Source organism: Paenibacillus sp. TCA20 (assembly GCF_000732325.1).
Classification (GTDB): domain Bacteria; phylum Bacillota; class Bacilli; order Paenibacillales; family Paenibacillaceae; genus Paenibacillus; species Paenibacillus urinalis.
Map to the genome: position 1 here is coordinate 115,344 of NZ_BBIW01000007.1, position 57,671 is coordinate 173,014.

The window sequence follows — 57,671 nt, forward strand, 5'->3', positions numbered from 1 at the left end:
GCAACTCTCTTCAAATGCATGCCGATGAGCGTCTCACCGATATCCATACCCGCATGTGCTTCGATTGTTTCGGCAAGACAGGGCTCTTGCAATGATCGATATGCCGCTGCGGCCATAGAGCCTCCTGCCTTCGGAACGGGTACGGCGGATACTTCCGTAAGTCCAAGCCTCTCAAGCAGGGAACGTTCCAGAACCAACGCTCGGTTCAAATGCTCGCAGCACTGCACAGCAATCTCGAAACCGTAAGCATTCTTTACTTCATTGATACCTTGAAGCAGCGCTTGTGCAATCTCTGACGCTCCGGCTGTTCCAATGCGCTTGCCTGCTACCTCGCTTGTACTGGTACCAATGACGACGACTTTACCTGGACCAAGCTTCCCTTCCGCCGCAAGCTCTTCCAGCACCTCAGCTGTCTGTGCCGTAAGATGATGCAATTCAGGGTGAATGCTGTTTTGTTCCATAGCCTAATGAACCCTCCCCTTCCGTTTGTGACTTTAAAACGATCGCAAGAAAGAGTTGTTCACTCATGAGAATCGTCTAATTCGCCCTATTTTGCGATCTGCCAAGATCATTTGAGTCTTATTATACCGAAAAGTATGGCGAAATACGAAAAAAGAGCAGTCTCCCACACAAGTATACCTTGCGTGCAAGAAATGCTCTTTTGCCCAGGCGACCGGCCGTTATCTCCGATGCTCCATCGTGGTTTAATCCACACTTGTCGCCAGTTACACCGGAATCTCATTTATCTACTTCATCATAGAACATCAGATGTTAGAAATCAACTACTTCTAGAGCGCTGTACCAAAAAAATCAGCTGAGCTTATCCAGCACACGCTCAACCGCAGAACGGATCTCCGCTGCCGTCACATCATAATCTTCTCTACTGCCCCCAAAAGGGTCTGAAATATCAAAGCTTGGAATCCGCTGCTGAATTTCGATAATACGCTGACGATCCGAGGCCAGCACTTCCTGTCCAAGCGCACGCTTCATTTGCCATTCTGCATACAATCGATCCCGTTCCTTAAGATCAGCCAGGACTTTTGGATCATCTTCTGCATATTCCTTCAGCGTGTAGATCTTGTCAGCACACTCGGGATAATGATGAATGACTTGCTGCTTATGTGAACCCGTTAGGGTTAATATAAGATCTGCCCATTGGACCAAATCACGATTGACCGAGGATGAAGTTATGACATCCTGAATATCGTGATCCCTAAGCACAGCAGCTGCATGACGAGAAATCGTACTTCCATCTATGGCAGACACTCCTGCGGATCGAACTTCTACATCAATGCCTCTTGCAGCAGCAGATTTGCGAAACAATCCCTCTGCCATCGGGCTGCGGCAAGTATTGCCTGTACATACGAATAGAATATTCTTCATATGATCACCTCCGTCGTCTGTATACCTGGATGAACTCCACTGTCATTAAGTTTCCTATGAGATGATTTCTATTGTATGACGCATCGTCTCAATATGCAAAGGAGAATAAACGAGCTAGAAGATGAACAGCATGCCAAAAGCCAGCAATATCGCCCCTCCTACAGCCTCTCCGTATTCTCCGAGATTTCGGCTCACTCTCCTGCCTATTAATAAACCGACCATGGACATCACGAAACCACAGATGCCGAAGGCAATAACGGTCAGCCATAAATCACTCTTGAACATACCAAGGGTTACACCAACGGAGAAGGAATCTATACTGACACTAACCGCAAATATCATTGTCCCGGCAAACGTCCGGTGGTCCATGAAATTCGACTCCCCAGGTCTCAAGGCATTAAATATCATATGCGCGCCGAGTGCAAGTAGCAAGCCTCCTGCTACATAGGAAGTAATCTGACCCAGAAAGGAGCTGACATATTGTCCTGTGTAGAAACCAATTAAAGGCATAAGAATATGAAACAGTGATATCAGCAAGCTCAGCCGAAGCACATGCAGAAGCCGAATCCCCTTCATGCCTATTCCAATCCCCAGCGAAAATGCATCCATTCCTAGAGCAACAGCCATAATCATAATTGTAATAAGATGGCCTAGTTCAGCAGGTGCGACAAGCATTCATCCATACCCCCATGTCCACTTTAAGTCTTGTACACCATATGCGGACAAGAAGTAAAACATGACAAGTATAAGGTACTTACGTCACATGGATGATCTGATGTCCTGCTGCTTTTAACAGACGATTCATAATCGCTGCTCCAAGCCCATCGGAAGGACAGGCCTCAGCCAGAATATAGGATGCGCCCATCTCATCACAGCTTCGGAGAGCGGCATACAGCAGATGAGCTCCCTCCGCCAGCCGATCCATACTGCCCAGCGAGAACAAGCCATCGGCCTGATACTGATCGATATGCTCACTGAAGGCTAGAACCGCGGTTACTTCCCCGCCTCTCTTGGCTTCATGAAGCCTGCTGGAGATATAATCCGTTACTTTAGAAGCATCTCCATCGACTATACAGAGTGCACCTTTGGGGGCATAATGCGTGTATTTCATACCTGGTGAACGGGGCGCAACCAAGCTCTCATTGTGATCCGCAGCAAGACCCGGGTCAACGCGAACCTCGGAAACAACCGTCCTCAGCTGTTCTGCCGTAATTCCACCAGGACGCAGAATCGTTACTGTTCCATCCGCATCTGCTTGCACGACCGTTGATTCCACCCCAACACCGGTAGCCCCGCCGTCCACAATCCCTGCAATGCGTCCATCCAGATCAACCTGAACATGCTCCGCGAGTGTAGGACTGGGTCTTCCTGAGCGATTCGCACTTGGAGCGGCAACAGGACAGTCCGCCAAGGCCAGGAGCTGCAGAGCCACAGGATGGTCCGGCATACGAACGCCAACCGTGTCGAGCCCAGCAGTCACCCGCGCTGACAAGACCCCCGGCTTAAGCGGCAAAATAACTGTCAGCGGCCCCGGCCAAAAAGTATTCATCAGCGCTTCAGATACTTCATTGATCTCACTTACAAATTCGCCTAGCTGCTCCCGATTCGCGATATGCACGATCAGTGGATTGTCCGATGGTCTTCCTTTGGCTTCAAACACCGCTTCCACCGCTGTCGTATTTCTCGCATCCGCACCCAGCCCATACACGGTCTCTGTAGGAAACGCAACAATGGAACCCTCCCGAAGGAGCTGCGCAGCTTCTTCCAGATGTTCCATCGCTTGTATCGTGTGTTGTTCCAGCCAGCCATGCTGGACATTGCTATTCTGCGGAGACACCTGCCAATAAGAGGTCTTCATTCCCGCGTCTCTATTTGAATTGTTTGTCATTTGTAATCATCCAGCCTCATCTTGTATTCGTTAAATGCTTATAGTATAGCATAGTTGTCGAGTTTTCGATGGCATGGCCATGTCACTATTCCAATCCGACGAACGGCCCCCGTCCTAAACTCTACTCCTCGCTGATCACGACCTGCTAAGCAAACATGCTGCCAGCCCAATCCCACATTTTAACCAATAAATCCCATAAGAAAAATCGGACTTCAGGCTCAGAAGCGCCCTCTGCAGCAGCTATCTCTGTGCTTTGTTCATTTCCATTCGTCGAACTTCCTGTATCAGCCGCAGCCTTATCTGCTAGATCTCCATTGCTGCCACCTACAAAGCATAGAGGAGGAAACAATACGCACCACCAATTCTGACCTTCACCTTTACCGAGCGTGATTCGAACCGCTTCATAATCGCCTGCCGGATAGACCAGCTTGCCGTACATCTTCGTCGGAAACGGGACAACCGCCAGCTCTACATTATATTCATAATCCAGTCCGCGAGCTGTGAGCTCCTCGCCTACCAATTCTTTTAGCTGAGGAATATGCTCTTGAACCATCGTTCTTGCCTGATTCAGACTATTCGGATTGTCGAGCTCAGGAACCCACTCATTCATCTGCATAACTACAGCGTCCCGAATCTCTCTTTTGACGAGCTGATCACCGGGCATATCCGAGTTAGCCAGTATGCGCAGCCGGATGGACTCCTGCGGAATGAGCGTTTGATGAAGCGCAGCATCCATCTTCTGACCTTCCCAGCTCATCATGACAATCATCATTACCACCACGATCATTAGAAACTGCTTCATACTCTTCCGCATACCCGTCTCCCCCTTAGGCCATGTTCTTCATGTCTATCAGTATGTCCCCGTTTACTAGAGTTAAACCTAGCATTTGAAATTTTAAGAGATTCGCTCTATTTCGTAGTACCGCCTATTAGTGCGAAGAAATGAGACTGCAGATAAGGGGGATCGAGAGATGGGATGATAGAGTTCATGGGAAGATAAAGTTCATGGGAAGGTAAAGTCAGCACTTGTGAAAATACAAAGGGAAGTACAGCCTGTGCAGAGCAGCTCCTCTGTCCACAGTCCATACTTCCCTGAATCTTATCTTATTGACTAGGCTCTAGCTTCCTTGCGGCTGAAAGAGCGTTTCTTCTGCTCATTGCTCGACGGAGACGGCATATCATCATCGGTCTCCTGTCCGTGCACCCGAATACTCATGATCAAGCCGATACTTGCCATATTAATCATGAGTGATGTCCCCCCGTAGCTAATGAAGGGAAGTGTAATTCCGGTCAGCGGCATGATTCCAATGAAGGCGCCGATATTGACAAACACCTGGTACAAATACATCGCCACCACACCGACAATAATGTACGGCCCGGTCCTCTCCTTCGTCTCAAGCGCAATCAAGATCATTCGGTGAATCAGTATAAAATACAGCAGCAGCAGTACCGATGAACCTACAAACCCGAATTCCTCCGCAATCAGCACAAATATGGAGTCAGAGTAAGTGTACGGAACTCGTCCGGACTGTACAGAAGAGCCGTCCATGAAGCCTTTCCCTGTAATCCCGCCAGAACCGATGGCGAGCTTGGCATTATCGGTGTGCCAGGAGGCTTTGGCGGTCGCCTTCTCGGGTACGAGCCAAGGGTCCAGACGCTCAGCCCAGTGCGTACGACCGATTTTATCCAGATAATCATAGATCGAGTCGTGATATACCGTATACAGCTTGATGCCGCCGCCCACTACCACAGCGACAATCACAAAACCAATCAGTGCATGAGACGCTTTTACATTCCCGATCCACAAGAGAGCAATCAGTATCACCACATAGGCCAGTGCGTTTCCAAGGTCATTCTGGAGCATGACAAGGGCAAACGGTAAAAAAGTCAGAAGGCCGATCGGCACAACATCTCTCCAAAAATCCAGCTTCGACTTGTCCCGTTTAATCAGTACAGAAGCGAGGAAAATAACCAACACCAGCTTGAAGAGCTCTGCCGGCTGAATAGACAGCGGTCCGAGCTGAATCCAGCCGGTCGCATTATTCAGGTTGCTTCCGAAGAAGTTCGCCGCGAGCAGCGTAGCCAGTCCGAAGAAATAGATATACAAGGCATATTTGACTAACAGCCGATAATCGACCAGCGTAATCGCGAACATCGCTCCAAAGCCCAGCACATAATAAGCCAGCATCCGAAGATGATGACCTTCTAGATTCGTGCCGTGCGTGGCACTGTACAAGCTCAAGATACTAATGAGCATAAGCAGGCAGATGATGACCAGGATGGAAGCATCCATCTTTTTAAACTTCTGCAGCATGAAGCCGTCCCCCTAAAACGCGTCCTGTTTCGGTATGACACGATAACACGTGTATGAAACCATCAGCGCATTTCACAATTCACAATTTTAAATCCACATTTCAATTCGACATAATGTTACACACTTCATCTATTGTAAGGGATCGCTTCGGAAAAAGAAAATCAAGAGGGATTACAATTTCGTAATCCCTCTTCCAGTCTTATCCTTTATTTCTGATCCCCATAACGTGACGATCAATTCCAGCGAGATCCGGCACGACAATGATCTCATCCCAGTGGCCGGCCACACGCAGCAGCTCGGCCACATCCTCCGCCTGGCCCTGGCCGAGCTCGAAGCCAATAAGCCGCGGCGGCGCAGCGAGCAGGGCCAGCTGCGCCATCATGGTCCGGTAAGGGCCGAGCCCATCCGGACCTCCATCCAGCGCGGTGCGCGGCTCATGCTCGCGCACCTCACGCTGCAGCCCGGCGATATCATCTGCCGGGATATAGGGCGGGTTCGACACCAGGATGTCGACCCGCTCCCCCGCGAAGGGCGCGAGCAGATCGCCCTCGCGAAACTGCACGGCTGCGCCGTTCGCTGCTGCATTCTGTGCAGCCACAGCGAGTGCCTCCGGGCTGATGTCGCTTGCTTCGACATGCCAGCCCGTCCGCTTCACCGCCAGCGTCACCGCAATGGCTCCGCTGCCTGTGCCAATATCTGCGGCCAGCGGTGTTCCGCCTGGCCACAGCCTGTCGCCGTGCATCATGACAGCCTCGACGAGCAATTCCGTCTCGGGCCTTGGAATCAGCACGGCTGGACTCACCTTAAACGGCAGGCCGTAGAATTCCTGCCGCCCTATAATATATTGGGCCGGTTCCCCCTGGCCCTTGCGATTCACGCCCTCTTCGAATGCCGAAATCTGCTCCGCCGGAAGAACGTCCGGCAGCGCCATATAATAAGCAGCCCCCTCGAGCCCCAGAACGTACTCCAGCAGCAAACGTGCATTATTCTGCGGCTCCAGCACACCACAGTCTTCTAAAAAAGAGGAAGCCTTAAGAAAGGCTTCCCGATTGCTGCTTCCTTGCGGCAGTTCAAATGGCAACCGCATCAAAGCTTTATTCCCCTTTTTCCATGATTTCTGCCTGCTCTGCAATGGTCAGGGCGGACAGAATCTCTTCAATCTCACCGTTCATCACTTGATCCAGTCTATGCATGGTTAGACCGATCCGATGATCCGTTACACGGCTCTGCGGGAAGTTGTACGTGCGAATCCGTTCACTGCGATCACCCGTACCGACTTTGCTCTTCCGCTCACCTGCATATTTAGCCTCTTCCTCTTGACGCATCATGTCATAGATCCGAGTACGCAGCACTTGAAGTGCTTTTTCCTTGTTGGAGTTCTGAGATTTGCCATCCTGACATGTAGCGACAATGCCCGTTGGCACGTGCGTTACCCGTACAGCCGATTTCGTCGTATTAACGGACTGACCGCCTGCACCACTGGAGCAGAACGTATCAACACGAATATCCTTGTCGTGAATTTCAATATCAAAATCCTCAGCCTCAGGCATAACCGCTACGGTAGAAGTAGAGGTGTGAATCCGTCCGCCAGATTCTGTCGCAGGAATGCGCTGTACCCGGTGAGCACCGCTCTCGTATTTCATTTTGCTGTAAGCGCCGCGGCCATTGATCATGAAGATAACCTCTTTGAATCCGCCGAGGTCACTCTCGTTCACGTCCATCAGCTCAACCTTCCAGCCTTGGGATTCTGCATAGCGTGTATACATCCGGTAAAGATCTGCAGCGAACAGCGCAGCCTCGTCACCACCTGCCGCACCACGGATCTCGACGATCACGTTCTTGTCATCGTTCGGGTCTTTCGGCAGAAGCAGAATACGAATCTTCTCCTCGAGCTCCTGCTGGCGGGGAGCCAGCTCATCAATCTCCATCTTCACCATTTCACGCATCTCATCGTCAAGCTTCTCGTTCAGCATTTGCTTCGCTGCATCGAGCTCTTCAACGACGGTTTTGTATTCGGTATAAGCCTCATAGGCAGGCTGTAAATCTGATTGTTCCTTCGAATAATCTCTCAGCTTCTTGCTGTCGCTGGCCACATCCGGGTCGCAGAGCAGCTCACTAAGCTTCTCATAACGATCCACAAGGGCTTGTAAACGATCCAACATAGTAATCACCTCTTCTTAAGCATCTTTCACATTCGTTCGTACCCGTCATTATATTATAAGGTTTAAAAGGTTGTAATGAGAGTATCGCTACAACGTCATCAATCCTTTGTCATTATTAATAATCTTAAAGTTAGAGCAAGTCTGTCGACTCTTTATTATATCATACGGCAAAGCGCTTGAGAAGATACTGCTGTGAGGATGTATTTAAAGATATTTGAAGATGTACTTGAGGATGTTTTTTGATAACGCATGCTACTTAGATGTACCGAAGCTAAGAAGCGAGGTTATGAATTCAGGCAATTATTCTGCCAATCCATGATTCCACAATAAGGCCCCTGCCTTCCCAACAAGGAAAGGCAGGGGCCTCTTCATGATTAAACGTTAAAACGGAAGTGCATCACATCGCCGTCCTGGACAATGTATTCTTTACCTTCCAGTCTCAGCTGACCGCGTTCTTTCGCTCCGTTCATGGAGCCTGCCGCCATCAGATCCGCATAGGATACAACCTCGGCACGGATAAAGCCGCGTTCGAAGTCAGAGTGAATCACACCCGCTGCGCCAGGCGCTTTTGTACCTTTGTGGATCGTCCAAGCGCGAACCTCTTGAACACCTGCAGTAAAGTAAGTGTACAGACCAAGAAGGCGATAAGCTGCCTTAATCAGGCGATTAAGACCGGATTCCTCCAGCCCCAGCTCTTCAAGGAACATCTCCTTGTCTTCGCCTTCAAGCTCAGCGATCTCCGCTTCCACCTTAGCACTGATCGGTACCACTTCAGCATGCTCTGCCGCAGCAAATTCCTTCACTTGCAGGACATACGGATTCTTGTCCGCAGTAGACACTTCATCCTCGCTAACGTTCGCCGCATAAAGCACAGGCTTCATTGTCAGCAGGTGAAGATCGCGAACGACGAGACGCTCGTCATCTGTCAGCTCCAGGCTGCGTGCTGGTTTGTCTTCATACAGCACTTCCTTTAGCTTCTCCAGAACTTCCACTTCCTGAGCACCCTGCTTGTTGCCGCCCTTCATATTCTTGCGGGCACGATCAATACGCTTCTCAACACTCTCAATATCAGCCAGAATCAGCTCTAGATTGATCGTTTGAATATCGGATACCGGATCGACCTTGCCGTCCACATGCGTAATATTCTCATCCTCGAAACAACGTACAACGTGCACAATCGCATCGACTTCGCGAATATGAGCCAGGAACTTGTTACCGAGTCCTTCACCCTTACTCGCACCGCGGACAAGCCCTGCAATGTCAACGAATTCAAATGCCGTAGGCACGGTCTTGTTCGGTTGTACCAGCTCTGTAAGTTTGTCCAGACGCTCATCCGGAACCTCAACGACACCGACATTCGGATCAATCGTACAGAAAGGATAGTTTGCGCTCTCCGCGCCTGCTTGGGTAATTGCATTAAAAAGGGTCGACTTTCCTACGTTCGGAAGTCCGACAATCCCTGCTTTCAAAGCCATGTATTCCTACAACTCCTCAAATAAATATTTGTTTGCAGCGAGCGTTTCGCTGAGAAGAACGTCTTTCATAATGGTATGAATGGATTCGTTAAAAACGAAGATATCATGAAATTCATTCGAAATGTATGCAATTTACGTGTATAAACTTTCGTGACAATCCCACTAATTATATATGAGAAGCGGTAGACCATCAAGATAAGAAGCGGCTAAAGTCTCCCATTTGTACATAATTCCCAGCACCAATCGTCAGCCTACAGTTCCTTATACATGGTAATGCTCTTCGCCTCATAGCCCATTTTCGCATACAGGCGCTTAGCCCGCTCATTATGACCAAATACATGAAGTCCAATCCGTTCAGCCTGTAATTTGCGAGCTTCCTTCTCCAGCAGCTCCATTGTCCGCGTACCGTAGCCCCTGCCCTGATATTCCTCGACTATATGTATGTCATACAGAAAGGCCTCTCTTACTCCATTCCGCAAGTAGATATTAAACCAGATAAATCCGATGACTTGTCCATCTCCTACACTTGAATCGACCAAGTTGTAAAAATAAGCATCTTGGGTAAGGTATCCTTCCGGGAGAATCCGGTGCATGTCCTCTAACGCCCGGCTCTCAGCATGCTCAGGCAGCCAGGTCCCGGCTGTAATCTTCTCCTGAGCATATTCTTTCAAAGTAGAGTTCATAAAATCCTCAAATTGCAATTCATTCATTGCACTAAGCCCAATCACGATCCAATTCACCTTCCTGACTGATTCAACGTTTGATGAGTCTTGATGTGCCCCGAAGCTCTGCAATCGTTCTTGCGCCTATACCAAACATGGCAGCACGCAGCTCAAATTCAACCTGTGCCAATCTCTCATGAAGCGCCTCTTCTGAATGGACGGCGGATTCAAGCAAGGATCTCCCGAACCCGGCCAGATCTGCACCGAGTCCAAGCGCTTTGGCTGCATCCACTCCATTTGTTAATCCACCGCTGCCGATTAACGCCCCGGTCGGATTGTGCTCTCGAACCTCCAGGATGCAATCACTAGTAGGAATTCCCCAATCAGCAAAAGCTTCGGCTGCGGCTCTGCGCATCGGATCCTGATTGCGATACTTCTCCACCTGTACCCAGCTTGTCCCTCCGGCACCGGCAACATCAATAAATGAAACTCCAGCAGAATACAGCCGGGCTGCTGTGCTCCCATCAATTCCCCAGCCCACTTCCTTGACACCAACCGGAACCTCAAGCTTCTTGCACAGAGCTTCAATTCGCTGCAGCAGGCTGCTAAAATCCGTGTTTCCTTCGGGCTGAAAAACCTCCTGCAGACTGTTCAAATGCAATACCAGCATCGATGCACCTGCAATGTCAACTGCCCGCTGGCAGGCTTCTGCACCAAAGCCGTAGTTCAGCTGTACCGCTCCCAAATTCGCGATGACAGGTATGGTAGGCGCAAATCTTCGGACAGCAAAGGTATCACTAAGCTCGGGCTTCTCCACTGCTGCACGTATGGAGCCGACTCCGAGTGACCATCCTCTTGCTTCTGCTGCCGCAGCAAGACGTTCATTGATTAAGCCTGTCGTTTTGCTTCCACCGGTCATGGAGCTGATCAGCAGCGGTGTACGCAGCTCTTCCCCCAGAAAGGCGGCGGCAAGACGGATATCGGAGAAGCTAAGCTCCGGCAGCGCCAAATGGCGGAATCGATAATTCTCCAATCCGGTCGATACTCCCTGACCATTCACGTCCTCATTCAGGCACAGCCTGACATGCTCCATTTTCCGTTCTCCGGTTGGGATCTCAGGCAGCAGTTGCTCACTAACCCGGAATTCATCTGCGCTAGTGTACCTGCTGTCATCATGATCCTGATCGGGTCGTTTATGCATACTCTCTTCTCCTCCTCTCCTCTCATCAAGTTGTGAGATTGATTTCACATTCTTTATTATTCTGATCTATTATAACGAAACGAGTACATCTTATCGATGAGACCGCGCTTGAGTCTTTTTTTCATAATCATAGATAGATATCTCAGCCTGTATACTTCCTCGCTACCTGCTCTCCAACAAGCTGACCCGACAACGTTACAATCGGCGTTCCCCCGCCCGGATGTGTCGTTCCTCCGACAAACCATAAGTCCTCAATATCCTTGTGCTTGTTGCCTGGCCGGAAGAAGGTCTGGTTCACCGTGTTGGAGGAAATACCATAGATGCCGCCGCGATAGGCAAGTGTATCTTGCTCGATCTGCTCCGGGTTGTAATGGATGATAACATCGGACTGATCCAGTCCGTCTATGCCTCTTGCTGCCAGTTTATCAAAAATCAGCTCCCGATAGGTGTCTGTATGCTGTTCCCAGCTCCAATTCTCAGACACATACGGCGCATTGGCCAGTATAAATAAGTTACTGCTTCCGTCCGGAGCCATTCCTTGCTCGGAGTAACCAGAATAACACAGATACAGTGTCGGGTCCTGCGCCGCCTGCCGTCTCTGAAAGATATCCGTAAATTCATCCTGATAGACCTCCGGGAAGAACACCGTGTGATGCTGCAGCAGCTCATACTGCTTACGCACGCCGCACAGCGTTACGAACCCAGATAATGAGGGCTCGTAACGAGAGATCACCTTATCATTCATAGACGGGCGATATTGCTCTGGAATAAGCAGGCGGTTCATGCTGAGCACATCTCCGTTTACGACCACGACATCAGCAGCGTATTCCCCCTTGTAACTCTGGACGCCTGCCGCCCTCCCATTTCGGATGCTCAGCTTGCTCACATGCTCTCCGGTATGAATACGCACCCCAAGCTCTTCTGCACGCTTGACCATCCCTGTAATGAGGGAAGAGGTTCCTCCTTCAACACCGTAAATGCCAAGATCGGCTTCGACATGACCCAGCATGGCGAAGATCGAAGGCGTACTGTAAGGAGATGCACCGATGTACGTAGCATACCTCCCCAGCATCATCAGTGTATTCGGATGTTCAAAATATCGACGCAGCAGCGTATCCAGCTTGACGAGCGGCCTTACTCGCAGAAGGCTCTTTAACATAGACATATTGTACTTATCCCTGGGAGTGAGCAGCAGCCGATTCAGAAACTTGTGTTCCGCCTCCGTATACAGCGCTTTGGATTCCTCCATAAACGCCTCGTATCGCAGTGCATCCTTCGAGCTGTAGACAGCCATCTGCTCCTTCATTTGTTCCCGGTCCTGCGTTAAATCCACTATACTGCCATCTGCAAAAACATTGCGTGTACGCGGATCAAGGTTATATAACCGCACGTAGTCTTCCATCGAGACCCCGGACTGTTCAAACACTTGGCGGAACACATGCGACATCGTAATGGTGCTGGGCCCTCGATCAAATGTATAGCCCTGCTCCGTAATTCTCTGAAGCTTGCCGCCCGGATGCTGCTGCCGCTCAAGCACGGTTACATCCATCCCTTCCGATGCTAAACGAATGGCGCAGGACAGCCCTCCGAACCCTGCGCCGATAATGACTGCCTTCTTCTTCATTAGCTGTACCTCCGCCCTTTCCACACATAACCTTTGCCTGTGACTGCGCCGAGCCAGGAAGATATCCCGATCAGAATGACACAGGCGATGCTGACCGGATGCAGAAACATGAGCCACAGCGGCTGGCTGTTCACCTGGTCAGCCACCCGCTTCACACCCATGCCGAGCAGGGTAGCAGCCAATCCATAGCCGATGACTAGAGGATCGCCTGTCAGCATCCCCGTGATCAGACCAATGGGCGGCAGCAGGTACAGCAAGGCATACATGAGCAGCACGAGAGTCAGCAGCCAACCGCTGCGCCCCAGCCCCTCGAACAGGTTCTTCTTATATCCGTTCCATACCTCCCCTGCGTTCTGATACATCCGGGTATGGGTATGCTGATGGATATCAGCCAAGGTTACCGGTTCCCCTGCACGCTTTACTGCCCTGGCCAGCTGCATGTCGTCAAGCAGATCTGCCTTGATCGCGGCATGCCCTCCAGCAAGCTCATAGGTATCCCGATGAATGAACATAAAAGCTCCGGTCGCTGCAACAAATCTGGCGTCACCCGAGCCCCGTACAAGCCGAATCGGAAGATGGCTGATAATGGTGAATTTCATCATCGGTACAACCAGTTTTTCAAACCATGTACCTGTAACCTGTCTCGGGAAGCCCGTAACAAGTCCTGTCCCCTGCTGTACTGCGGTGTTCAGAACCGCCGTTATCGCATGGCGCTCAAGCCTAACATCGGCGTCCATGAACAGCCACCATGTCCCGGAAGCCTGTTCAGCAAGCTGATGACATGCATGGGATTTGCCCATCCACCCAGGCGCAAGCTCCCTGCCATCTATAATGCGGAGCCGCGAATCCTGTGCAGCTATCTCTTCCAAAATACGCCCGGTGGCATCTTCTGACCGGTCATTGAGGACAAGCACTTCCAGCTGGATGCCCTCTGTATCCGCTGCAAGTACACTTGTCAGGCAGTCTCCGATATGCAGCTCTTCATTACGGGCCGGGATCAGGATCGAGACCTTGACCACATCAGAAGCCCTTCCGTTCACATCGCTCAATTCCTTTATGGAGCCCGCTGTGATTGTACCTTTAGAGCCGCGTAACGCAGAGGAGCTCCCTGCATCGCCAAGACGCGGAAGCTGCCTTTTATTCCATATCGAGAAGGCCAGCTGTACAGTCAAAATGCCGCACAGGATCATGAGCAGATATGCCAGCACATTCATGTCTATTGCTCCCTCCGCTTCACAAACACTTTCTCAAAGCGCTCACTCGTTGATCTCCTGCTGTGTATCAAGGATATGTATTCTACAGGCCGTCCGAGAGGAGCAGCCATGATCTCACGCTTCTGTCTCTCCAGCTGCCCAGTAAGTATCTCCTCCAGCATCCCCGTAATTTCACGGCTGGTGTAATCGGACCAGCTCTCCATAACCGGGTGGCCCGCGGTCAAGAGCGCCTCAGGCTTATCCTGGCTGTACAAGCCGTGTACAAGGGTTACTGGTATCACTGCCGTATTCGGCAAACGCGACAGCAGCAGTCCGACACCGCGCTCGAAGCCAAGCGGACGAACATCCTGATGCCGGATCTCTCCTTGCGGGAAGATCCAGACTCTATGACCTGCAGATAATAGCTCCCGTGTGTAATTCAACGTTTGGCGCACTTCCCCCGTATCGCCTGGGCGTATCGAATAGGCACCCAGCTTCCGAAAGAACGCAAATTTGTGCAGCTGCTCCTCCTCCATCATCATATAGTGCTCACCAGAAGACAGCCGCTGCAGTGCATGATGCACGAGAAGCCCATCCCACCAGGAGCTGTGATTCATGATATAGAGGACAGGCAATCTGGAGTCTGCAGGATCCAGCTGTCCGCGAATACCAACATAGCTGAACCTGCGTGCAAGCAAGTACTTTTCATTGTATATCGAGAACAGCTGGTTAAAGAACCGGGACTTGTTTGCGGACAGCATATTGATGACTCCCCTCTGCTACAAAGATGGCAACAGCCGCAATGATGCTTGAACCGTACAGTCCATCTTGAAGCGCCAGCAGCCCAAACAACAAAATGAACATTTGGTACAGCAGCTTCCCTCTGCGCTGGAGAGACGGATTGTAATCTACCGGAGGCAGCAGCAGGGACAGAATTCCGCCCATGATAAACCAGCTGACAAAATTCGTCCATGGTACGCCATAAAATCCGCCAGCACCCTCCCAGCTCCAAAATTCCCGCTGGTGTGCGACAGGATCCAGCACCAGATCCATTACGCAGGCCCAGGCTCCGGTCTTGAGCGCCCGAACGAGTCTGCTTCTCATACCACGTCCGCCGCCGCTGAGGAGTGCAGCATTGCCTACAACGGCAATCCATGCAAACCCCAGCGTAAATGGCACAGAGAACACATGGAACCCGAATAATCCTGAATAGCTGTAGTCACCAAACGGCCAGCCACTGTGGACTCCCAGCCATTCCACCCCCATTCCGCCTGTCCATATCAGGAAGGCAATGAGCCATACGGCAGGTCTTCTCCACCAGTCAAGAGACTGGTCAGACATTGCCGGATTCAGCTGTCTGCCAAATATGAGATCCATAGAGCACAAGGCATAGAAGACGAGGAATAATCCATTAGAAAAGTTCAAATATTCAGGAACACCAATGGTTAGCAGCAGCACTGCACCAATGCTGTACCATATCCAATAGACGGTCTGGATCATCTTAGGACACCGCTGCTTTATTACGCTTGCCAGAGCGCTTCTTATGCTTGGCCGCAAGCTTAAGGAAGAGCTTCATTTTTCGCTCATCTGTTACAAATGCCCGCTTGGTATACACATCATATTGATTCGCCTCTACCGCATCCAGAATGGAAGCATAGAACGAGGCTGCCAGCTCCACAGCAAAGCCGCTGAGCGGCGGATACGTATTAACATCAGCCAGCCCCTCTTCAAACCACCGGCTTGCGATCTCTTGTAATTCTCGAATGACGGAGATGAATCGTTCATCCACAATCCCCTCTTCAAAATCCTCCATCGTATAACCGTGTCTGACCATCAGTTCCATCGGAATGTATCTGCGGTTACGAGCCTTGTCTTCACCAACATCGCGGACAATATTCACAATCTGCATCGCCTTGCCAAGCGCAATACCTGAAGTCATGGCGGATACACTGTTATCATCGCGAAGCACAGGAAGCAGCATTTCTCCTACCGTGCCTGCTACCAGATAGCAGTAATGCTCCAGCTCCTTCATCGTAGAATAATGCGTTAAAGTCAGGTCCGAGATCTGCCCCTCCATTTGGCGGAAGAAAGGCTCTTTGGTCAGATTCGGGAATTCGCCGAACAGCCAGCGAAGGGCCGGCCATATGAAGTGTCCCTCTGCCTGATCCAGTTCCTTCAAATGATGCTGCAGCTGAAAAATGGAATACGGCGCTTGGTCGGGCTCATCTACACTGTCATCGATCAGACGACAGAAGGCATAGATGACGAAGACCGCTTCCCGTCTTGGGCTGGGCAAACCGCGAAAGGCATGGTAAAACGAAGCAGAGCCCTTCCGTATCATTTCCTCACAGCGTGATATAATCGCTTCATTCATTTATCCCATCTCCTTTATCAACTCGTTTGCACACAGCCTTGCGCCTTGCATGACAATGGGTATTCCACCGCCCGGGTGAACAGAGGCTCCTGCTGCGAACAAGCCTCGAATGTTTGGATACGGCTTGGGTTGAGGCCGATAGACCCCGGATTGAAACAAGACCGGAGCTATGCCGAAGCTGCCGCCGCCGTATAGCCCGTCTCGCTTGGCATCCTCTGGTGTGCGAATCTTCCGCCAGCGGATGGCTTCTCGAAGCCCGGGAAAAGCCTTAATCTCTGCAGCCTCCAGCACTTTATCCGCTATAGCTTCCGCATCTTTCCAATCTTCTATTCCTTCAGCATTGGGCACAGGTATAAGGAAGTAGAGTACGCTGTGACCTTCAGGTGCAGCTGTCTCATCAGCAGCTACCGGATTAAATACATAGAATGAAGGGTTGTCCGGCAATGATCGTTTCAGGAACACTTCCTTCATATTGGATACAAAACGATCCGGCAGAAAGAACTGATGCGCCGTTGCTTCAGGAAATCTCTTCTTTGTCCCCAGATAAACGAGGAGACAGCCGGACGAAGGGGTATACTTTCTTCTACTTCTAATCTCTCCGTTCATGAGCTTCGATATTTCGGGGAAATCCCCGTTATAAACGACGGCGTCATACAAGGCAGGACCTTGAGAGGTTATAACTCCCTTGCATTCCCTGTTCTCCAGAATAAGTGTATCTACTTCCTCGTTCAGTCGAATCTCCACGCCCCGTGCCAGCAGCTCATCCGCCAGCAGAGAAGCAAGGGAAGCGTAGCCGCCTCTTACCATCCAGACCCCGAATTGATGCTCCGCATAGGGCAGCAGGGTGTAGATGCCAGGGGTAGATAACGGCGATCCGCCAATATACAAGCTTTGCAGCGAATAAGCATCCTTGAGCTGCTCGTTATTGAAATAACGGCCCATCGCAGATCTTAAGCTCGTATATGCCCTCATATCCTTCAAGAGCCGAGTGACTTCCCGTGTATAGAAGTCTCTTCTTCTCGGAAAGGGCTGTTCAAGGATCGAACTTACTCCTGATGGGAAGAGCGGGTCCATGTCCTCCATGAAACGCCGAAAGCCGGCGCCTTCTCCCGGGAACACGCGATTAATCTCCTCGATCTGTGCCTCCCGGTCAGACCACTTCGACAGTACCCTGCCATCCTCGAAATAAAACCGATGCATCGGATCACAGCGGATCAGATCCACACGTGATCGGTCAATACCGGCTTCCTCGAGAATGCCGAGCAGCATCTCCGGCAGGAGTACAATCGTAGGTCCTTGATCAATCCGGTAAGGCCCTTCCTCCTCATAAGCGAGGCGCCCTCCTACACGAGCAGCCTTCTCGTAGATCGTCACTTCAAATCCTTGTTTTGTGAGAAGCAGAGCGGTTGTTAATCCTCCAACACCTGAGCCGATAACGGCTATTTTCTTTGTTGTGCTCATGACAATTGTCCCGCTTCCGTAGCTTTGCCCATATAGTTCTTCCTAGGATGCTTCCGCGCATCCGCCTCCTGTATGAGCCTTACACTGATCTTGGCTGATTCAAATATCGTAGGCAGACCGCTGCCGGGATGCGTTCCTCCCCCAACCAGGTAGAGACTGTCCACTTCCTCGAATTGATTATGGGGTCTTAGATACATCATTTGATCAAGCCCATGCGCCAGATTAAATAAGGCTCCATTATAGATATCAAGCTCCTCTTCCCATTGAAGGGGAGTGAAGAATATTTCTTCCTCGATGTGCTCGGACAGCCCCTTCAGCTCAGGAATTTGCTCAAGCCGGTTCATCATCGTCTGCCTGATGTCTTCCCGCTGCGCTTCCCAGTCAATCTCTGCGGTCGTATTCGGAGACGGCATCAGCACGTACAGTGAAGATTTTCCCGGAGGAGCCAGTGTCGGATCCAGCACAGAAGGGTTATGTATATAAATAGAAGGATCCGCGGACAGCGTTTTGTGCACCGTCATCTCATCGACATTCTTCCTATAATCCGCTGCAAAATGGACGGAATGATGCGCCAGATCAATCTTCTTGTTCACACCCAAATAGAGCATCGCGCCTGAACAGGAGTACTTCTTGTTACGAATCTTCTCGGGCGTATACTTCTTCAGTACACCAGGCTCAAACAGATTAAGCATAGACGAGGAAAAATCAGCGTTCAGCACCACATGATCGGCATATACCTTCTGTCCGTCATCCAGCAGCACCCCTGCTGCTCTTCCTCCCTCTACCAGAATCTGCTTCACGGGTCTCGAAGTATGAATCCGGCCGCCGTGCTCCTTGATCACATCCTCCATGGCACGAAACACCTGATTCACACCGCCTTGCGGATGATGAAGCCCGAAATGATGCTCTATATAGGACAGTATCGTAAAGGTACCGGGACAATCCCAAGCAGACATACCTAGATATTTGGCCTGAAAAGTAAATCCCCAGCGAAGACGTTCGTCCTTGAAATAGCGGGATAATCTCCCGTACACGGTATCGTTCAAATGCAAATAAGGCAGTGCCTTGACTGCATCCGATTTAAGATAATCTGTCAGCTTGCCAAAAGGTCTGCGTAACAGCGGCTCTACCTTCTCATATTTAGCCTTCTCATCCTTCATGAATTGAAGATAATTGTCTTCGTCCCCGGGGAACACACGGGCAATCTCCTTAGCGGTCTTCGCTTCATCACTGGAAGGCGCGAACACTTTGTCCCCGAAATGAAGAGTATACAGCGGGTCCAGCTGCTGCATATCCACATAGTCATGGAGCGAACGTCCGACTTGTGTGAACATCTCTTCAATTAAGTGAGGCATCATCAAGAAAGTAGCGCCTCGGTCAAACTTATACTCCCCCAGCGTTAACCTTGCAGAACGCCCCCCGATTACAGGTTGCTTCTCATACACATCTACTTCATAGCCTTGCCCTGATAACAACATTGCTGCTGCCAAACCGCCGGGCCCAGCTCCAATCACAATGGCTTGCTTTTTCTTATGTACAGGCTTCATGTTTTAGGCACACCTTTCTATGTATTTATTAAGATGGGCGGTTATGCTAGACAATATTCATAGACTTTCCAAAATATACTCTCCAAGGATATAACCAATATAAAGGCAATAATAATTATTTACACCGGTAGGTTAATTATTAAACAAAAAAAATAAAAAACTTTTTAGACAGCAAGATTTTTATCTATTTAATGTTTGTATGCAGTTTTAGACTACCAGTAAAATCAACTACCTTATATATATAATGAGGTTATGTGGAGATAAAGTACATTTATTATACACAAACAGAATAACCTTGTCGATGCATCTGGGCCTGCTGATTTGCTTCATCTTCCGTATGTTGGCGTTAATAATGTGCAGGATATAGAAATCATGTTATATGACTCAACATCTCATCTAATATTTTATACTTTTGAAGGGGCGTCTTCATCCATGAACAATCTACATCATCCGCATCATTCGCAGGCATCAAGCTCGGCTGTTCCCAAGAAAAAATTCTCGATAAAAAAGCTCCTGCTCTGGTTTGTTATCCTTAACATACTGTGGCTTGCAGGCGTCATTGTGTACCAAATGAATAAACCTCTGCCTCAAGGTGTATCCTTCGAGGGACCTGTTCACCATGTAGAAAGTGTAGATTTTCTCGCTGACCTGACGTATCCAGATCCCGAAGCGCCGGAGGCGTCCGAACGTCATGAACAACGCATCATTAAGCGGATGGAACAGATTGTTCAAGAGGCTGAACAGTTTCTTGTCATCGATATGTTCCTGTTTAACCATTATGAGCACGCAAATCAGACATTTCCCCAAGTGAGCAAGCGGTTTACCAATCTGCTGATCAAGAAAAAGCAAGCGAATCCTGATATGGATATCGTATTTATTACAGACGAAGTTAACACCAATTACAACTCTCATCCCAACGCCTTGCTGGAACAAATGAAAGCCAGTGGAATCCGGGTAGTGGTAACCAATGTGGATCCGCTCAGGGATTCAACCCCCTTCTACTCTGCTGTATGGCGTACATACTTTCAATGGTTTGGTGAACAGGGAACCGGCTGGCTGCCAAATCTCATGGCCACAAACGGTCCTGATGTGACATTCCGCTCCTATCTCAAGCTGCTAAATGTGAAGGCCAATCACCGCAAGCTTGTAGCCAGTGAACAGACCGCCATCATCGCTTCTGCCAATATTCACGACGCGAGCGTCTATCACTCCAACATCGCCTTTGAGGTCTCAGGTCCGATTATCGGAGATATTCTCAAGACAGAACAGGCTGCCATGGACTTATCCTCTGCAGGCAAGCTTCCCGAGTATACTGCACCAGAGAATGCTGAGTCAGGGCCTATTCGCGTGCGCTATCTGACCGAAGGGAAAATTGCGAAGCATGCCATTTCCTTAATCGAGCAGTCTCAGCCTGGAGATACCCTATGGATGGGGATGTTTTACTTGGCGGACAAAGCGGTGAAGAATGCCCTGCTGGCAGCATCGGAGCGGGGAGCAGAGATACGGATTATACTGGATCCGAACGAGAACGCATTTGGACAGAAGAAGATCGGTATTCCTAACCGCCCTGTTGCCGAAGAGCTGACAGAGAAGTCCAATGGCAGGATCAAGATCAGATGGTATAACACGACCAAGGAGCAATATCATACCAAGCTGCTGTATCTGGAGCGTCAATCTGGAGACCATATGATGCTGGGAGGATCAACCAACTTCACTCCCCGTAATTTAAATGACTACAATCTAGAAAACAATCTATGGATCGAGGCCCCTTCAGACAGCAAAATTGCTGCCGATGTATCTCAATATTTTCATCGCTTATGGAGCAATGAGGACGGTGAATTCACCCTCGATCTATCGGCATATGAGGACCCTACTACGTTCTGGACCGGTATTCTGTACAAGATCCAATATACTCTCGGCTTCACTACTTTTTGATAATCGCTGATCCGATAACCGCTGAATGCTCCTTCGGCGGTTTTTTCCGTATTCTTTATCCTTCAATACATATCCAAACAGAAACAGTTGACATAGAACGTCAATTACAATAGACTAACGATCGTTAGGTAGGTGAATGTTAATGAGCTCAGACAAGATAAAAGAAGCCGCGCTAAGTCAGTTTGCGCTCGAAGGCTATGAAGGGGCCTCTCTCCGCAAAATTGCGGATGAAGTCGGAATCAAGAAGCCGTCAATCTACGCGCATTATAAGAATAAGGACGACCTGTTCATCCATGTCGTGGAGTATGTGTTCCAGCTGGAACGCAGACGAATACTGGCTTATTTTCAGGAGCAGCTCAATAAGCACAGTACGCTTGAGGAATGCCTTCATGGCTTCTTCGATTGGTTTGGGAAAGAATTCGAATCTCAGGACGCCGCCAAGCTGCTCATGCGGGTCAGCTATTTTCCACCGCCATCCCTGAACTATGAGGTTAGTCATATGGTGTATCCGTTTCTGGATGGCCTGGAGAGAGTGCTCGCCAAATTTCTGGTGCGTCAATCTTATGAACGCACACACGCAGCTCAAATCGCCATCAGCTATATGACGCTGGTTGACGGCACGACGGTTGAGCTGCTCTACGGGGGCATGGAGCGTTATCAGAAACGTGTCGAAGCCGCCTGGCCCGTGTTCTGGCATGGGCTTCAACTTTTTCATACAAAGGAGTCATCTTCATGAATCGCAACTGGTTATTTGTCATCCTCGGTGGAGTCATTGAGGTTATTTGGGTCTCGGGCCTAAAGCATGCGGAAACGCCGCTGGAGTGGATTGCTACTGTAGTATCGATTGCCGTGAGCTTCTGGCTTATTATTCAGGCTGCCAAGCGGCTGCCTGTCGGCACGGTATATGCCGTATTTACCGGACTCGGTACCGCAGGTACCGTCATTGCAGAAATGCTCTTATTCGGAGAACCCTTCCGTGTATCCAAAGTACTCTTGATCGCCCTATTGCTGGCCGGTGTAGTTGGACTCAAGCTGGTAACGGATCAATCGTCGAAGCAAGAAACGAAAGGAGGTCTGACCTAAATGGCATGGGCAGCAGTTATTTTTGCAGGTCTGAGTGAAATACTGGGTGTTATCGGGATCAAAGGAATGTCCTCCGGTAAGGGGAAAAAGTACTTCCTGCTGATGGGCATAAGCTTCCTGGTGAGCTTCTCTCTCCTCTCCTATGCAATGCAGTCTTTATCTATGGGTACGGCTTATGCTGTATGGACTGGAATTGGCACCGTCGGAAGTACCATTGTTGGAATGTTCATTTTTGGGGAACCTAAAGAAGCGAAGCGCGTATTGTTTATTGCAATGATCTTGTGCTCCGCTGTCGGACTAAAGCTGATCGGATAAGAATCAGTGATAGACAAGGGCGTTACAGGAGAAATTTCCTGATGCACCCTTGTCTTTTTTTGATTACTCATGGTGAGGTCGATACATATTTAAAAAGTTGTTTCTCCTGTTTTTTTAAGATATAATTTTTCTGACCCATTAGTCAGATTAAGAACCGGAGAGTTCTGAAAAGAGGTGATCCAGGTATTGTCGAACTCAACCACGGATAAGAAAAAACATATTCTAATCGCTGCACTGCAGCTATTTTCTACGAAAGGCCCTGCTGCAACGTCTATGCAGGAGATCGCTGAGCTGTGCGGCATTTCCAAAGGGACACTGTATCTCCACTACAAATCCAAGGAAGAGCTTCAGGAAAGCGTGGTCAGCTACTGTATTCAAACGATCTACGACAAGATTGCCGTTGTGGAACGGGAACGCGAGCTGCCTCCACGCGATAAGCTGCGCAGACAAATTGAAATTCTGCTGGAAAATTTCCTGGAACTCAGAGAGTTCTTCATTGCTCAGATGCTGGATATGGCGAACCAGGGAGATAAGGGATTTCCTCTGGAGAAATGGCCCGAGGGCATGCTCGCCCACGCCATGAAGTTGTTCAGCCAGAAGATGGTCGATATATATGGTCCAGAAGTGCTTCCTTACTCGGTTGATCTTGCGCTTCAGCTTCACAGTATGATGGGATCTTACTTGAAGCTGATTGTGACGGAGCTGTTATCCATTCATCTTCACCGGATGGCCGAGTATTTGGTTGAAACGCTGGATATTATTGCTGAGGCCAAAATTCGCGATCAGCGTGAGCCTTTTATTCCAAAAGATTTATGGCTTCCGTGGGTGGAAGAAAATCTCCACAAATACGACTCCAAAAAACACCCTCTGTTCCTCATCAAGGAAATCAGGCATGCGGTTCGGAGCAGCGTAGTACTGGAGGAGCGCCTGCGTGAGGACACGCTTGATTCGCTTTCTATACTGGAAGACGAGTTCTTCGAGCTTAAGCCCAGACGTGCCATTATTCTCGGCATGATTGCCAATCTGAAGCAGGTAACAGTCGTTCAAGAGCTTGTCCAAGAGCTCCAGCAAGTGTTCGATATGTATTTGAAGTGGAGAGACTAGAAACATGCTTACAACTTTGTGCTAAAGAGAGAGGAGAAGAAACTTAAGAATGAAAGGGTTTATTAATTTCTCGCTAAAAAACAAATTAGCGATTTGGATTCTGACGATCATCCTGATCTTCACCGGCTTGTACAGCGGTCTCACGATGAAGCAGGAAACGATACCGAATATCAACGTACCGTTCCTGAGTGTCAATGCCGTATATCCAGGTGCAGCCCCTGAGGCTGTCGTCGAAGAAGTAACCAAGCCGCTTGAAGAAACACTCCGTAATGTTGAGGGGATCAAGAATATAACATCAACCTCTATGGAGAATGTTGCTTCTGTTAATATTGAATTCGATTATGGAACCAATCTGGATAATGCAACTGCTGCTGTGCGCGAGGTGCTGAATGATGTTCAGCTTCCAGACGATGCGCAGAAGCCAAGCATTTCCAAGTTCAGCATTAACTCCTTCCCTGTTGCTTCCATTAGCTTATCTGGAAAGAACGGAGAATCATTGGAGGATTTGACTCGTATTGCCGAGAATGACATCGCCCCTGCCTTTGAGGACGTGGATGGCGTTGCTTCCGTTCAAATCTCGGGTCAATTTGCGAGAGAAGTAACACTGAATTTCGATGATGCTAAGATGGCAGAGCTTGGACTTACCCAAGAAACGGTGCAAAATATCGTTCAAGCTTCGTCTATGCGCGCTCCTCTCGGACTCTTTAACCTGGATGATGCCGAGAAGGCTGTCGTTGTAGACGGCAACATCATTAGTATCGAGGATTTGGAGAACATTGAAATTCCAGCTGTTCCTAGTGGTGCCGGAGCTGGTGCAGGCGCTGACGCGGGCGCTGGTGCTGGTGCTGACGCAGGCGCGGGTGCTGACGCAGGCGCGGGTGCGGGTGCTGAAGCAGGTGCGGGCGCGGGTGCGGGTGCCGCAGCTGGAATACCTACGGTTAAGCTTAGCGAAATTGCTGATATTGAAGTTATTGGTCAGGCCGAGTCGATCTCTCGTACTAACGGCGCAGAATCCCTTGGTTTCGCCATCGTAAAAGCGAATGATGCCAATACTGTTGATGTAGTCAATGGCGTTAAGGACGCTTCTGCAGACCTTGAAGGACTGTACGATAACATCAACCTGGATCTTCTGCTTGACCAGGGCCAACCGATTGAGGATTCCGTTCATACGATGCTCTCCAAAGCATTGTACGGTGCACTCTTTGCGATCATCATTATTCTGATCTTCCTGCGCGACTGGCGTTCAACGCTGATCTCCGTCATTTCCATCCCGCTGTCTCTGCTTATTGCACTTACAGTACTGAACTTGATGGATATCACGCTTAATGTCATGACGCTGGGTGCGATGACTGTAGCGATCGGCCGGGTTGTCGATGACTCCATTGTCGTTATCGAGAATATATATCGACGGTTGGCGCATTCCGGTGAGAAGCTGAAAGGTCGTGAATTGATCCTCTCCGCAACTCGTGAAATGTTCGTACCGATCATGTCTTCAACGATTGTTACGATTGCCGTATTCCTTCCGCTTGCCCTTGTCAGCGGTATGGTCGGCGAATTGTTTATGCCGTTTGCACTGACGATGGTATTTGCCTTGCTGGCTTCCTTGGTCGTGGCGATCACGATCGTTCCGGCAATGGCACATTCCCTCTTCAGAGGCGGAATTAAGAATAAAGTTAATCATGATGAGAAGCCAGGCAAGATGGCTGGCGGATATAAGAAGATTCTGAATTGGACGCTGAACCATAAGTCCATTACCATTATTGCAGCTGTACTCCTACTGGTAGGCAGCTTGTTCCTGACCCGCTTCATTGGTACCAGCTTCATCCCTGAACAAGGTACCAACTATACACTGGTAACCTACAGCCCAGAGCCGGGTGCAACACAGGAAACCGTTGAAGAGCGTACGCTTGAAGTCGAAGAATTCATCCTGAATTCTGAAGGCGTGGAGAGCATGCAATATTCAGTAGGCGGCGGTAACCCGATGGCAGCGATGGGCGGATCGTCCAACTCCGGTCTCTTCTACCTGATCTTTGAAGATGGCGTAAGCGTATCTGAAGCGACAGAACCGATCATCGAAGGACTTCAAGAGCGTGTGCCAGAAGGTGAATGGTCCACTCTTGATATGGCAGCCGGCATGGGTGGAAACACACTGACCGTCAGCATCTTCGGTGACGATGTGGAACAGATCAAGCCTGTGGCTGATGACATTCTCGAAGTCGTTAAGGCAGATACCGAGAACTTCGAAAAAGCAGAATCCACGCTTGAAGAAGGCTATGATCAATATACACTTGTAGCTGATCAGCAAAAACTGAGCTCCCTAGGCCTGACAGCAGGTCAGCTGGCCATGGCGCTTGCTCCGCAAAATGAGCGTCCGGTCCTAACGGAAGTTGAAGTTGATGGCAAGAACTATAATGTGTATATCGAAACAGAAGAGAAGCAATATGCAAGCATTACTGAAATTGAAGAAGAAACCCTGACTTCCCCACTTGGAATTGAGGTTCCAATCGGAGAAGTGGCTACTGTAGAAGAAGGAACCGCTCCAGCATCCATTATGCAAATTGATGGAGAAACCGTGGTACAGGTAACAGCAAACATCCTGTCCGCTGATGTAGGTTCTGCTTCAAGTACAGTCGAAGAAGCAGTGAACAACATGGAGCTGCCTGAAGGCGTTCATGTCGAATTCGGCGGTGTCACTGAGCAGATTAATGAGACCTTCTCACAGCTTGGCCTTGCCATGCTGGCGGCAATTGCCATTGTTTATTTCGTACTCGTCGTAACCTTCGGCGGAGGTCTTGCTCCATTTGCAATCCTGTTCTCCCTGCCGTTCACCGTAATTGGTGCGCTTGTCGGATTGCTTATTACAGGCGAGACACTCAATGTATCGTCCCTCATGGGCGGACTGATGCTGATTGGTATCGTAGTCACGAACGCGATCGTCTTGATCGACCGTGTTATTCATAAAGAAAAAGAAGGAATGTCTACTAGAGAAGCCTTGCTTGAAGCGGGAACTACCCGTCTTCGTCCGATCCTGATGACCGCACTTGCGACCATCGGTGCGCTTCTGCCGCTCGTCTTCGGATGGGAAAACAGCGCAGGTATTATCTCTAAAGGACTTGGTGTTACAGTAATCGGCGGTCTGATCAGCTCCACCTTGCTGACACTTGTCATCGTGCCGATTGTGTATGAAATTCTGTCCAAGTTCAAGAAGAAACGGATTGAGGATTAATGAGCCGATGAGCTTGATCTAAGCTGTCCATTCTAGAACAAGCCCATACAGCCTTATGAACTATCAATCTGTTATGTAAGCTCCAAGAAACAGGGTCTCCTCTGTTTCTTGGAGCTTTTTTATATAAGAGTATAATGTAATAAGGGAAGAAAGAAGCGTTCCGCAGAACGAGAAGTCGACTATATCAGCCTGATTTCGAGGCTCGGCACAAGGAGGAAGAGAAAACATGAAGGATATGTATCGAAACGGCGTGGTGACCACCGTTACGCTGAACGCGGCACTGGACAAGGTGTACACCGTGCCGCAATATGCCCTTGACCGCGTGCATCGCATCGGCAGCGCGGTCACCGTACCGGGCGGCAAGGGCATCAATGCCGCCCGGGTACTGCGCGCGCTCTCCGTTCCGGTGCGCGTGGCCGCATTTGTTGCCGGACACACAGGCCGGCAACTGCTGGATCTGCTGCAGGCCGAAGGGATTGCAGCAGACCCCGTGGCAGCCGCGGCCGGAGAAACGCGGCTTGCCATCACGGTGCTCGACCCTGTGGCGAGCACCCAGACCGAGCTCATCGAGGCGGGGCCCTGTATCGCCGGCGATGAGCTTGCGGCGATGCGCCGCAAGGTAGAGACCCTGGCGCGGGACTCCGCCTGGGTCGTCTTCTCGGGCAGCCTGCCGGAGGGCTGCCCGCCCGGTACCTACGCCGAGCTGATTCAGCTGGCGAAGGCGCAGGGTGCGCGCACCGCGCTCGATGCGAGCGGTGCGGCACTGGCGGCAGGCCTAGCGGGCCGCCCGGATCTTGTGAAGCCGAACGCCGATGAAGCGGCCCAATTCGCCGGTATGCCGGTAACAAGCCCGGACACGGCCATCCTCGCAGCAAGCATGCTAGTTCAGGCCGGAGCAGGACTCGCCGTTGTCTCGCTCGGTGCAGAGGGCGCTCTTGCTGCTACACAAGAGGCAGCATATCGCATCACGATTCCACACGTACACATCGTCAGTCCGCTTGGCAGCGGGGATGCCATGGTCGCAGGACTGGTTGCTGCTTCCCTTCAGCATGAAGGTGATCTACCTGCTGTTCTGAAGCATGGAGCGGCCTGCGGTACAGCAGCGGCCCTGCATAAGATGGCAGGCGTCGTAACACCAGCCGATGTGGAAGCATTGGAACGGCAGATCAAAGTTCAGCTCATTTCGCACTAAGTGCCCCTATTTTGATAGGAGAGGCTTATGCTAGATTTCTATCTGTGAACAAGGTAAGATCATATTCCATATCCCTTGCGACGGTAAGGGCTGCATCAATGCCAAGCATCTTCTCAACGAGATACAAGGCCATCGGGATACCGGTCGAGATTCCGCCTGAAGTGATGATCTTTCCGTCCTCCACATATTTGACGCGATCTTCAATATGAATATCCTGGTCCTGGTACGTCATGCGCATCCGCTCCAAGCTCGCTTGACCTGTGGTTGCGCGTTTGCCAGTCAGGAGGCCTGCTTCGGCAAGAACAAATGCCCCTGTGCATACGGAGGCCACCCAGCTCGCCTTCGTGGTCTGCTGGCGAATCCATTCAAGAATCTTACCATTCTGCGCCAGCTTGCGCGTGCCATAGCCTCCAGGAACAATCAAAATATCGTATTCAGGTGCTGCCTCGAGACTGTAATCTGCCATAACCTTGAGTCCGTTCCGAGTTGCAACCTGTCCCCCATGCTCCGAGATCGTCGTCACATGGAATGGCTCCAGCAAGTAATCTTGTCCGCTCCCCTTCGTCGTAGCGACCAGAGAGAACACCTCAAGCGGCCCTGCAAAATCGAGCAGCTCTACATCATCAAATATTAGAATGCCTACTTGTATCGGATTCACAGTCACACTTCCACTCCTCATAAATGAAAATCCTTGTCTATAAATGAACGGGCATTGTATGCTATGGTAATATTATAGATTGATTTTTACAAAGCGTATAATATTATTCGTTAAAGGAAGGTGGATCTGGAATGGAACTTCTGCAAGATCCTTTTGGCCGGATTCACGATTATATACGAATCTCGGTTACGGACCGCTGTAATTTACGCTGTGTTTATTGCATGCCTGAGGAAGGTATGGAATTCGCGCCTCATGAGGACATTATGACTTTTGAAGAAATTACGCAAATCCTGAAGGTGCTTGCACCCATGGGACTTCGTAAAGTCCGATTGACTGGCGGTGAACCCATGGTACGCAAAGATTTGGATAAGCTGGTCGCCATGATATCGGCAATTGACGGGATCGAGGATATCGCCCTCACAACCAACGCTATTTTTCTGGAGAAAAAGGCTCAGCTGCTGAAGGATGCCGGTCTGACCCGAATTAATATTAGTCTCGATTCCTTGCGCAAGGATCGCTTCTCCATGATTACACGCGGCGGTGACGTGAACAAAGTCCTTCTCGGCATTGAAGCTGCCCAAGCGGCTGGGCTGGATCCCATCAAGCTGAATGTCGTACTAATGAAGGGCATCAATGACGACGAGATCAAGGATTTCATTGCGCTGACCAAGGACGCTCCACTTCATGTCAGATTTATAGAATATATGCCGATAGGTCATGCCAATGATTCATGGCGCAAATCTTACCTCCCGCTGTCTACGGTGCTGAATGCCTGTACCGAAGCAGGCTGGGAAGTTGAGGACACGTCCGGTCCGAACGGTAACGGCCCCTCCGAATATCGCAAACTTCGAGGAGCCCAGGGCACCTTCGGCCTGATCCACCCTGTCAGTGATCACTTCTGTGATAACTGCAACCGGCTGCGTATAACAGCAGATGGTCATATCAAAGCCTGTCTCTACTGGTCTGATGAATATAATGTCCGTAAGGTGGCCGGAGATCCAGCGGCGACAGCGGCGTTATTCCTGAAGGCCCTGGGCAATAAGCCGAAGAACCACGAGATGGCGCTCGCCCTCGAGCAGCAGGCACAGAGTCATACACCGACCGTTCGACGAATGTCCCAAATTGGCGGATAAATAGAGCAAGGGATGGTCTCAAGTGACCATCCCCTTTTTTCTGATCCAACCCCTGACTTGCCAAGCAGATACCAGAGAGATCCAACTGAATTCTCAATGGTTGCAGCCGCCTCAGACAATCTTGTATAGCATGTACAACGCGAGCAATGCCATTGTCATAGAGGAAGCTTTATTCATATAAAAGGATATCTTCCCACTCTCATCCCATCTGCCCATGAGTCTCCCCGCTGCAGACAGCAGAATGAACCATAACCACGAAACAAGAATCGTTACGATCGTAAACGTAACCCGCTCAGTTCCCTCATACTCTAGAGAATTCGTACCGATCACTCCCAGAATATCTATAATGGCATGCGGATTAAGAACAGATACGGACAGCGCAAAGAGAATTTGTCTGCTCAGGGACAAGGCTCTTCTCTCGGCCCCCTGCCTGCTGTCTGCCCGCCATAGTGTCCAGGCCATGTATAACAGAAACACGCAGCCCCCAATATAAATGAACGCAGTGAGCCCCTCTCGTCCCGCCAAGATGACGGACAAGCCTCCAACCGATAGAAGAATAAGGAGGGTATCGCATATTGCCGCCGTGATGACCGAAGGCAGAGCGTAGATCCATTTCGGCTGGGTTGCTCCCTGGTTAAAGATGAATAAGTTCTGTGCTCCCAGCGGCAATATAAGCCCAAATGCCAATAGCACCGCATGGATAATGACTTCCTGCATCATTTTAAATGTTCTCCTGCCCTTCTCTTATCTGATTCTCATTCATCCTACAGCATCACTGCTGAATTGTACCCAGCCATTTGGTTGATGCTATACCCAGCCAAGTGATATAGTTACACATCATATGACCAAAAGGAGTCTGCTTCCTCATGAGATCACAGGAAATCCATTGGCAGCCCGATCCTGAGCTGTCCATCCCGCTGTATCAGCAGATTGAGCAATATATTAAAGATAAGATCATGCAGGGTGAGTGGACCAAGGGTATGCGGCTCCCTTCTCAAAGAGCATTGGCCGTATCCTTCAAGGTCAATCGGAGTACCATTATTGCGGCCCTGGATGAGCTTCGAGCCGGCGGTTTCATCGAAGGAAATTATGGTGGAGGGACGATTGTATCACGGGCAGGCTGGAATGGGATGCCTGTAACGGTTCCAGATTGGGAGGATTACGCTGAGAGCGGAACACATTACCCTAACCTTCCTGAGGTTCAGGAAATTAACGACAGCGAATTTAGCACAACCATGAACCGGCTCGGCACAGGGGAATTATCACCTGAGCTTCTTCCGAATGCTGAATTCAGCTCCATCTATGCAGAGTTAGCCAGACGACAGGCTCATCACCTGGGATATCTTGAACCACAAGGCTCCCCAGGTCTCCGCGACGCGATATCCACTCATTTGGCGACACAGGGCATCTCTGCTTCTCCTGATTCCATTCTCATCGTGTCCGGATCTATTCAAGCGATGCAGCTCATCGCGATTGGACTTCTGCCAAGGAATGCTTCCATCCTGGTTGAGAAGCCCTCCTATCTGTACTCTATCCATCCTTTTCAGTCAGCAGGTGTACGTATGATTGGCATGCCGATGGACCATGAAGGCTTGAGAGCAGATCGTGTGCAGCATTATGTGCAGCAATATCAACCTTCCCTGCTCTATACGATTCCCTCCTTCCAAAACCCGACTGGAACGGTGATGAGCGCGGCTAGACGCAGCCAATTAATGAATACGGCCCAGAATACGGGGTTACCTATATTGGAGGACAGCGCCTATAGCGAGTTATGGTTTGATACAATGCCTCCCCCTCCCCTCAAAGCGCTTGATCCCGGCGGTTATGTCCTTCATCTGGGAACACTGTCCAAGACCGTGAGCCCAGGGCTGCGAATCGGATGGGTCACGGGTCCTTTGCCCGTTATTAAACGTTTGGCCGATCTAAAAATGCAAACCGACTATGGGGCAAGCAGTCTGGCCCAGGATGCTGCCGAGCTGTGGCTTAGGGAAGGATATCATGATGTCCATTTACATCGGATTCGACTGGCGCTCCAGCATAGACGTGACTATGTTCTTGAGCTATTGCAGCGACACTTCGCAGGCTTGGCAGAGTGGAATGTTCCCCAGGGAGGATTTTATATGTGGATCAGGCTCAGCAGCGGCATCCGTTCAGACAAGCTGTTCCGCAGAGCGCTCGCTGAGCGGATACTTATCAATCCCGGAAATATATATGACCGAATGGAGCAGGATTATATCCGCTTGTCCTACGCCTTTGCATCGCTCTCCGAACTCCAAGTCGGAATCGTAACGCTGGCCGGAATTATGCGTGAGCTTGCTGTATCCTGATGGAGCTGTTGCGATTTATTGGCTTTCGAAATTGTAGCTGCTTGCTATTCACCCGTTATAAATTTTAAAATAGGGGGTGAATCCATTTCACAACTCATCACGAAGTTGAATCTGAAACCTGATATGCTCGTAATTAAAAGCATCTTAACGGTTTTTATGAAATTGATTCCGTGTAATATGAATTATGGTGTTCGCCTCTTAAGCTGAGCAATCTGGCTGAATTCCAAGCAAAACTACAAAGCGGAGGGATTAACAATGACTATTGCACATCTACAAGATACCGTCACACTGAATAATGGAGTTAACATGCCGCAGTTTGGATTAGGTGTATGGAAGGTAAAAGAAGGCGACGAAGCCTATAATGCGGTGAAGCATGCGATTACACACGGCTATCGTGCCATTGATACCGCTGCAGCTTACAAGAACGAGGAGAGCGTCGGACAAGCGATTAAGGATTCAGGCGTCCCACGTGAAGAATTGTTTATTACGACCAAAGTATGGAACAGTGACCAAGGCTACGAATCCACGCTGCGTGCATTCGATGAGAGCCTTGCGAAGCTCGGACTTGATTACCTCGACCTCTACCTCATTCACTGGCCGGTAGCAGGCAAATATAAAGATACATGGAAGGCTTTGGAGAAGCTCTATGCAGATGGCAAAGTACGCGCGATCGGTGTATGCAATTTCCATATTCATCATCTGGAGGACCTGCTCACAGATGCCACTGTCGTTCCCGCAGTCAATCAGGTTGAATTTCATCCACAGCTCTCCCAAGAGCCGCTTCGTGCATTCTGTAAAGCACAGGGCATTCTGTTCGAGGGATGGTCACCGCTCGGCAACGGTAAGCTGCTGGACAACACGACGATCAAAGTCATCGCTGATAAATATAATAAAACGGTAGCTCAGGTCATTCTGCGCTGGCATATTCAGCAGGGTGCCATCACCATCCCTAAATCCGTTACGCCAAGCCGGATCGAAGAGAATGCGGATATTTTTGATTTCGAGCTGACGGTTATGGATATGGACACAATTAACGGACTTAACAAAAATGAACGTTTTGGAGCCGATCCAGACAACTTCAATTTCTAAATAAGCAGGCTGAGTTACATGAGCAGGGACATTACATCGGAGAAGGGGGATTCTATCATGAATCTCCCTTCTCGCTATACCCTATTCTGTGGGCTGGAAGGAGTAGATCAATGAAGCACCTAATTATTTATGCGCATCCTGTTCAGGACAGTTTTAATCATCAAATATGCCTATCGGTACAACAAAACCTGGAGAGATCAGGCCACACAGTTGCCGTGAGAGATCTGTATGCACTGAATTTCGACCCTGTTCTCAGCGAGCAGGAGATGGCTGACTGTTACGCTGGAGAAGCACCGAGGGAAGACGTGCTGAAGGAGCAGCAATATATTAAAGACGCTGACTCGCTTATCTTTATCTATCCTATATGGTGGGCAGGCATGCCAGCTATACTGAAGGGTTACATTGACCGTGTGTTCTCCTACGGCTTTGCCTATGCATACAATGAGGACGGCCAGCTGATCCGGATGCTAACGGACAAGCACAGCTTGATTATTAATACTCACGGCTCATCCGCAGCACATTACGACCAGATCGGAATGACAGACGGTCTCATCGTTACCGCAGGTGCAGGCATACTGGAGTTCGTCGGTACACAGCCGGCAGGTCATCTATTGTTTGGCGATATGGATGATGCTCTAGAAGATCGGAAGGAACAGATTATAGAGCAAATCAAAGCTGAATTGTCCACTAAGTTCCCTACTGACAACAGCGCTTCTTGATTCGCTCATAATCCTCCATTTGATTCATATTGGTAAACATCTCTGAAATGTCGGACACTGTCCATGGCATCCCAGCATCTGCTGCCAGCTCATGCTCCGTGACATATCTAACGCTGATCTGGGAGAGAAAATCCATGACCCTTCGCCTGCCCGTCTCAAGCTGCTGCTCAAGTACAGGAATGACACAATCATGATATAACGCAATCAGGGGATGCGTCTGACCTTCAATCACAGGGACGATGGCCTGATAGCAGGAGTTCTCCTGCAGTTCTGCATATTGGATCAATACCTTGAACAGCTCTGTACGGACAAGCGGCGTGTCGCACGGAACAGACAAGCTCCAGCCTCCTTCCCCCGAAGAGCTGGCTCCCCGGTGTGCTGTCAGGCCTGCATGCAATCCTGCAAGCGGGCCGCATCCCGGGTATACATCAGCGGCCTGTGTATAACCAAGCTCTGCATACTCCTCCCTATATCCTTTGCCGACAGCAATACGCACATCATCTACAGCTCCAGCTAATTCAGAGGCAATTACCTGAATGACATTGGCTTCTCCCAGTGGCAGCAGTGCCTTGTCTGTCCCCATTCTGCTGGAGAGCCCTCCTGCCAAAATAATGCCCGAAAACCTCATTAAATCCACCCGCCCTCATGAAAATAATGCAAATGTATATCAAAAATGATTGTATCCCCTTACAAGTACATGCTACAGTGTATTGAAACACTCCCTCCACCTAAAGAGGCGGGGGATTCTTGGATTGTCAAACCCATCGGTTTGAAGTTGTCCTGCTTGTGCAGTACCCTAGCTCGGTCCACCTGAAATGAAAGGAATGGCATCCCTTTGCATACATTATCGCAGCTGAAGCTGTATAACTTCTTCGTGTACGGTGCTGTCGCCGTGTTCACCAGCTTTTTCTCAATTTATCTCCAAAATAATGGATTAACCAAGCTTCAGATCGGAACACTTATGGCCATTGGCCCCTTCGTGTCCCTCTTCGCCAACCCCTTCTGGGGCTTCATGAGCGACCGCTCGCAAAATATCCGTAAGACGGTTCTTCTCATGTTAGCAGGGACGCTGTTATTCGTACAAGCCGTATTTCTTGCTCCGTCGTATAGCCTTATTTTTGCAGCGATGATCTTCTTTTACTTTTTCCAGAGTCCCTTATTCGCACAAACCAACAGCATGATTCTGGTATACATTGATGGGACGGATCATAAATTCGGCTCGTTCCGCTTATGGGGCTCTCTCGGCTGGGCGCTGACTGCTATCGCTGCTGGTCCTGTAATGGATCGGCTGGGCGATCGCGGCATATCCATCGTATTCAGTGTGCTGCTGCTGACAGCCATCTTCTTCGCTGTTCTTCTGCCTCAGCTGCAGCGAACCTCGGACGGTCCAGTCGTCAGTATGCGTGGATTCGGTCAAGTGGTGCTTAACCCTTATTTCATGACTTTTATTATTCTCGGTGTTCTGGTCTCCGTGCCAAATGCGATGAACAGTGCGTTCGTCTCACTGTACATTACCGAGCTTGGAGGAAGCAAACAGATGGTTGGACTTGCCGTATTTATGTCTTCCATATTGGAAGTAGCGGTGTTCCTCTTATTTGATCGGTTTCTTAAGCGTAAGATGACGGTTATGCTGGGCTGTCTGACCGTAGTCAGCATCCTCTTCGCGGTACGCTGGGAGCTGATGGCGCTGGCGACAGATCCGCTGCAGATCGCATTCATCCAGCTGCTTCACTCGGTAACCTTCGGAGGGTATTTCTATGTAGGCACCCAGCTGACGATGCTCTTCATCCCGAGACCTTACCGCTCATCGGGACAAGCGCTCTATACGCTCTCCTGGGGCGGCGTATCCGGTGTTATTGCCGGAATCTTCGGGGGATTCATGTTCCAGAACTTCGGAGCTTCCGTGATGTATCAATATGGTGTTATCCTGTCTGTGATCGGCATCATCGGGTTTGGGATCATGTTTTATATCGTGAAGAAATACGGATACCAGCCCCCTCTGCCCTCCAGCTACAAGGTCGGAAGCTAATTGAGACTCCTAGGCAGGGGATTCGCCCTCTCTTGCCATAGCATACTTCACTAACAAAAAAACGCCGTTCTCTGTACTTAGAGAACGGCGTTTCCTATATCTCCGCCCGAGAAGAGCGGAAAATGGTCTTTGAAGTCATTGATGATCAACAGCGCTAAGCTGAAATAGCAGAATTGTCCCGTTGGAGCGTTAGCGATCGCCTTTGCTTTCGAATTTGCCCAGCATTATGTTAATCAAATCATCAAATTCGTAAAGCAACAGCGACCAGAGGGACAATCTGCGGTTGAAGCTTACATTCGATGTTGATTATCACTTGCTTCATTCCTTCCATTTTACGCCTTCGGCAAATGGAAGGAGCTCTTCAGTGACACAACCCGGTTAAACACAGGCTGGCCTGGCTCCGAATATTTGGAATCCACATTAAAGTAGCCATGACGGAAGAACTGGAACTTGTCCTGCGGCTTGGCATCTGCCATATTCGGCTCGACATAGCCGTGAACGATGGTCAGCGAATTCGGGTTCAGCTCATCAAGGAATGACTTAGGTGCTGCAACCGTAGCTTCTTTTTCCTCCTCAAGCTCCGTATCGCCTTCCGGCTCCTCCTTGTTGATCAGCGGCTCGAACAGGCGGAATTCTGCCGGAATCGCTTGACTTGCCTCCACCCAGTGAATCGTGCCTTTGACCTTGCGTCCGGTAAAGCCGGAACCGCTCTTCGTTTCAGGATCATAGGTGCAGTGAATCTCAACAACATTGCCCTCTTCGTCCTTGATAACATCATTACATTTAATGAAGTAGGCATGCTTCAGACGAACCTCGTTGCCAGGGAACAAACGGAAGTATTTGCTCGGCGGATCTTCCATAAAGTCCTCGCGCTCAATATAGATTTCGCGGGAGAACGGAATTTGGCGAGTACCCATCTCTTCGTTCTCTTGGTTGTTCTCTGCCTCCAGCATTTCGGTCTGACCTTCTGGATAATTCGTAATAACCACCTTGATCGGATCAAGCACAGCCATCGTACGAGGTGCCTTCAGCTTCAAGTCCTCGCGGATAAAGTGCTCCAGCATTTGCAGATCAACCAGGCCCTGGCTCTTGGAGATCCCTGTCTCATAGACGAACTCACGAAGCGCTTCCGGCGTATAGCCTCTACGGCGAAGTCCCGAGATCGTCGGCATCCGCGGATCATCCCAGCCATCGACATGTCCTTCGTCTACGAGGAGCTTTAATTTACGTTTACTCGTTACGGTTTGGGCCAGGTTAAGACGGCCAAATTCATATTGATGCGGCTCTGCATCCATTTCGCAATGCTCAATAACCCAATCGTAGAACGGACGCTGGTCCTCGAACTCCAGGGAACAGAGGGAGTGAGTCACATGCTCGATCGCATCCTCCAGCGGATGGGCAAAGGTATACATCGGATAAATGCACCACTTATCTCCGGTATTGTGATGAGTGACGTGAGCAATCCGGTAAATAACAGGGTCCCGCAGGTTGATGTTCGGGGAGGCCATGTCAATCTTGGCACGCAACACGCGCTCGCCGTCCTTGAATTCACCGTTACGCATCTGTGTGAACAGCTCCAGATTCTCTTCAACGCTGCGATCACGGAATGGGCTGTTCTTGCCTGGCTCAGTCAATGTTCCGCGCAACTCGCGGATTTGGTCCGCACTTAGGTCATCGACGTAAGCAAGACCTTTCTTAATCAACCTGACTGCCGCTTCATACATTTGCTCGAAATAATCGGATGCGAATCTTTTTTCCTTCCATTCATAGCCGAGCCATTTCACATCTTCCTGAATGGAATTCACATACTCTTCGTCTTCCTTCGCCGGATTCGTATCATCGAAGCGCAGATTGGTGCTGCCACCAAATTCTTCGGCTAGGGCAAAATTAATCCAAATCGCCTTGGCATGTCCAATATGTAGATATCCATTCGGCTCGGGCGGGAACCGAGTGACAACTTCCTTCACTTTACCTGCACGAAGATCCTCGGAGATCACGTTTTTTATAAAATTGGAGGGGGTTAAGGACTTCTCCACAATTATCAACCTTTCTCTCGTAAATTCTATCGACTATACCTTAAATATGATCGAATAATGCATAATCCTGATCTAATAAATATACCTTTAACTTCAGCGCTCCGCAATGATTCTAGACATAACGAGTCCAGCAGAACAATTACATTTCTTTAAAGACGGGAATTCCCTCTCATTGCTTTTAGTAAAATACGGGCGATAAACCGAATAAGGTACATATCCAGTAGGAGAACCGCAAATAGCAGCAGGTACCCTGATACAAGAATTACCCAAGAGAGAGTACTGCTGAGCATGCCGTTCGGAGCATACAGAGCTGCTGCAATCATAGGCATAAATACGACGGCTAGTATATTTTCTCTTGTCATCCACAGCATAACCAAAGTGACCACCATACTAATCATCGACAGCCAGAGCAGTACTTTGGTAAAGGGTCGCATGGACATATCCGGCACTTCCTTTCTGTTTAATGTGCTTGCTGATGAGCTGTAAATGTCATTTTGACGGTTCGCCTAATATAAGGTAGCATGAAGGAAAATGAGGTGTAAAAGGAGTATATTTGATGAAGGCTACAAAATTGCCCAAAGAGCAGAAAGAGCACATGATTCGTCTAATCCAGCAGCATTTTGAAGAAGAGCGGGGAGAAACCATCGGTGAGCTGGCAGCGGACAGCATGCTTGATTTCTTCCTGACATCACTCTCTCCCTATATATATAATCAGGCATTAAGTGACTGCCGCACACTCGTCAATCAGCGGATGGTATCCATGGAAGACGATATCTATGCACTGGAGCGAAAAATCCCGTTATCTAGATGAAGCTAATCTTATAATATTATTGATCTATCTATTTTACTCTATGGATGAAAGAAGGTTTGATGATGTTTGCATACAAGGTCGATGAAGATATTGAATTAAGACCCCTGTCACTCGAGCACGCTGGTGCATTGTTTAATCTTACAGATCGATCCAGAGAGCGGCTGCGCGAATGGCTGCCATGGGTAGATCAGATTGTAGAACAACAGCATTCCGTTAATTTTATCAAAAATTCGCTCAAGCAAGGCTCTGAAAATGGTGGATTCACAGCTGGAATTTGGGTCAAAGATGAGCTTGCCGGCGTGATCGGCTTTCATGAAATTGATTGGAATAACAGATCTGTGAGCATCGGCTACTGGCTTGGCAAAAATCATGAAGGTCAGGGCCTGATGAGCTCGGCCTGCCGCTCACTTGTGGACTATGCGCTCATTGAGCTTGATTTGAACCGGGTGGAGATCCGCTGCGCTACCGGGAATCACAAGAGCCGTGGAATTCCAGAGAGACTCGGATTTGTCCTCGAAGGGATTGTCCGGGAAGCAGAGAAGCTGCCGCAGGGCTACGTGAACCATGCCGTGTATGGCATGCTCCAAAGCGAATGGAAGCTGCTCCGGTAGCTTCAAGCGCACAGCTTACCGAAAATGGATGCACTCTTTTTATTTCGCTCACATCCATCGATATTACATAAAGAACATCATAAGTGCCTATGCAGACATGGAAGTGCACCCCTTCCGCATAGGCCTTTTCTATTTTTAATGTAAGCTTAAGCTTCTCTTCATCCTGACTTCATCCCGTTTGGTTAAGGTATACATGTCCCCACATTAGGAAGGGAAGGTATGAACACATGAATAAGACGATGTCGCAATGGGTGATGTCCAGCTCACTTGCGATGACATTAACGATGGGAATGGCGCTGAATGCAAGTCCATACAGCAATCAACCGCAGCTAAATTCAGGCACAGAGAACACAGAGGCATCAAGCAAAAGAATCTCCGCCAAGGTGGAATTCGGACCTCAGCAGGCGCCGCAGACAGTGCAGGACACAAAATATCGGAAATAAGCAAACTCTAATATAAGAATATGAACAAAGAGGCTGTCCTGCTTGCGGACAGCCTCTCTTCATGTTTAATTCGAATTTATTCTCTTATTGCTGCATCTAGAATAGCTGTGAAGCAGTATATTTACTCGCCGTCAGTGAGAGCTACACGAAGCTCAGCTTCTGGCTGCTCAATACCGTACATATAAGCATAAATCTCGAGCTCATTCGCTCCTCTGTAATTCTCATACACATCCATCCTTTTGTTCTTCCCATTACCGGCAAAGTCTTGGATGGAAGGAACCCCGTATACTTTATCAAATCCTTGACCGTAATAGGTCTGATTGATACCGCCAAAATTGAGGTCGCTGCTCTCTGATTCGATATATAGATTATTATCCTTTGTATAGTAGGTCCAGGTGACCGGATAACCTTCATAATCCTGTGTAAAGCTCTGCTTCTCCTCAGAAATGCCAGTTAACAGCACCGGCTCTTCTCTCCCTTTAATCTGGTCAGCTCGATGTTCCGCGATTAGTGTAATCGGACTTGTGCCAACAGAGGAGAGCTCGATCTCAGGTGATAGTTCGAAACGCAGCTCGGATTTGTGTTTTCCCTCCAGATTAGCATCATATCCCGGTATTAGCTTCCCGCCTACATTGAGTTGATAATTCAGATAAGGCACTCTCGTGTATGCCTCTTCATGATTCAGCACAATACGGATTTGGGTCGGAGTGACAACCATCTCCGTTACTCTACTGCCTCCGGGTATCTCTTCAATAGGGATATCCAGCTGCTTCTTCACTGTACCGTTCTCCATTTGTTTCTTGGACAAAGAGAACTGAAGATCCCATTCTCCATCTGCTCTGTCAACCTCTCGGTCATAGACGAGTCTAAACTTAGTGCCCTCTTCATTTATTTCTGACGTGTTATAAATCTGCTGTGTCGTATATTCCTGATTCTGACCAGGTGCGCCAAATACACTGGGCTCTGCCGCTGCAATAACCTCTCCACTTGGCTTCTGCGCTTCTAAGCGATACCAGGACCACACTTTGTCAGCTGGATCGATCAGAGATATGGAGGATTTCAACATCAACTGCTCCTCTGATTGCTCGAATGCATCGATGCTGATGGTGTCAATACCGTCTCTTTGAACCACAAAGGTCTGGTTGGCAGGCTTCTCCGGCTCAAAATCAATCGCATAAGATGTGTCCTCTGTCCAGCGGATATTGTTCAGCTCGAAGCTTACCTCGCTGTTCTCCGTGCTCATCACCCAATCCGATTCAAAATATCCTTGATACACACCAAGCTCTTCATTCCAGTTCTGTACGTAATTCCCCTCAATTGGCGTCCCCTCACGGTCTACCAATTGCATGGATTCATAGTATATATGCTGGCTGTTCCCTTCGCCCGGATTGAGGCTGTACAACAGGACCGTGCGGTTTTCATCTGTAAAAGCGGTATGGACCGTCAAGGTTACCCCGTTCTTGGTCACCGACTGCTCTATACTTTGACCAAGTCCTTGTTGAAGCGCGGTCTGAATCCCCGTTCGAGTAGAGAGAACATCCGTCCAATCATAGTTAATAGCGGCATAGACAGGCGCTGCCGTAAGAGCAACAGCAATACTAACCGCTATCGCTGCTTTACGCTTCCTCGCGCTTCTTGCGCCTCCCAGAGCTGTGTCCTTATCACGAAGCTCACCACGCTGAATACTCTCAAACATTTGATCAAAATCAGGATAAGAAACGGGGGTATGCTGCATTTCATCCTTCAACTTTTTCTCAATGGATTCCAAGTGTCTTCTCTCCTCTCATATGGCACCAATCATTCGTCTCCATGTCCCTTCGAAGCAGCTTCAGCGCCTTGTGAAGCCGGGACTTAACTGTACCTGCTGGAATATGGAGCACCTCTGCAATCTCGCTTGTAGTCATGTCACTGCTATAGCGGAGCGTAACGACAGCCCTTAGCTTGTCTGGAAGCTGGTGAAGCAGCGCGGCATATTCCTCTGCCTCCGCCCGCTCAATTACGATATCATCCGGGGTCTTCGTTCGTTCGGCTGACTGGTCATGCTGGATTTGCACCAGCTTCTGCTTGTCTCTTTTCGTCTTATTTTTTCTCAGTACATTTAGACAATGATTCATCGTGATCCGCATCAGCCATGCTTTGATATGCTCTACACTGCTCCATTGCTGACGGAATACCGTAATAAAAATATCATGGCACGCATCTTCGGCATCCTGTGCATGCCTTAGCATGTAGTAGCATGTTCTGTACACGTCCTTGTGGTACGAATCAAACAGCTCTCGTTCGGTCAATGACTTCACCCCTCTCTTTACCTGATGCTATATAGACAATCGAGGACAAATATCGGTTCATTTCTCAATGATTTCTCTATTACCTGTCGGTTTCTCACGACAGCAAAAAACCGCCTGCTTCTTACAATAAGAATCAGACGGTTGCCTATTTTTCACTCCAATTAAGAAGCGTTAGTCCATCCATTACTTCAACAAAAAGCGCATCAATATATCATCAACGTATTTACCGCCGATACAGAATTCATTCAGCAGCCGACCTTCCTCAACGAAGCCGCATTTCTGATAGAATGCAAGCGCCTTTCTATTATGGGACAGCACTCTTAAACGGAGCTTCCTCACTTGTTGTTCTCTCGCCAGCTCTTTCACCGCATCCATGAGCATGCTTCCAATTCCTTGCTTCTGGTAGGCAGGATGGACAGCAATATGAATCTCCAATACATGTGAATTACTCCTCAGTCCAGTCGGTGTTCTGAATCCAACATAGCCGACAACGCGAGTATCCATAACCGCAATCATCTGGCTCCCTGGCGGACAAGCGTTCAAATACTGCTCCCTCGATGTCCATTGGACCGGTCCAGGTGCGGTATGCTCGTCCCATACAAGTGCATCCAGATCCATAAGCTGTCTTGCATCTCTTAGATGCGATAACCGGACCTCTATGGCCTCCTGGATAATGATCACACGAATCCAACCCTTCTAAACACGCTCTATTGGCGAATGCGCCTGACTAAAGCGTTTTTTCCTATTCTATCACAGGATTTTGACAGAATCACAGATGAAATGACATGAAACGCTGTATTGAAACGTGCATAAAGCGAAAAAAGAGACACCCCCAATGAATGAACCGGGAGTGCCTCTTATATATTATTTACATTTGGTGGGGCGTTCAGTTTGATACTTCCAATGGTACAGCCGATTGCGCAGCCGCTCCAGCTGTTCGTGACCCTAGATATTGACAGCTTAGTAACGCCATTTCTAGCTGCTACTGGAGCTGCCACAAGGCCGGTACATTCGCAGGCTCCCAGCCCGTTAAGGAGGTATGGGCCTGCAGACATTTATAAGTGCCGCCATTGTAGGTCACCAGCTGTCCAACCGTATATGCTGTATTCGCTTGCCAAGGTGAAGCGCCTGGATTACCTGTTTCTGCCTTGGTCTTCACACTAAACGCGCTGCTTGCGGCAGACAGATTGCCGGCCGCATCCTTCGCTTTCACTGTAAATGTATACGTAGTGTTTGCCGCAAGCGAGCTGATCGTCGCTGTAGTTCCGGTTACTGTTGCGGCCACAGCTCCTCCAGTGTATACCTCATACCCTGTCACTCCCACGTTGTCTGTGGAAGCCGTCCAGCTCAGTGAGACACTGGAGGTCGTTTGGGCTGTGGAGGTCAGATTAGCCGGTACGGATGGAGCTGTCGAATCGGACGGCGGTGTCGTGCCGGACGTCTTCACAGTTACTGCATTGCTGGCAGCAGATAAGTTGCCGGCGGCATCCTTCGCCTTCACCGTATAGGTGTACGAAGTGTTCGCCGCAAGCGAGCTGACGGTAGCTGATGTGCCTGTAACGGTTGCAGCCAAGTTTGCGCCATTATACACGTTGTAGCCGGTAACACCCACGTTGTCTGTGGAAGCATTCCACGCAAGCGTCACGGAGCTTGCCGTAACCGCTGTAGATCGAGCATTCGATGGAGCGCCTGGTGCAGTCGTATCCGCAGGAGGCGGTGTTGTGCCTCCGGTAGACAGATCTGCCTTCAGCTTGTTCTGGAGCGTCTTGTTACGGTCTCCGCTCAGCTCCCAGAACATCGCTCCGCCAAGCCCTTTGCTCTTGATATAAGCGGTCTTGTGTCCGAGGGATTCCACATCATCGTAGCTGATGAAGCGCTTATTCGATGCATTGTACAGATAAGGCACCTTGGCCGTATCGTTCCAATAACGTGTATATCCGTTCTTGTTAATGTAGTTCGCTTCCAGATCATAATAATCAAATGAGCCTGGCTCCCATGTTCCTACGGAAGAACCACCCGAGCATGTTTGATACTGTCCGTTACTCGTCTGTGTACAGCCATCCCAGCCGCGGCCGTAGAATGGCACGCCCAATACAAGCTTGCTTGCAGGCACACCTGCATCCAGATGTCCCTGTGCCCCAGCCGAGACATTAAACGTGCTGGCATCAGGCACACCTGCGGCAGCAGCAGCCGGGTCATTATACAGCGGCGCGTTATGTGCTGAGATCTTTTGCCATGCACCATTAAAGTCATATGTCATAATGTTGATCCAGTCTACAATAGATGCGATATTCGCCAGCTCCGTATTGGCGGCATAGCTCGGGGAGGCTCCGCTTGCGATCGTCAGCAGATAATCCTTGCCATCCACTGCTTCTGCTGCATTTAGCTTCTCACGGATTTTGCTAAGCAGGAGCGTATAATTCTGTTTGTCTTGAGGGCGTTTGCTGTTACCTTCAAGTCCTCCTGATACCGGGTACTCCCAGTCCAGATCCACCCCGTCAAAGTTATACTTCCGCAGGAAATCTACTGCCGAATTGGCAAAGGTCTCTCTAGTTGCCGCGGTTGCCGCGACATCGGAGAAACGGTTAGACCATGTCCAGCCGCCGACAGAGATGATCGTCTTCAGATTAGGGTTAATCTGCTTCAGCTTATTCAGCTGATTAATATTGCCGGCATAAGGCTGATCCCATGTATCGCCTGCAAACTGTTTACCCGTATCAATCCACGGATCGCCAAGCACAATTGTACCGTTCGGTACGTTGATCGTCTGTCCCTTCTCATCCTGACAGCTCCAGGTCGTTGGGTTCGGGCCTGTAGGATCCGAATTCCCGTGAATCCCATTCCAACAAATATCAGCAAAAGCATAATTGATATGCGTTACTTTGGTTGGATCAATATCCGTTACGTTATAAGCCCTGCCATAAGCTGCCCAGGCCGGATAATACCCGACAATTTTATAACCATCGGCAGCCTCCGCCTTATCCGAGGTTAACGCAAGCGAAGGAATGAAAATAGATAAGAGCATGGATAATCCTAAAAATAATTTGGCGGCTCTGGCAGCAGCATGACGATGACGAGACGACTTTGGCATTAGTACACGGCCTCCTTCGTTGTTTGCGTGCTAAATCCGTTTAGAAACAGACGATGCGCGTTCGAGAACTGATTGTTCGTATAGGCATCCCAGTTGATGGACCAGGTCATAATCCCTTTAATCCCTGCATAGCCTGCAGGCTGGCGAAGGGAATATGAACCGCCGTATGAAACACCCTTGATTAAGTAATTCAGCGCCTTCTGCAGCTCGGCTGGTGCGGTGTAGCCACCTCCTGCCGCTTGCTGGGAAGCAGGGACACCAATGGCGATCTGGTCTGGTCTTAGTGGACTAAAGAACGGCCCTCCGCTTCCGCCAACATGAAATCCTTGCAGCAGCATTTCAGCCATGGCGACGTGAAAATCAGCTGTGCCCTGGGAGTACGAGCGTCCGTCCAAGCCCACCATCGAGCCGCTGTTGTAATGCTGTACATGCAGGAGCGTCAGATCATTACGCAAGGCGTGAATGACCGGCAGGTATGCACCCCACGGACCGCCATAGCTTAAATATCCACCTTGTACATAAGCCGTCTCAGGTGCAGCGGTCAGAATAAAATCAGCACCAAAATGGGCTTTGACTGCCTTGACTCCATTAATGAGATTTACAATCTTAGGGGTTGTCGGATTGCGAAAATCCGTATCTCCCGCGTTAAGAGATAACGAGCTTCCTTCGAGATCAATATCAAGCCCGTTAAAGCCATAGGTAGAAATAATCGATTTGAGTGATTCTTCAAACTGCTGGCGCTTAGTCGCATCGGTGAGCTCGATCGTCCCGTTTGCGCCTCCCATGGAGAGAAGGACCTTTTTGCCCTGACTTTGGAGATAGGCGACATCCGATTTGAATTGCTCTACGGTGGAGTTGTAGGGTGTAAAAGCGAGAGTACCGCTGCCATGTGAGACAGGTTCGGCAAAGGAGACGTAGACAATGTCATAGGCTGGTGAGACGTTGCGAAGTCTAATATTGGTGGATCCATTGTCGAAGTTGTGCCAGTATCCGATCAGCCATTTGCTGCCGGTCGGTGTAGGACCCGGATTCGAAGGCCCAGCCGAGGTGGTTACACTGAGAGGACTGCTAGCAGTGGAGAGATTGCCTGCCGCGTCTTTGGATTTAACGGTGAAAGCATAGGTTGTACCAGTGGTAAGTCCACTAATAACAGCCGATGCCGAGGAAGTGCTGGCTGCAAGGCTGCCATTTCGGTACACTTCGTATCCGGTTACGGCTACATTATCTGTGGAGGCGTTCCAGATCAGCTGGACGGATGTCTCCGTTATAAGTGTTGATGCGAGCCCCGTTGGAACAGAAGGCGGTATTGTATCCGGAACCGGGGTTGGGTTCTCTCCTCCCGTACCATCTCCGACATCCTTCCACAACGCCGGCACATTCGGCGGCTCCCATCCGGTTAGGGCCGTATGAGCCTGAATACATTCATAATTCTTGTTCTGATATGTGACAATATCTCCTTTCTTGTATGCGATCCCTGCCTGCCACTGGGCAGCAGCGTCAGCTCTTGGTGCAAGCCACGGAAGAATGAGAAGAATGACCAAAGCGATTGTCATTACACGGCGGAATTGAACAGCCTGATTCAAGTAAAATCCCTCCTGTACTATTCTATTAATCTTTCGAGCATAACAAGGTCTTCCTGATGCTCATGCGGGCTTACATCGTATTAGAAAAAAGAGTCTGAACAAACTTAGCTATTTAGGTGAATTACACCACTCCTTTCATAAAAAGGTCGGACCCTTCCCTTGGACGCTTCATTCACAGACGGTCCTCCATCCAAATTTAACAGGGAATTTACAAATCCTCACCTAGTATTTAAACAGCAAACGATAGGGAAGATAAGGGATAAATTATTGCTATAGAGGGTGAAAAATGTGTGATTTCCCGCACAAAAAAGACTGTTCCCGAAAGTCCGGCGGACTCCTCAGAAACAGTCTGATTCTATGGATGCTTTTTGATAGTTTTACAGAACGGCTGATTCCTCCTGCAGAGCATGACTCCTAGATGCGTTCACTTTGGCATGAATTACAAAAGCGATAATGCTGATTCCTGCTGTAATCGCGGCGAACCAGGCAACGGGTGATAGTCCTCCTGCATCATACATGATCCCCATCGCATAGGGACCGGCAACCCGTCCAATCGCAGCAATACCCCCGGATACACCCAAATAAAAGGGTGCCGCCTTTCCTCCATACTCGGATATAAATGCCGGTGTAGCAGGCGAGATCAGCATCTCTCCAAGCGTAATGAGAATCATCGCCAGAATCATGCCGGGATAATGCTGGAACAGTGCAATAACAGCAAAGCCTGCCGTGTAGAACACCGCACTTACGATCAGCTGAGCAGACGAAGTCTGAGCAAACCATCTTTTGATGAGAGAGGTAACCGGCTGAGCCACAAAAATAAGAATCCCGTTCATTGTCCACAGCAGGCTGTACGCTTTCTTCTCCATCCCTTCCTCAATGATGAAGGGCGACACCCCTGTATTCCAGATGGAGTTGCCCAGCAGAATGAACAAGGAACCGACACTGATAAAAAGGTAGAGCCGAACGTTGCGAAGCAAATACCAGGTATTCTCTTCCGGCAGCTTCACCTTCTTATGCTGTGCCGGTACATAGGTCGTCCCCTGCTCCCGATCCACCTTGCTCAAATACATAAAGAAGTACCCGCCAAATATAGCTGAAGTGACACCGTTCATGATAAAACTCAAATGATAGGATATATCGGCCAGGAATCCACTGAGCGCTGTCCCGAGCGCAACCCCGATATTTTGAGCGACATAGATGACGTTAAACAGCTCGCCTCTGCGATCAGCAAAGCGAAAGCCGACAAAGGCTTGAATGGCAGGCAGAGACAAGGAGTTAAACAGCCCGATGAGGCCCATCATGACTACAAACAGCCACCATACTTCATTGATCCATGGCAGTGTGAAGAGCCCCATGGCGTTCAGCAGCAGCGACCCGACGATCAGCTTCTTCACACCTATTCTATGGTATAAGCCTCCGCCGAGAAGCTGTCCGAATATGCCGCCCAGGGATTGAATCAATATGACAAAGCCTGCCTGAGACATGCTCCGGCCCAGCTCATCAAATACATACATTGTGGTGAGCGGCCACATTAATGAACTGCCGGTTGCATTGACAAGGCTGGCAATTAAGAATACTTTGACTTCCTTCGGATAGTGTTCAAGCCATTTCATGTTCTGTTCTCCCGCGTTGTCTTTAACTTTGTATGATTACACTTCTTGCTTGATGACTTGAACCGTTGTCGAGAAGAAGGTAGCCCCTCTGCCCATGTCGGATAGTCGGTCCGGAGTCAGCATATTTGCACGCTGTCTGCCGCCCGCTCCCTCCCACCAGAGACCCTGGCTGATCACCGTCCCGGGCAGCATGGCTTCACCTACCTTGGCTGTTAATTGATAGGTTCCCCGGTCATTATATACAACGACCTGATCTCCCTCCTCAATGCCTCTCTGTTCAGCATCCCGTGGATGGATATGCAGCATAGGCTGCTTCTCCATCTTCTGATGCTTCTCTACGTTTGCAAACGTCGAGTTCAAGAAGTTATGATTCGGCGGCGAGAGAAACATGAGCGGATACTTGTCTTCCCTTCCTGCCGGATGCTCGCCGTCATATCCTTCATGAAGCGGTGCATAGACAGGCAAGGGCGACAGACCTGATTCAAGCATCACCTTGGAATACAGCTCAATCTTGCCGGAAGGAGTAGGCAGATGATCAAGAAGCTGTTCATAATCAGACATATCCAGCTTCACGAATCGCTGCTCTTTAAGCTTATTCAGCGTCACCCCGTTCAAGTATGGATTGTCTGGGTAATCCAGTGCTCCCTCGATCATGGACAGCTCCGACTCACGGAAGGCTGCTTCATCAAACCCCATAGCTTGTCCAAGCAGCGAGAATAACTCCACATTGCTCTTGGCTTCGCCAAGCGGCGCAATAACCGGCTCCTGGATATGCACATATTGGTGCCACGGCGAGCTGTACAAATCCGTGTTCTCAAAATTAGAGGTTGCCGGAAGCACGATATCCGCATATTTGGCTGTGTCTGTCATGAAGAGATCATGAACCACCGTAAATAAATCTTCTCTCGCAAAGCCCTGCTCTACCCGCTTCGCATCCGGAGCGACCACGAGCGGATTCGAGCAATATACAAACATCCCTTTAATTGGCTGCTCTTCATCATGAAGGGCGGCGCCGATCTGGTTCATGTTAATGCTGCGTGCATCCGGATTCTCTCTGAGCTCCGGACGCTCCAGCGCATCGCTGTTCAAGCTCGCGTAGCCTCCGTTGGATCGAGAGGCTCCGCCCCCCAGCTTCGCCCAAGCTCCTGTCAGCGCGGGGAGACACGCAACAGCCCGTACATTCATTCCCCCGTTATCATGATGCTGAAGGCCATTCCCAATATGGATATAGCCTGCCTTGGCCTGACCATAAGTCTCTGCCAGCTTCACAATATCCTCCACAGAAACACCGGTAATGAGAGATACCCGCTCTGGTGTATAGTCCTTAACATGCTCGCGAAGCTCCTCGTGACCTACTGTGTATTGCTGCAAAAATGCCTCATCTACGAGACTCTTCTCGAACAGCACGTTCATCATCCCGAGTGCGAGTGCAGCATCGGTTCCGGGATACAGCGGTACGAACCAGTCCGCCCACTGTGCCGTGCGGTTGCGATGAACATCAATGACAATGACCTTGGCGCCTGCTTTACGCGCTTTCTCTGCAAGGACTACTTGATGCATGTTCGTGCTGATGATATTTCCGCCCCATACGATAATAACATCGGCATGCTCTGTTTCTTCCGGCACGGTCCCCCGGTTCGCACCCATCGTATATTTCCATCCGGTAGTGCCGGCTGCATTACATATGGTCTGCTCCAGCTGACTTGCACCAAGCGCATTGAAGAAGCGCCGATCCATTCCGTCCACGCCGAGAATCCCCATATTGCCATAGAAAGAGTAAGGCAAAATAGCCTCTGCTCCGTATTCCTGCGATATAGCCTTGAAACGTCCCGTAATCTCGCTGATCGCTTCCCCCCAGGTTATCCGTTCAAATTCACCCTCGCCCTTGAGACCCGTTCTCCGCAAAGGATACTTCAGACGTTTCTCATCATATATACGTTCTGTCATGTTTCGGACCTTGTTGCAAATGGCGCCCTTGGTAATCGGGTGATCCGGGTTGCCGGTCACCTTCACAATTTTGCCTTCCTTCTTATGCAACAGTAGTCCGCAGGTGTCGGGGCAATCAAGTGGACATACGGCAGGAAATATTCCATTCTGTTCATTAATCACAGCTTGCCTCTCCTTTCTCATAGTACTTCTTAAGTTTCAAAGTCGCTCAAACCAGTTCTTTTATCATAATTCCGGATTCCATAATCGTCAAAGTGTGACAAAAAATAAAAGCAGCTCCCGCCACTGGCAGTAACCGCTTTTCACATGAGCTGATCTATTCAAAAATATTTTTTTCGCTTGTTTCATCATTTCCATGCAAGGGTAATAAAAATCAAGGCAGTTAGGAGTTAGGAAGACCCCTCCTCCAAGTGCCGTATCATAGACCACTCCCGAAAATTCGTCATGTAAAGGTTTCGTTCCCCCGAACCTAGACATGGCGAATTTTAGTATTGTCCTTGGCACCCTGTGCAAGGGGCTTACCATGCGGCTGTTCATGAAGATATGCCAAATAGTAGGCCCCTGCCACAAACACGGCCCCACCTGCAAAATTGCCCAGCCATACCGGAATGAAATTTGCCAAATACATGCTCCAGGAATAATTTCCTTCAAATATGGCAGCGGGAATGAGAAACATGTTCGCGACAACGTGCTGGAAGCCAATCGCTACAAACGCCGCTGTCGGAATCCAGATCCCGAGCACCTTCCCACTCATCGTATCTGCTGCATAAGACAGCCATACCGCAAGTGCCACTAGCCAGTTACAGCCTATACCCGAAATAAAAGCCTGCAGGAAGCTGTCTTCCAGCTTATGTCCCGCCATATCTACCACTTTATCCAGATAGACGCCTTCACCTGTCAGCCCCAGCACATGACCGAAAAAGTAGGCAACAAAAATGGCCCCCGCGAAATTTGCCAACGTGACAAGCGCCATGTTTCGGATGAGCAGAAGTGTAGAGATCCGCCCTCGCAATCTTGCCAGAGATACCGCCATCATATTGCCCGTCAGGAGCTCTCCTCCGGCGATCAATACCAGCACCAGACCAATGGGGAATACAAGCGCCCCGATCAGATTCGTAATACTGCCCCAAGCTTCGGGAGCCCCTGCAGTGACCCGGATATGGAGCAGAAATCCAAGGGATATATATACGCCCGCCAAAAAGCCGAGGATCAAGACGATAGATAGTGGATTGTGGGCTTTGGCAAAGCCGGTATCCGCTGTAAGTTCAGCAATGTCTTTAGGTTTCTGAGCTGCCATGAGCCATCCTCCTTATTCTTTTACATTAACCCATACCTCCATTGTATAGCCTTTTCAGGCAGTAGATTGTTAATAAATTCACAAATATAAATACTGAATCGGTATTCTTCGTAGTCTTCACTTGCAGATAAGACGATTCAGAATAAACTGCAATTCTTAGCGTATAAAAAAAACCGCCAGAGCATAATGCACTGACGGTTGTAAGTCCAATCAAATATAGGATTTTTAAACGAGAACCTCTTCCTTCTTCTCTTGAGCTTGGGCATCAACTGGCTTCAGTGCTTTCTGACCGACACTGTTCAGGAAGTTCCAAGGCTTGTTGTAGTGCGGCTGGAAGAAGAAGTCGATAAACGCCAGTTCATCTACAGTCATCTCATTCTGGATACATACGGACAAGGTATTAATCGACTGTGTAAGCTCGGCTTCACTCATCAGCTGTGCCCCAACGATCCGGCGGGATTCCTGCTCAAATATCACTTTAATCAGAACCTTCTCTGCCGTAGGCATGAATTCTGGGCGATAGCTGTCCTCGAGGGTTACACTCTCGACTTGAAGCCCTGCTGCTACTGCACCAGCTTCTGTCAGGCCTGTTCCCGCAATATTCTGCTCATAAATCTTGATCCCTGATGTACCTTGGGTTCCCATGTAGCGTGTCACAGGAGCCTTGAGGTTACGGGCAACCAGCGTACCCATGCGCACCGCATTGGTTGCGAGCGGAATATAGGATGCTTGTCGAGTTGGATTGTAATAGATCGCACTGCTGTCTCCGGCTGCAAAGACATCAGGATTGCTTGTGCGCATGTAGCGGTCCACCAGAATCGCCCCGTTCGGCATCATGTCAACCTGACCCTTTAAGAGCTCGGTGTTAGGACGGAAGCCAATGCACAGAATGACCAGATCGGTTTCGTAAGTGCCTTTGTCGGTAACAACTTTGCGTACGCTGCCCTCTTCTCCTTCGAAGCGGCTCACTTTCTCGCCAAGCACAAGCTGAATGCCCTTGTCCGTGAGGTCGGACTGAATACGGTCGGTAAATTCTTCATCCAAATATTTGCTTAGAATGCGGTCTTCTGCATCAATCAGCGTTACTTCTTTGCCATTCATCTGGAATGCTTCGACCAGCTCAATACCAATATAACCTGCACCTACAACGGTTACGTGGCGTGCATCTTGAGATTTGGCAATAATCGTATTGGAGTGCTCATAGTTCTTGCACAGAAGCACGTTGTTCAGATCAATCCCTTCAAGATTCGGAATAATCGGCCATGATCCAGTAGTCACAATCAGCTTGTCATAAGTGTCTACAAGCTCCTCGCCTGTGTTCAAGCTGCGTGCTTTAAGCGATTTAGCCTTCGTATCCACTTCAATTACTTCATGAAGCATACGCATTTTGACGCCCAGCTCCTGCAGCTGTGCAGGTGAGGAATAGAACAATCCGTGAGGATCTTTAACGACCCCGCCAACATATAGTGCAATCCCGCAGGATAAGAAGGATACATTGTCATTGCGTTCATAAACGGTAATTTCGGCATCTGGATAAAGCTTTGCTGTATTAATAATGGCTGCTGTCCCAGCGTGTGTACATCCAATAACGGCTACTTTCATTCTAAAATACCTCCTTAAGGTTAAAAAAGAGCTTTATGGTTGTGATGTGAAATATTTCACTACTATAGAGTTAACGATGCCAGGGCTTTATTTCGTTAAGCTAAGGTAATAACCATCCATCGAAACTCTGCCCTGAAGCATCCTGCCTTTGTGAATTGTGATTTATTTCACTATGTCTATGTCTTTATTATAATGTGACACATTTCACAATTCAAGCCCAAGTTTAACTTTTTACAAAAAATTTTGTTTATAAGGCCGCTAAAGAAAACAAATGAACTCATAAAGCCTTGATTACAAAGGGATTCGATACATTTGGACCGTCCTCCTTCGTTCCCCAAAAGACAGCTGGACCTCCCTGCTGCCATTGGCGATTCCATATTTTAGGAGTAGAATGAGACCTGTTAGCGGATTAGCCGCGAAATACGGTTTATTTTATTAGGAAAGGAGCTGCACGTTATGAAGTTCTCTTGGAAACGGAATTTGTTTGTGCTATGGGTCGGTGTCTTTTTTTGCAGCACAGCTTATTCCATCTCCATCCCCTTCTTGCCCATATTTATGAATACCGAGCTGAATGTCGGAGAAGACTATATCGAGCTGTGGGCCGGGGTTGCTTTTGGGATTACTTTTCTCGCCAGTGCACTGATATCCCCTTACTGGGGCTCTCTTGCTGACAAATACGGGCGAAAGCCGATGCTCATTCGCTCAGGATTTGCGCTTGCCTTCCTGTATTTAATCAGCTACTTTGTGCACGATCCTTATGTCTTTATTGCGGTCCGCATCTTCCAGGGGCTGCTTGCGGGCTTTGTGCCTGCTTCCATTGCGCTCGTAGCCACGAACACGCCGGAGGCCAAAACCGGATATGCTCTCGGGATTATGTCAACCGCAGGCGCTACCGGCAGCATCATCGGTCCCTTGATTGGCGGAGTTGTCAGCCATTACTACGGTAACCGCAATGCTTTTCTATTCTCTGCCCTGATTGTGCTGGTGTCCGCACTCATTGCTACCTTCTTTGTCAAAGAGCATAATTTTAATCGTTCTGCCGCCCGTTCAAGAGTACGGGACGATATTAAGCAGGCATCTGCCAATAAACCATTTATGGCACTGCTTGCCATTATGGCCGTGACGACTTTTTCTGTCATGATTCTGGAGCCGCTTCTTACCGTATACGTCATGGAGATGGGTGTATCGGTAGACGAAGCCTCCCTAACCTCTGGAATTATCTTCTCTTCCGTCGGCATCGCAACCATCATCATGGCTCCAAGGTGGGCCAAGATTGGACAGCGAATCGGCTACTCCAAAATTCTCATTATTGGACTTGTCGGCGGCGGACTTGGCAACATGCTTCAGATTCTTGTAAGCGATTATATTGGCTTCGGCCTGCTTCGGTTCGGATACGGATTGTTTTTTGCTGCCGTATATCCAACCATTAATGCACTCATCGTGGAAACAACGGATTCCGCATTTAGAGGAAGAGCCTTCAGCCTCAATCAATCCGCTTCACAGCTCGCGACCATGGCAGGGCCTATCATCGGCGGTCTGCTTGGAAGCTTGATGCCGATCCGCTGGATCTTCGTCCTTAATGGACTCGTGCTTCTTATCGCTGCCTGGATGATCATTCGCAGCAGGCGAAGCAGCAATTATGCCCTAACCAAATCTTCACCTGTACTTAAACAGGTGGATCGGTATTAGCATTTACAAATCAGCCGTTTCAATTCAGCACGATATATGGAAAGCATGATCTCAATATAAAAAGCTTGTCATCCCATAGAATCTTTTGATTCCATCAATGGGTTACAAGCTTCGTTTTTTTAAAATAATATAAAATTTACCTACAACAGCTTCTCGATCAGCTCGGTCATTTCTTCTGGAGATTGCTTCGGCTCAAAGCGCTGAACCACTTGTCCATCCCGATCAATGACAAACTTCGTGAAATTCCACTGGATGTCACTGGTCTCGCCAGCACCAGGCTCTTGCTCTTTGAGATACTGGAACAAGGGATGGGTGTTCTCTCCGTTCACCTCTACTTTGGCAAAGACCGGAAAATTCACACCGTAATTGATCTGACAGAACTCTTCAGCTTCTCCGCTCGTTCCCGGCTCCTGCCCGCCAAACTGATTGCAGGGAAATGCTAATACAACAAGTCCCTGATCCTTGTAGCGGTCATACAACTTCTGCAGCTCGCCATATTGCGGTGTCAGCCCGCATTTGCTCGCTGTATTCGCAATAACCAGCACTTTCCCCGTGTACATATCAAGAGGGACCTCCTGATTGGCAGTTGTCACTGCAGTGTAACCATATACTGACATGTTCTTATTCCTCCTTCTTTATCTCTTCTAAAATTTACCCGTTCGTCTTACAGCTCTAATCATACCAAATCCAGACGTGAAACAAAAAAGGCCCCCGAAAGGAAGCCTTAATGAATGGTTTAACCCTCAAGCCACGATGCCTGGAGCTTATACACCTGCCACTTGACGAATCTGTGTACGAATTGAGTTCGTTGCGCCGACAAGACCCGCATTGTCTTTGCCAGCGAGTGCATATGGCAGACAGAGTGGAACGCCTGTACGCGGATCTGTAATAATATCCGCCTCTATTCCGAACACTTCACGCATCACTTCTGTCGTCATGACCTCCTGTGGAGATCCGATCGCCGCTGCCTTACCCTGTTTGATTGCGATCATATGATGGGCATAGCGTGTAGCATGGTTAAGATCATGCACAACCATGACAATCGTACGCTGTGAACTGATATTAAGCTCCTCCAGCAGCTGAAGCACCTCTAGCTGATGCGCCATGTCAAGGAAGGTTGTCGGCTCATCCAGGAACAAAATGTCGGTATCCTGAGCAAGTGCCATCGCAATCCATGCACGCTGGCGCTGACCACCGGACAGCTGGTCAATGGGACGATCATGAAATTCATTCAAGCCTGTCGCTTCAATGGCCCACTCGACCATCTTCTTGTCTTCTTCCTTGAGTGAACCGAAGCCCTTCTGATAGGGAAAACGACCATAGGATACGAGCTCAGTTACCGTCAGACCTTCCGGAGCTGTAGGATTCTGTGGCAAAATAGCCAGCTGCTTCGCCACTTCACGTGTTGACTGCTTATGGATGGATTTGCCGTCCAATAATACTTGACCCGCCTTCGGCTGCATTAAACGTGCCATCGTTTTGAGAATTGTCGATTTCCCCGATCCATTGGCTCCAACAAGGGCTGTTATTTTCCCCTGTGGTATTTGAATATTCAAATTCTCAACAATAAGTCTATCCTCGTAGGCTATAGACAGTCCGGTCGTTTCTAAACGAAACATGAGCGATCATCTCCTTAGAATGGTTGGTCATCAGAAGCGTAAATCTTGGATGTATGTAAATGAAATGAAATTCGTATGAAGATCAGATGAGTAATCAATGATAAATCAACGTATAAATTAGAACTCTATTTAAAGATACTGATAATCATTATCATTTGTCAAGTGCTGTGATCGATGCTCACACAAAAAACACACCTTCTAGTGTAAGCTAAAGAATGCATCTTAAGCCTGGAATTAGAAGGTGTGTCACATTAAATTGTTATTTCATTTGACAAAGCGTTACCTGCCTCTGCGTCCTCCGCCCCTGCGGCTGTCACGCCCTGCAGCAGAGCCTCCTTGGCTAGAGCTCGGACCCGGACGGCCTCCGGTCTGCTTGCCGGAACGTCCCGATGAGGACGGACCGCCTCGTCCATCTCTGCTGGCACTGCCTCGACCAGAGCTCGGCTTACTGTCTGCGCGCCATGGACGATCCTTATCCGCACGTTTCTGACCTCCACGGCCGCTTGCTCCGCCATCTCTGCGTGATCCGCGCGCATTGTCCTGGCGTTCGCCTGAACGCCCGCCTGTGCCCTTGCGAGCGCGATCTCCGCCATCGTCTCTTGACTTACGTGCGCTGCCCTGTCCGCCGGAGCGGCCACCGTCACGCTTCGCATCCGAACGCACTTTGCGTGTATCGATTGTGCTTCCTCCGCCGCTGAACTTCTGGAGCGAGCCCGGCTCGCCGGCATAGCCGCTCTGCCAGCCAATGCGGTCCAGACGCTGATCTGTGCCCTGCTCAATACGTGCCAGCTCCGGCTTGTCCTTCGGTGCGGCAAAGGTAAGCGCTAGTCCCTTGCCGCCTGCTCGTCCTGTTCTGCCGATCCGGTGAATGTAGCTCTCCGGGTCATGTGGAATGTCATAGTTAAACACATGAGTTACGCCTTCCACATCCAGCCCTCTAGCAGCGA

Annotated in this window: 51 protein-coding genes and 1 riboswitch (2 of these 52 cut by a window edge); of the genes, 16 read left to right on the forward strand and 35 right to left on the reverse strand. The window is 49.4% G+C overall.

All coding sequences use genetic code 11. The features are described 5' to 3' along the window. The 18 genes from TCA2_RS14870 to TCA2_RS14955 all read right to left on the reverse strand — a co-directional run. On the reverse strand, positions 1 to 461 hold the 5' portion of the coding sequence (locus TCA2_RS14870) for a TIGR01440 family protein (protein WP_047912403.1). The gene continues 136 nt to the left of window position 1, outside the view; the window shows 461 of its 597 coding nt (coding positions 1-461); the start codon lies at positions 459 to 461; its stop codon lies beyond the left edge, outside the window. A gap of 195 nt (positions 462 to 656) precedes the next feature. Next, positions 657 to 739: riboswitch (ZMP/ZTP riboswitch) on the reverse strand. Between the two features lie 71 nt (positions 740 to 810). Next, complete coding sequence (locus tag TCA2_RS14875) at positions 811 to 1,383, reverse strand: low molecular weight protein arginine phosphatase (protein WP_047912404.1); 573 nt, start codon at positions 1,381 to 1,383, stop codon at positions 811 to 813. A 114-nt stretch (positions 1,384 to 1,497) separates the two neighbouring features. After that, the gene (locus tag TCA2_RS14880; protein WP_047912405.1) at positions 1,498 to 2,058 is read right to left on the reverse strand and encodes a manganese efflux pump; all 561 of its coding nucleotides are present in this window, start codon (positions 2,056 to 2,058) and stop codon (positions 1,498 to 1,500) included. Positions 2,059 to 2,137: 79 nt separating this feature from the next. Then, positions 2,138 to 3,271 carry an L-threonylcarbamoyladenylate synthase gene (locus TCA2_RS14885; RefSeq protein WP_047912406.1) on the reverse strand — a complete coding sequence of 378 codons (1,134 nt, stop codon included), beginning with the start codon at positions 3,269 to 3,271 and terminating at the stop codon, positions 2,138 to 2,140. A gap of 145 nt (positions 3,272 to 3,416) precedes the next feature. Beyond that, positions 3,417 to 4,085 (reverse strand): stage II sporulation protein R, encoded by a 669-nt coding sequence (gene spoIIR, locus TCA2_RS14890; protein ID WP_047912407.1) that lies wholly within the window; start codon positions 4,083 to 4,085, stop codon positions 3,417 to 3,419. Positions 4,086 to 4,382: 297 nt separating this feature from the next. Next, the gene (locus TCA2_RS14895) at positions 4,383 to 5,585 is read right to left on the reverse strand and encodes an FtsW/RodA/SpoVE family cell cycle protein (protein ID WP_047912408.1); all 1,203 of its coding nucleotides are present in this window, start codon (positions 5,583 to 5,585) and stop codon (positions 4,383 to 4,385) included. A gap of 199 nt (positions 5,586 to 5,784) precedes the next feature. Next, complete coding sequence (prmC, locus tag TCA2_RS14900) at positions 5,785 to 6,672, reverse strand: peptide chain release factor N(5)-glutamine methyltransferase (protein ID WP_081872522.1); 888 nt, start codon at positions 6,670 to 6,672, stop codon at positions 5,785 to 5,787. A gap of 7 nt (positions 6,673 to 6,679) precedes the next feature. Further along, on the reverse strand, positions 6,680 to 7,747 hold the full coding sequence (prfA, locus tag TCA2_RS14905; RefSeq protein WP_047912410.1) for a peptide chain release factor 1: 1,068 nt from the start codon (positions 7,745 to 7,747) through the stop codon (positions 6,680 to 6,682). A 374-nt stretch (positions 7,748 to 8,121) separates the two neighbouring features. Next, a complete protein-coding gene (gene ychF, locus TCA2_RS14910; protein WP_047912411.1) occupies positions 8,122 to 9,222 on the reverse strand; it encodes a redox-regulated ATPase YchF in 1,101 nt (366 codons plus the stop codon). A 251-nt stretch (positions 9,223 to 9,473) separates the two neighbouring features. Further along, positions 9,474 to 9,950: a GNAT family N-acetyltransferase gene (locus TCA2_RS14915; protein WP_238546405.1), complete on the reverse strand. Its 477-nt coding sequence runs from the start codon at positions 9,948 to 9,950 to the stop codon at positions 9,474 to 9,476. Positions 9,951 to 9,975: 25 nt separating this feature from the next. Next, positions 9,976 to 11,085: a type 2 isopentenyl-diphosphate Delta-isomerase gene (gene fni / locus TCA2_RS14920; RefSeq protein WP_047912412.1), complete on the reverse strand. Its 1,110-nt coding sequence runs from the start codon at positions 11,083 to 11,085 to the stop codon at positions 9,976 to 9,978. A 142-nt stretch (positions 11,086 to 11,227) separates the two neighbouring features. Continuing rightward, entirely contained in the window at positions 11,228 to 12,709 is a 1,482-nt protein-coding gene (locus TCA2_RS14925) for an NAD(P)/FAD-dependent oxidoreductase (protein ID WP_047912413.1), read from the reverse strand. Continuing rightward, positions 12,709 to 13,923 carry a glycosyltransferase family 2 protein gene (locus tag TCA2_RS14930; protein WP_052512040.1) on the reverse strand — a complete coding sequence of 405 codons (1,215 nt, stop codon included), beginning with the start codon at positions 13,921 to 13,923 and terminating at the stop codon, positions 12,709 to 12,711. The genes TCA2_RS14925 and TCA2_RS14930 overlap by 1 nt, the downstream gene beginning before the upstream one ends. Before the next feature lie 2 nt (positions 13,924 to 13,925). Beyond that, positions 13,926 to 14,663, reverse strand: a complete 738-nt coding sequence (locus tag TCA2_RS14935; protein ID WP_047912414.1) for a lysophospholipid acyltransferase family protein — start codon at positions 14,661 to 14,663, stop codon at positions 13,926 to 13,928. Next, on the reverse strand, positions 14,632 to 15,402 hold the full coding sequence (locus TCA2_RS14940) for a carotenoid biosynthesis protein (RefSeq protein ID WP_047912415.1): 771 nt from the start codon (positions 15,400 to 15,402) through the stop codon (positions 14,632 to 14,634). The genes TCA2_RS14935 and TCA2_RS14940 overlap by 32 nt, the downstream gene beginning before the upstream one ends. Before the next feature lies 1 nt (position 15,403). Next, a complete protein-coding gene (locus TCA2_RS14945) occupies positions 15,404 to 16,276 on the reverse strand; it encodes a phytoene/squalene synthase family protein (protein ID WP_047912416.1) in 873 nt (290 codons plus the stop codon). Continuing rightward, entirely contained in the window at positions 16,277 to 17,737 is a 1,461-nt protein-coding gene (locus TCA2_RS14950; protein ID WP_047912417.1) for an NAD(P)/FAD-dependent oxidoreductase, read from the reverse strand. Beyond that, positions 17,734 to 19,284, reverse strand: coding sequence for an NAD(P)/FAD-dependent oxidoreductase (locus tag TCA2_RS14955; RefSeq protein WP_047912418.1), 1,551 nt, complete (start codon positions 19,282 to 19,284; stop codon positions 17,734 to 17,736). Before TCA2_RS14955 ends, TCA2_RS14950 begins: the two co-directional genes overlap by 4 nt. Positions 19,285 to 19,716: 432 nt before the next feature. On the opposite strand from TCA2_RS14955, the gene TCA2_RS14960 reads away from it, so the two are divergent. The 7 genes from TCA2_RS14960 to TCA2_RS14990 all read left to right on the forward strand — a co-directional run bounded on the left by TCA2_RS14960 (position 19,717) and on the right by TCA2_RS14990 (position 28,139). After that, a complete protein-coding gene (locus tag TCA2_RS14960; protein ID WP_047912419.1) occupies positions 19,717 to 21,219 on the forward strand; it encodes a phospholipase D family protein in 1,503 nt (500 codons plus the stop codon). 142 nt (positions 21,220 to 21,361) lie between these two features. After that, entirely contained in the window at positions 21,362 to 21,955 is a 594-nt protein-coding gene (locus TCA2_RS14965) for a TetR/AcrR family transcriptional regulator (RefSeq protein ID WP_047912420.1), read from the forward strand. Next, positions 21,952 to 22,302 (forward strand): multidrug efflux SMR transporter, encoded by a 351-nt coding sequence (locus TCA2_RS14970; RefSeq protein WP_047912421.1) that lies wholly within the window; start codon positions 21,952 to 21,954, stop codon positions 22,300 to 22,302. Before TCA2_RS14965 ends, TCA2_RS14970 begins: the two co-directional genes overlap by 4 nt. After that, positions 22,303 to 22,617 carry a multidrug efflux SMR transporter gene (locus tag TCA2_RS14975; RefSeq protein ID WP_047912422.1) on the forward strand — a complete coding sequence of 105 codons (315 nt, stop codon included), beginning with the start codon at positions 22,303 to 22,305 and terminating at the stop codon, positions 22,615 to 22,617. It begins immediately after the preceding gene. Positions 22,618 to 22,803: 186 nt separating this feature from the next. Further along, complete coding sequence (locus TCA2_RS14980) at positions 22,804 to 23,721, forward strand: TetR/AcrR family transcriptional regulator (RefSeq protein ID WP_047912423.1); 918 nt, start codon at positions 22,804 to 22,806, stop codon at positions 23,719 to 23,721. 49 nt (positions 23,722 to 23,770) lie between these two features. Further along, positions 23,771 to 26,947 (forward strand): efflux RND transporter permease subunit, encoded by a 3,177-nt coding sequence (locus tag TCA2_RS14985; protein ID WP_047912424.1) that lies wholly within the window; start codon positions 23,771 to 23,773, stop codon positions 26,945 to 26,947. Between the two features lie 226 nt (positions 26,948 to 27,173). Then, positions 27,174 to 28,139, forward strand: coding sequence for a 1-phosphofructokinase family hexose kinase (locus tag TCA2_RS14990; protein WP_238546406.1), 966 nt, complete (start codon positions 27,174 to 27,176; stop codon positions 28,137 to 28,139). A 25-nt stretch (positions 28,140 to 28,164) separates the two neighbouring features. Here the strand turns inward: TCA2_RS14990 and TCA2_RS14995 are convergent, their stop codons facing one another. Further along, positions 28,165 to 28,803: a DJ-1/PfpI family protein gene (locus TCA2_RS14995; RefSeq protein WP_370510358.1), complete on the reverse strand. Its 639-nt coding sequence runs from the start codon at positions 28,801 to 28,803 to the stop codon at positions 28,165 to 28,167. Positions 28,804 to 28,928: 125 nt separating this feature from the next. Here TCA2_RS14995 and moaA point away from each other — a divergent pair, with 125 nt between their 5' ends. Further along, complete coding sequence (gene moaA / locus TCA2_RS15000) at positions 28,929 to 29,930, forward strand: GTP 3',8-cyclase MoaA (protein ID WP_047912426.1); 1,002 nt, start codon at positions 28,929 to 28,931, stop codon at positions 29,928 to 29,930. 111 nt (positions 29,931 to 30,041) lie between these two features. On the opposite strand, the gene TCA2_RS15005 is transcribed toward moaA, so the two are convergent. After that, positions 30,042 to 30,647, reverse strand: a complete 606-nt coding sequence (locus TCA2_RS15005; RefSeq protein WP_047912524.1) for a LysE/ArgO family amino acid transporter — start codon at positions 30,645 to 30,647, stop codon at positions 30,042 to 30,044. 149 nt (positions 30,648 to 30,796) lie between these two features. On the opposite strand from TCA2_RS15005, the gene TCA2_RS15010 reads away from it, so the two are divergent. The 3 genes from TCA2_RS15010 (at position 30,797) to TCA2_RS15020 (ending at position 34,065) form a co-directional block, all read left to right on the forward strand. After that, a complete protein-coding gene (locus tag TCA2_RS15010; protein ID WP_047912427.1) occupies positions 30,797 to 32,257 on the forward strand; it encodes a PLP-dependent aminotransferase family protein in 1,461 nt (486 codons plus the stop codon). Positions 32,258 to 32,512: 255 nt separating this feature from the next. Beyond that, positions 32,513 to 33,346 (forward strand): aldo/keto reductase, encoded by an 834-nt coding sequence (locus tag TCA2_RS15015; RefSeq protein WP_047912428.1) that lies wholly within the window; start codon positions 32,513 to 32,515, stop codon positions 33,344 to 33,346. Positions 33,347 to 33,456: 110 nt separating this feature from the next. Next, positions 33,457 to 34,065 carry an NAD(P)H-dependent oxidoreductase gene (locus TCA2_RS15020; protein ID WP_047912429.1) on the forward strand — a complete coding sequence of 203 codons (609 nt, stop codon included), beginning with the start codon at positions 33,457 to 33,459 and terminating at the stop codon, positions 34,063 to 34,065. On the opposite strand, the gene TCA2_RS15025 is transcribed toward TCA2_RS15020, so the two are convergent. Further along, positions 34,043 to 34,693 (reverse strand): molybdenum cofactor guanylyltransferase, encoded by a 651-nt coding sequence (locus TCA2_RS15025; protein ID WP_081872526.1) that lies wholly within the window; start codon positions 34,691 to 34,693, stop codon positions 34,043 to 34,045. The genes TCA2_RS15020 and TCA2_RS15025 overlap by 23 nt on opposite strands. Positions 34,694 to 34,900: 207 nt before the next feature. Here TCA2_RS15025 and TCA2_RS15030 point away from each other — a divergent pair, with 207 nt between their 5' ends. Continuing rightward, positions 34,901 to 36,094: an MFS transporter gene (locus TCA2_RS15030; RefSeq protein WP_238546407.1), complete on the forward strand. Its 1,194-nt coding sequence runs from the start codon at positions 34,901 to 34,903 to the stop codon at positions 36,092 to 36,094. Positions 36,095 to 36,426: 332 nt separating this feature from the next. Here TCA2_RS15030 and TCA2_RS15035 read toward each other — a convergent pair whose 3' ends face one another. Both TCA2_RS15035 and TCA2_RS15040 read right to left on the reverse strand, forming a co-directional pair. Beyond that, positions 36,427 to 38,130, reverse strand: a complete 1,704-nt coding sequence (locus TCA2_RS15035) for a glutamine--tRNA ligase/YqeY domain fusion protein (RefSeq protein ID WP_047912525.1) — start codon at positions 38,128 to 38,130, stop codon at positions 36,427 to 36,429. Positions 38,131 to 38,279: 149 nt separating this feature from the next. Beyond that, complete coding sequence (locus tag TCA2_RS15040; protein WP_047912432.1) at positions 38,280 to 38,570, reverse strand: hypothetical protein; 291 nt, start codon at positions 38,568 to 38,570, stop codon at positions 38,280 to 38,282. 116 nt (positions 38,571 to 38,686) lie between these two features. Between TCA2_RS15040 and TCA2_RS15045 the strand changes: the two genes are divergently transcribed. The 3 genes from TCA2_RS15045 to TCA2_RS15055 all read left to right on the forward strand — a co-directional run bounded on the left by TCA2_RS15045 (position 38,687) and on the right by TCA2_RS15055 (position 39,995). Beyond that, a complete protein-coding gene (locus tag TCA2_RS15045; RefSeq protein WP_047912433.1) occupies positions 38,687 to 38,941 on the forward strand; it encodes a DUF2164 domain-containing protein in 255 nt (84 codons plus the stop codon). Positions 38,942 to 39,003: 62 nt separating this feature from the next. Further along, on the forward strand, positions 39,004 to 39,552 hold the full coding sequence (locus TCA2_RS15050; protein WP_047912434.1) for a GNAT family N-acetyltransferase: 549 nt from the start codon (positions 39,004 to 39,006) through the stop codon (positions 39,550 to 39,552). 227 nt (positions 39,553 to 39,779) lie between these two features. Next, positions 39,780 to 39,995, forward strand: a complete 216-nt coding sequence (locus TCA2_RS15055; protein WP_047912435.1) for a hypothetical protein — start codon at positions 39,780 to 39,782, stop codon at positions 39,993 to 39,995. A gap of 121 nt (positions 39,996 to 40,116) precedes the next feature. Here the strand turns inward: TCA2_RS15055 and TCA2_RS15060 are convergent, their stop codons facing one another. The 9 genes from TCA2_RS15060 to TCA2_RS15100 form a co-directional block, all read right to left on the reverse strand. After that, positions 40,117 to 41,763 (reverse strand): DUF4179 domain-containing protein, encoded by a 1,647-nt coding sequence (locus TCA2_RS15060; RefSeq protein ID WP_047912436.1) that lies wholly within the window; start codon positions 41,761 to 41,763, stop codon positions 40,117 to 40,119. Next, a complete protein-coding gene (locus TCA2_RS15065) occupies positions 41,750 to 42,283 on the reverse strand; it encodes an RNA polymerase sigma factor (RefSeq protein ID WP_047912437.1) in 534 nt (177 codons plus the stop codon). The genes TCA2_RS15060 and TCA2_RS15065 overlap by 14 nt, the downstream gene beginning before the upstream one ends. Positions 42,284 to 42,466: 183 nt before the next feature. Beyond that, the gene (locus TCA2_RS15070) at positions 42,467 to 42,964 is read right to left on the reverse strand and encodes a GNAT family N-acetyltransferase (RefSeq protein WP_238546408.1); all 498 of its coding nucleotides are present in this window, start codon (positions 42,962 to 42,964) and stop codon (positions 42,467 to 42,469) included. Positions 42,965 to 43,265: 301 nt separating this feature from the next. Further along, positions 43,266 to 45,374 (reverse strand): glycosyl hydrolase family 18 protein, encoded by a 2,109-nt coding sequence (locus tag TCA2_RS15075; protein ID WP_047912438.1) that lies wholly within the window; start codon positions 45,372 to 45,374, stop codon positions 43,266 to 43,268. After that, positions 45,374 to 46,957: a glycosyl hydrolase family 18 protein gene (locus TCA2_RS15080; protein WP_370510359.1), complete on the reverse strand. Its 1,584-nt coding sequence runs from the start codon at positions 46,955 to 46,957 to the stop codon at positions 45,374 to 45,376. The genes TCA2_RS15075 and TCA2_RS15080 overlap by 1 nt, the downstream gene beginning before the upstream one ends. A 377-nt stretch (positions 46,958 to 47,334) precedes the next feature. Then, positions 47,335 to 48,570, reverse strand: coding sequence for an MFS transporter (locus TCA2_RS15085; RefSeq protein ID WP_047912439.1), 1,236 nt, complete (start codon positions 48,568 to 48,570; stop codon positions 47,335 to 47,337). A 36-nt stretch (positions 48,571 to 48,606) separates the two neighbouring features. After that, positions 48,607 to 50,700 carry a molybdopterin-dependent oxidoreductase gene (locus TCA2_RS15090; protein WP_047912440.1) on the reverse strand — a complete coding sequence of 698 codons (2,094 nt, stop codon included), beginning with the start codon at positions 50,698 to 50,700 and terminating at the stop codon, positions 48,607 to 48,609. 286 nt (positions 50,701 to 50,986) lie between these two features. Then, complete coding sequence (locus TCA2_RS15095) at positions 50,987 to 51,814, reverse strand: formate/nitrite transporter family protein (protein ID WP_047912441.1); 828 nt, start codon at positions 51,812 to 51,814, stop codon at positions 50,987 to 50,989. Between the two features lie 225 nt (positions 51,815 to 52,039). After that, the gene (locus TCA2_RS15100) at positions 52,040 to 53,416 is read right to left on the reverse strand and encodes an FAD-dependent oxidoreductase (RefSeq protein WP_047912442.1); all 1,377 of its coding nucleotides are present in this window, start codon (positions 53,414 to 53,416) and stop codon (positions 52,040 to 52,042) included. Between the two features lie 456 nt (positions 53,417 to 53,872). Between TCA2_RS15100 and TCA2_RS15105 the strand changes: the two genes are divergently transcribed. After that, entirely contained in the window at positions 53,873 to 55,105 is a 1,233-nt protein-coding gene (locus TCA2_RS15105; RefSeq protein ID WP_047912443.1) for an MFS transporter, read from the forward strand. 140 nt (positions 55,106 to 55,245) lie between these two features. Here the strand turns inward: TCA2_RS15105 and TCA2_RS15110 are convergent, their stop codons facing one another. The 3 genes from TCA2_RS15110 to TCA2_RS15120 form a co-directional block, all read right to left on the reverse strand. Then, complete coding sequence (locus TCA2_RS15110) at positions 55,246 to 55,722, reverse strand: glutathione peroxidase (RefSeq protein ID WP_047912444.1); 477 nt, start codon at positions 55,720 to 55,722, stop codon at positions 55,246 to 55,248. 147 nt (positions 55,723 to 55,869) lie between these two features. Then, positions 55,870 to 56,724 (reverse strand): ABC transporter ATP-binding protein, encoded by an 855-nt coding sequence (locus TCA2_RS15115; RefSeq protein ID WP_047912445.1) that lies wholly within the window; start codon positions 56,722 to 56,724, stop codon positions 55,870 to 55,872. 279 nt (positions 56,725 to 57,003) lie between these two features. Beyond that, positions 57,004 to 57,671: the end of a DEAD/DEAH box helicase gene (locus TCA2_RS15120; RefSeq protein ID WP_047912528.1), read on the reverse strand. The gene runs 901 nt beyond the window's last position; the window shows 668 of its 1,569 coding nt (coding positions 902-1,569); the start codon falls outside the window, past its right edge; it ends in the stop codon at positions 57,004 to 57,006.

Excerpts from the sequence above, each read along its gene's own strand:
- TCA2_RS15020 (WP_047912429.1), top strand. The coding sequence starts at position 33,457 with ATGAAGCACCTAATTATTTATGCGCATCCTGTTCAGGACAGTTTTAAT.
- TCA2_RS15115 (WP_047912445.1), bottom strand. The coding sequence starts at position 56,724 with ATGTTTCGTTTAGAAACGACCGGACTGTCTATAGCCTACGAGGATAGA.
- TCA2_RS14990 (WP_238546406.1), top strand. The coding sequence starts at position 27,174 with ATGAAGGATATGTATCGAAACGGCGTGGTGACCACCGTTACGCTGAAC.
- TCA2_RS14985 (WP_047912424.1), top strand. The coding sequence starts at position 23,771 with ATGAAAGGGTTTATTAATTTCTCGCTAAAAAACAAATTAGCGATTTGG.
- fni (WP_047912412.1), bottom strand. The coding sequence starts at position 11,085 with ATGCATAAACGACCCGATCAGGATCATGATGACAGCAGGTACACTAGC.
- TCA2_RS14970 (WP_047912421.1), top strand. The coding sequence starts at position 21,952 with ATGAATCGCAACTGGTTATTTGTCATCCTCGGTGGAGTCATTGAGGTT.
- TCA2_RS14955 (WP_047912418.1), bottom strand. The coding sequence starts at position 19,284 with ATGAAGCCTGTACATAAGAAAAAGCAAGCCATTGTGATTGGAGCTGGG.
- prfA (WP_047912410.1), bottom strand. The coding sequence starts at position 7,747 with ATGTTGGATCGTTTACAAGCCCTTGTGGATCGTTATGAGAAGCTTAGT.
- TCA2_RS15095 (WP_047912441.1), bottom strand. The coding sequence starts at position 51,814 with ATGGCAGCTCAGAAACCTAAAGACATTGCTGAACTTACAGCGGATACC.
- TCA2_RS14940 (WP_047912415.1), bottom strand. The coding sequence starts at position 15,402 with ATGATCCAGACCGTCTATTGGATATGGTACAGCATTGGTGCAGTGCTG.
- TCA2_RS15110 (WP_047912444.1), bottom strand. The coding sequence starts at position 55,722 with ATGTCAGTATATGGTTACACTGCAGTGACAACTGCCAATCAGGAGGTC.
- TCA2_RS15025 (WP_081872526.1), bottom strand. The coding sequence starts at position 34,693 with ATGAGGTTTTCGGGCATTATTTTGGCAGGAGGGCTCTCCAGCAGAATG.
- TCA2_RS14950 (WP_047912417.1), bottom strand. The coding sequence starts at position 17,737 with ATGAGCACAACAAAGAAAATAGCCGTTATCGGCTCAGGTGTTGGAGGA.
- TCA2_RS15090 (WP_047912440.1), bottom strand. The coding sequence starts at position 50,700 with ATGAGAAAGGAGAGGCAAGCTGTGATTAATGAACAGAATGGAATATTT.
- TCA2_RS14945 (WP_047912416.1), bottom strand. The coding sequence starts at position 16,276 with ATGAATGAAGCGATTATATCACGCTGTGAGGAAATGATACGGAAGGGC.
- TCA2_RS14975 (WP_047912422.1), top strand. The coding sequence starts at position 22,303 with ATGGCATGGGCAGCAGTTATTTTTGCAGGTCTGAGTGAAATACTGGGT.
- TCA2_RS15085 (WP_047912439.1), bottom strand. The coding sequence starts at position 48,570 with ATGAAATGGCTTGAACACTATCCGAAGGAAGTCAAAGTATTCTTAATT.
- ychF (WP_047912411.1), bottom strand. The coding sequence starts at position 9,222 with ATGGCTTTGAAAGCAGGGATTGTCGGACTTCCGAACGTAGGAAAGTCG.
- TCA2_RS15010 (WP_047912427.1), top strand. The coding sequence starts at position 30,797 with ATGAGATCACAGGAAATCCATTGGCAGCCCGATCCTGAGCTGTCCATC.
- spoIIR (WP_047912407.1), bottom strand. The coding sequence starts at position 4,085 with ATGCGGAAGAGTATGAAGCAGTTTCTAATGATCGTGGTGGTAATGATG.
- moaA (WP_047912426.1), top strand. The coding sequence starts at position 28,929 with ATGGAACTTCTGCAAGATCCTTTTGGCCGGATTCACGATTATATACGA.
- TCA2_RS14885 (WP_047912406.1), bottom strand. The coding sequence starts at position 3,271 with ATGACAAACAATTCAAATAGAGACGCGGGAATGAAGACCTCTTATTGG.
- TCA2_RS14960 (WP_047912419.1), top strand. The coding sequence starts at position 19,717 with ATGAACAATCTACATCATCCGCATCATTCGCAGGCATCAAGCTCGGCT.
- TCA2_RS14930 (WP_052512040.1), bottom strand. The coding sequence starts at position 13,923 with ATGAATGTGCTGGCATATCTGCTCATGATCCTGTGCGGCATTTTGACT.
- TCA2_RS15045 (WP_047912433.1), top strand. The coding sequence starts at position 38,687 with ATGAAGGCTACAAAATTGCCCAAAGAGCAGAAAGAGCACATGATTCGT.
- TCA2_RS14925 (WP_047912413.1), bottom strand. The coding sequence starts at position 12,709 with ATGAAGAAGAAGGCAGTCATTATCGGCGCAGGGTTCGGAGGGCTGTCC.
- TCA2_RS15005 (WP_047912524.1), bottom strand. The coding sequence starts at position 30,647 with ATGCAGGAAGTCATTATCCATGCGGTGCTATTGGCATTTGGGCTTATA.
- TCA2_RS15050 (WP_047912434.1), top strand. The coding sequence starts at position 39,004 with ATGTTTGCATACAAGGTCGATGAAGATATTGAATTAAGACCCCTGTCA.
- TCA2_RS15055 (WP_047912435.1), top strand. The coding sequence starts at position 39,780 with ATGAATAAGACGATGTCGCAATGGGTGATGTCCAGCTCACTTGCGATG.
- TCA2_RS14880 (WP_047912405.1), bottom strand. The coding sequence starts at position 2,058 with ATGCTTGTCGCACCTGCTGAACTAGGCCATCTTATTACAATTATGATT.
- prmC (WP_081872522.1), bottom strand. The coding sequence starts at position 6,672 with ATGCGGTTGCCATTTGAACTGCCGCAAGGAAGCAGCAATCGGGAAGCC.
- TCA2_RS15105 (WP_047912443.1), top strand. The coding sequence starts at position 53,873 with ATGAAGTTCTCTTGGAAACGGAATTTGTTTGTGCTATGGGTCGGTGTC.
- TCA2_RS15075 (WP_047912438.1), bottom strand. The coding sequence starts at position 45,374 with ATGCCAAAGTCGTCTCGTCATCGTCATGCTGCTGCCAGAGCCGCCAAA.
- TCA2_RS14965 (WP_047912420.1), top strand. The coding sequence starts at position 21,362 with ATGAGCTCAGACAAGATAAAAGAAGCCGCGCTAAGTCAGTTTGCGCTC.
- TCA2_RS14875 (WP_047912404.1), bottom strand. The coding sequence starts at position 1,383 with ATGAAGAATATTCTATTCGTATGTACAGGCAATACTTGCCGCAGCCCG.
- TCA2_RS14895 (WP_047912408.1), bottom strand. The coding sequence starts at position 5,585 with ATGCTGCAGAAGTTTAAAAAGATGGATGCTTCCATCCTGGTCATCATC.
- TCA2_RS15040 (WP_047912432.1), bottom strand. The coding sequence starts at position 38,570 with ATGTCCATGCGACCCTTTACCAAAGTACTGCTCTGGCTGTCGATGATT.
- TCA2_RS15015 (WP_047912428.1), top strand. The coding sequence starts at position 32,513 with ATGACTATTGCACATCTACAAGATACCGTCACACTGAATAATGGAGTT.
- TCA2_RS15100 (WP_047912442.1), bottom strand. The coding sequence starts at position 53,416 with ATGAAAGTAGCCGTTATTGGATGTACACACGCTGGGACAGCAGCCATT.
- TCA2_RS14935 (WP_047912414.1), bottom strand. The coding sequence starts at position 14,663 with ATGCTGTCCGCAAACAAGTCCCGGTTCTTTAACCAGCTGTTCTCGATA.